A 56,861-nucleotide genomic window follows, 5' to 3' on the forward strand; every position below is an offset into this window, starting at 1 on the left:
CTCTGTTAGCTCCTTATTAACCCATTGATAAACTGTTTTTTCCTTTCTTTCATCCACATGTAATTTAACCTTCTCCAGTGAGGTCCTAAGCAGGATGAGGTCCTGGAGTTGATAGAACTTCTTTGGAATTGACATGTCTCATAAATATGGATAGAGGATAAATAACTCATGTCCCTATTACATTTATCCGCTTAGAGGAGATTGATCATGACATCTGAACCTGGGAAAGATATTAACACCAAGACATATGTATTATACTCCATAGGAGGGGCCATAGCGCTGATTCTGATCACATTTCCCTTTGGGGGCGTGGCACCGCTTGACGAGCCTAAAGTTTATGCGTCTGATGGAGCATATTACAATCTGGGAGTGCCTGTAGGGATTTCGTTCATTGCATTCATCAACCTTCTCATTTTCATTGTCTCCAGTATACTGTTCTGGGGATCTAAGGGCCTTTTCAAGAACCTTATAATAGATTCCTCTGCACTCTCATTTGTGTTCCTAAACTACTTCAATTATTACGTACTTTGGCTAGTTTGGCATCCCCAAATAACTGTGTTACCTTTTCTTTTCCTGATAAAGTATAATGGTGCGTCAGCGATACAAGTGGATTTCGGACAAATGGTCTTAATAGCTTATATATACAGGATTATTAAGAGAGCGAGAAAGCCCCGCCCTTTATCAGGGCTCGAGTCGGTGAAACCGGTTGATGAGAGTCCTCAGCCGGGCGGGGTACAATGATGACGCCGACATAATCAGATCAGTGACGTGAGGGTCGATAAACTGAACTTACTCAAGTTTAAAATCCCTTTTAGATATATCTTGTCGCCATGGAAGTTCCTAAGGACAGATCCAGTGAAGGTAAGGATTACGATCTGAAGTATGCATATAAGGCTTTGAGCGTTCTGGCCCCTCTTGCAATTGTTGTAATGTACACTGAGGGAATGCTCATTCCCTCCCTAGTAAAGATAGAGGATGATTTTGGAGTTAACGCAGCCCAAGTTAGCTGGGTCTTGACAGTGTATCTCCTAACCGGATCTGTAATGAATCCAATTGCTGGAAAACTGGGGGACATGTTTGGGAAGAAAAGAGTTCTCACCATAATTATCTGGATCTATGCAGTAGGTGTTACCTTGACAGGATTCGCGCCAAACTTCGACTTCTTGATATTTGCGAGGGCTATTCAGGGGTTGGGGCTCGCCATGTTTCCCTTGGCGTTCAGCTTAATCAGGGAGGAGTTTCCGCCCAAGCTAGTTCCCACCGCACAGGGAATAGTTAGTGCAATGTTCGGAGCAGGTTCTGCAATAGCTCTCCCCATAGGCGCTTATATCTCACAAAACTTTGGATGGCAGTACACATATCACACGGTTATCCCATTCGTGGCCCTAATGGCAATACTTACATCCACGCAAATCAGGGAATCCAAGTTCAAGAATCCGAATACAAGGATAGACTTTGTTGGTGCGGGGGTCCTGTCAATTTCGTTAGCTTCCTTGATCCTAGGTTTCAGTGAGGCACCAACTTGGGGATGGTCATCTCCCCTTACCATAGGGACGCTACTTCTCTCCGCTATTACCTTTGCAACCTTCATTTACTTTCAGAGTATCACTCCTTTTCCTCTAATATCTGTAAAGCTATTGAAGAGAAGGAACGTTCTTGTGGCCAACGTAGCGGCCGTGGTGGCAGGCTTTGCCATATTCATGGGCTCCCAGACTTTAACTTACTTGTTTGAGGAACCGAGTCCAGTAGGATTCGACCTGAATATTCAGGCTACAGGACTGGCCCTGCTACCAACGGCACTTGTTCAATTGATAGGAGGTCCCCTAGCTGGAAAGGCTATATCCAGAAGCGGTCCAAGAAAGGTCATGATAGTGGGCTCAACTGCACTCATCCCCGTTTATCTTGTTCTATCTCTCCTTACCTCTTCAGGAGAGTCTCAATCAATCAACCTAGTGATTACTTTCGCTACCTTGGCAATGCTGGGCGCCACACTTCTAAATGTCAGTCTTGTTAACTTACTTACCTTCTCCGTGGAAAGGCAAGTCATGGGTACGGCAACTTCAATTAACACCGTGTTCAGGCTAGTGGGCGGAACTATAGGCCCTTCGGTAGCTGGAGCAATTATGGGGACATATCAAAGTAGTATCGTGGAGATCATACCAATGGGAGGAACCACGATTTATTATCCCGTGGTCATTCCCTCTGACCAAGCCTTCAGTCTCATCTATTTGCTGGCAACCCTTCTGGCGGTGGTCATGACTGGTATATCCTTCATGACCAAGGACATAAAAATTGGGAATGTAATGAAAGAAAGAAATGAGTTCGTTGCAGGACATTGATAATCAAGTTATCAATTGCCATAAATGCTCCCTTTCTGGAACTAGAACCCATGCGGTTCCTGGTGAGGGGAACCCATCAAGCGACGTGGTTTTTGTTGGAGAAGCTCCAGGGGCTAGGGAGGATGAAACCGGTCGACCCTTCGTGGGTTCGGCCGGGCAGCTACTCAACGATTTAATAAGAAAATACTTGGGTAGAGACCGGACACAGGTCTATATAACTAACGTGGTAAAATGCAGACCGCCTAACAACAGGGATCCTGAGAAGGAAGAAATTGAGGCCTGCTCCCCATACCTCGTTGCGCAGATAAAATTGATTAAACCTAAGGTTATTGTCACCCTTGGAAGGCACTCCACGGGATTTTTACAGACCTTGGCAGGAGTTCCCCTAACTCCCATCTCGCGTTGTCACGGAAAACCTTTCAACATGGATCTAGGATTCGGTGTAGTCACCATATTCCCCACCTATCATCCCGCTGCTGCACTCTACAATCCTACACTCAGGCGCGATCTGGAGGAGGATTTTCAAAAACTATCGAGACTCGTCACAACAGGTTCAAAAGCCATAACACTCGATAAATTCTTGGATCTAGATGGATCTGGGAATAAAGGGTAAAAGGGTTCTCGTAACTGCCTCAAGTAAGGGAATTGGATTTGCTACCGCGAAGAGATTTCTGGAGGAGGGGGCCACTGTCACCATCTCTTCTCATAACCTTGAGTCTTTGAAGGCAGCTTATGAAAAGTTAAGGAGTCTTGGACAAGTTTACATGGTACAAGCAGATCTGGCAAAGGCGGAGGAGGCTAAGGAGTTAGTGAAGTCTGCTCATGACATTATGAATGGCTTAGATGTGACAGTCTACGTTACCGGAAGTCCAAAACCCGGAAACCTCCAAGAGTTAAGCGACAAGGACTGGTTGGACGCATTCAATTTACTCCTAATGAGCGCTGTTGTGATCACCAGGGAATCGGCCAAGTACATGAAGCCTGGTGGAAGAATTATTCTCTCCACCTCAATGACCCTGAAACAACCAATTGACAATCTGGACCTATCCAACGTGGTTAGACTTTCACTTGCAGGTCTGATCAAGTCAGCCTCCAGAGAACTGGGCCCTAAGGGTATACTTGTTAACGGAGTGATGCCTGGATGGACTCTAACCGAGAGAGTGAACCAGTTGGCCAGGGATAGGGCAACGAGAGAGGGAAAGACCGAGGAACAGGTAATATCCGAGATAGTAAAGGAAGTTCCCCTGAACAGGATAGGTCTTCCGGAGGAAGTTGCCAACGTTATTCTCTTCCTAAGTTCCTCCCTCTCCACCTACGTTAGTGGAGCCCTTATCCCCGTGGACGGCGGACTGATCAGGGCAACCCTTTAAAGGCATTCGGCTGATAATACTCCCTTTTTTCTCTATCTCGGGAAAATACGGCTATTAAGGGCCCAATGGTTATATCAATCTAAGGAGTAATACTCTCTAGTGATACTGTTGAGGCTAGCCGAATTCTACGCTAATAATTTCAGGAGTTTGGAGTCAGTGGAATTGAGAGACGTTGGAGGCTTCAACGTAATTGTAGGTTTCAATGGATATGGGAAGACTAACCTGTTAACTGCCATCTATCTATACATCAAGAATTTATCAGCGGGCTTGGAGAAGAGATCCATAGAGGATAAGAACCAAGAATATCTGCTAATGTGGAACAGTTACGACACAAGCAAGCCCATTCTTCTTGGAGGCAGGTTGCAGTTTGGTGAGAAGGAAGTTGAGAAAGTTGTGGGAAAGAGCATGGCCATGAACATTGACCTAGTAAACAAGTTGAGATATATAAACGGATATCTTGAGTGGGACCTAGACCTAATAAGGATAAATGGATCTGTACCCTCCAAGGATGAAATTGATCAAGCCAAGAAGTTGTTGGACTATGCTTCAAGTCAGGTGGAGTATGTTCCCATTTTCGATCAAAATTATTTCGATGATGTGCTCAACAGGATCATAGGCCTGAACAGGTCGCCCATTAGCCTGAGAAAGTATTGGTACGATTTCGCCAACCTGGTGAGCAACACCATTCCAGAGGTTAAGGGAATTGAGATCTGGGACTCAAAGAAACTTGTCCTCAACGTGTACAACCTGCCAATCTATATAGACCTGGCAGCAAGCGGTTTCCAGAGAATCATTCTCATACTTTTCGTAATATGGCTAAGCGGGAACAAGATCCTCCTGATAGAGGAGCCTGAGGTTAACATGCATCCCATAATGCAGTTTAAAATGGCCAAATTGCTCAAATCATGGACTGAAAGCGATGTTCTGCAAGTATTTATGACCACACATTCTCCCTTCATTGTGTCCTCCGATGTGGATAGTTTCATCGTGTTGAGGAGAGGTCAAACTGCGTCTAAGGCCGTAAACTTTCAACCAACCGAGGATGTGAAGTCTGCATTCTCGCTACTTAATGTCAACATAAGTGACCTCCTCTTCAACAAGACTATAATTGTGACAAGTGAGATGGCGGAACCCAATGTGATATTGAACTGGCTAAGAAAATTGAATGTAAACCCAGAGTATAATGGCATCGTTATCTACACTGTGAGGAACGAACTTGAATTGCAGACATGGCTCAAACTGAGGAACATGCTTAAACTGGACATGCTGTTCTTGGGCCTTTGTGATAAGATAGACCTAGAATTGAAGGATCTTTGTCTACCTCTAAGCAGGGAAGTGGAGTCATTTTACAGTAAGAGCGGAATGTTGGAGGCCCTCAAGAGAATAGGGATTTATCCCGACGAGAAAGAGATGAGGGATCTCTCCAGGGAGGACAACGCGAGATGGTTAATGAACGTCCTCAAGAGAAGGGGACTCGATTATGGTAGCATGAGATCGTCCATAGGCGATATTATATCTAGAATAGATTCCATTGAGATCCCCAAGGAAATGGAAATCCTCGTAAATAAGATTAAAACCGCTCAGGTTATTTAGTAATTCATGAATCTGGTTTCCCTTGCCTTTCTACTAATATTCCTGGGGTTTATCCTAGTTTTTGCCGACGTTGTCCTGACGATGGTAAGGGCGGTGAAACAGCAAGGAGAAGAATCACATGAGGAGCAGAGAAAAGCTGAGGCAGGTGGTGTAATATTTATAGGTCCTATACCCATAATTTTTGGCACTTCTAAAAAAATTGAGAAGTGGATGCTTATAGTTGCATTGGTAATAACGGTAATTCTCGTAGTGCTGTTTGTACTCCCCTTTATATTAGGCCTCTAACCTTCATTGCCCTTACTACCCTCTCCACTGCTACTACCATAGCGGCTGTCCTCAGGTCCTGATCACCTAGCGAGTTGTACTTGTTATATACCTCATTGAATGCCTTTTCCATTCTGCCCAGGATCAACTTCTTTGCATCCTCCTCGTTTATTATCTCACCCATTCTATTGTTTGCCCATTCCACATAACTTCCAACCACTCCACCTGAGTTGGCTAGGATATCGGGAACCACCGGGATACCCCTATCCTTGAGAATTGCATCCGCGTCAGCTGTTAACGGCCCGTTTGCGCCTTCAACGATTAATTTAGCCTTTATTTTGGGCGCATTGTATTTATGAATCACGTTCTCAAGGGCTGCAGGGACCAGTATGTCAGTTTCGGTGATAAGCAATTCATCATTGCTAACTTTCTTACCGGATGGATAGTTCACCACTGATCCAGTGCTCTTTTTCACCTCTTCCAGCTTCGAATAGCTGAGTCCGTTAGGGTCTATTACACCACCTTTCGAGTCACTAACTCCTATCACTATGGCTCCATTCTCCTCAAAGAACTTAGCGGCGAAGCTTCCCAGGTTGCCGAATCCTTGAATTATAACCTTTCTTCCCTCGAGACCACCCAAGAATTTCTCCGCAGCTAATTTAGCCGTATGAACAACGCCTAACCCAGTACTGAACTCCCTGACAGCAAGTCCTCCCAAATCTATGGGCTTACCTGTGAAAGTGGCTGGATCTATCTTACCTGAGATTTTAGTGTACTCATCAAGGAACCAAGACATAATCTGAGAATCGGTGTTAACGTCTGGGGCAGGTACATCTATATCACTCCCTATGTACTTGTAGATTGCATCAATGAAGTTCCTAGATAGTTGTTCCAGTTCCTCTTTGCTTAGTGACTTGGGATCCACCCTTACTCCAGCTTTACCTCCACCATAGGGAAGCTGAAGGAGGGAGTTCTTCCAAGTCATTATCATTGAAAGTGCTATGACTTCATCTTGGGTAACATTGGGATGGAATCTTACTCCTCCCTTATATGGACCCAATGCGCTGTTATGCTGTGATCTCCACCCTGTGAACGTCTTTATGGTCCCGTCCTTTCCCTTGATTTGAATCTTGACCTGAATTACCCTTTCAGGAGTGGATAGGGCCGTGAGTTGGTCCTCATGCAGTCCTAGGATTTCCCCTATCTTATATAATTTTTTAGTCTGTTGTGTGTATAAATTCGAAGTTAAAACTTCTTCTACCGAAGTCATTAATAATTAATCATGATGTATTATTAAAAAATTTTTCCTCTGCCGTGCTTTAATTACTTATGCCTAACCTCTATCTCCTATGTAGAATTACAAGAATTGCAATAACAATTAAGGTGACCACGACGGCTATTGTAAAGGACTCTGAAGGGTTAATAGCCTCGTAGGGTAGGGTGGTATTCTGATATCCAGTAAGGTAAGGGAAATGAAGGCTGGGATTTATGTAGGAGCCATTAATGAACTCCAGTTTATAGCTAGAGAATGAAGGAAATGTTTGATTATAGTTCACTTCCACGACCATATTCTTTAACGCGTAAACTGTGGCTGTGGCAAAGGTGATGTTTCCTCTTGTCACCTTAGATGTGTATTCCTCCAAGTTGTATGTTGTACCCTGAACAGTTTTGGTAACATTGCCGACGTAAGACAGCTTGAGCGAGTTCCACGTCAATGAACCGTTCACGTTATTGATGAAGTTTGTGTTCAAAGTGATTGGGGTTCCCACCTGGATAACGAAGTTTACAGGCCTATCGTTCAGTGAGGTGAAACCTCCCAAGGGAAAGGCATTGAGTTCATTGATGTTATATTGAAGCATCAAAAGAATGTTTCCCGGAAGGAGTGCAGGGTAAACATATTCTACGTAACCCGAGGGTTGATATGTCGCCGAGAAATTGGAGTAGGTCATGTTCACGTAGACGTAACCAGGCCTACTTGTGAAGTTAGTGGGCTGAAGCTCGTTGGAGAGCTGATAATTTGTCAGGTTCATGACAAATTCTAGACCTGACACAGTCCTGTTGATGGATTGGATAACACCTGATGGCATTACCGAAAATGTAAAACTTTCTGGCAAAATTTCGGAATACTGGTAGGTTACCTGTCCCGTAACGTTGTTTTTAGATGAACTAATGAATGATAGAATAACCGTGGAAACGTTGGACTCAATGGCGTAAGATGTGGAATTAGACATGTAACCCGGGTAAAGATAAGGGTAGCTCATGTTTAGAGGACTCATGGCATAATTAACGGTGTAACTTCCCGGTTCCACAAAGGTAACGTTCTTAACTGCGGTGTAATTTGAACTGACGTTCACCTTAACCCATGTTCCGTTCAGATTAACAACTTCGTAGTTTACGAAGGCACTCTCTATGAGGGAGGGCTTCGTGATATTCCCAGCTTTAGTGATATTGAAAACGCTGAGCGAATAGCTAAGCTTGGTGGGGACTTGATATGGAATGGCCTGATTTCCGTTTGGGTAAAACGTGAGGCTACCAGCGAGCGGAACCAAGGCAAAGGTGAAAGTTAGGGCGATTAATAGCGCGATTATGGACCTCAATTGCGACATCAGTATAGAACAATGCGTTGCTTTAATAACTTTTATCCCCACTTAAAAACATGCAGAGACCTTTAGTTGCAGTTGGATCAGTGATTTTCAATCTGGACAGGGTACTACTGGTGAGGAGATTACACCCTCCTAACCAAGATATGTGGGCAATTCCAGGAGGAAAGGTGGAGTTTGGGGAATCAATAAGGGATGCTGTTATCAGGGAAACGGCTGAGGAAACTGGATTGCAGGTAGAACCCAGAGTGCTCATGGCCGTGGTTGAGGTGTTCAGGGAGGGTTACCATTACGTCATCCTCGATTTCATCTGTGAAGTTAGGGGAGGGGAACTCAAGGCCTCTTCAGATGCGGGAGATGCGAGATACTTCTCGCTGGAGGAAATAAGAAAGCTCAACGTAAGTTCCACAACCCTTGAAATGTTGGAGAGGTTCTGGAAGGGGGAGAAAATGCCTTACCTGATCACTGAAATCTCCAGGTAGAACCCTCCTTAGAATCCAGTATCTTGATACCGCTCCTGGAGAGTATATCCCTAATCTGATCCGAGAGGTCATACATCTGCTTTTTCCTGAGATAGTTTCTAACCTCTATCACTGCATCAATTACCTTGGCCAGCCTGTCAAGCTCTGCTGAAAATTCCTCATCCATCACCGCAAACACTTCGTTGAATTTCCTGAACCCATCCAACGCTATTAATGCCCCAAATACGTCCTCACTATACTGTAGCTTTGAGAACACTATTGATGCTAACTCGTGTATTGCTGTTAATGCATTGGACGTATCAAAGTCGTTCTCCATGTGTTCATCAAACCTGGAAATGGTCCCTATGACCTGTTCCTGTACCTTCACGTCTTCCTCCTTGACATAATGGATCGGTCCCTTCTGAACTATCTTCCTGAGTATGGAGATGGCGTCCTTTAGCCTTTGTAACGACCTCGAACTTTGTTCCAAGATCTCCTCACTATACTCTATGGGGTTTCTATACTGCGAGGAGAGGAACCAGTACCTGAGCGTGGATGGCCCATACTTGCTTAACGCCTCCTTCAACGGAACAATGTTTCCCTTGGACTTGGACATCTTCTCCTTTTTGATCGTGAGAAAGGCCACATGCATCCAGTATTTAACCCAAGTTGACCCTGTGAGCGATTCTGTCTGTGCCCTCTCGTTCTCGTGATGGGGAAACACCAGATCCATTCCACCTCCGTGGATGTCGATCTTGTTTCCTAGATACCTAGTGGACATAGTGGAACACTCTATGTGCCATCCAGGTCTACCCTTCCCCCACGGTGACTCCCAGTAGGGTTCACCCGGCTTATATGCCTTCCAGAGAGCGAAATCGTAGGGATGTCTCTTCTCCTTAACTATCTCCTCTCCCTGATCCCATTCCTCCTTCCTCACATTGGACAGCTCTCCATACCCGGGATACGTATCCACATCAAAGTAAACGCTCCCGTTGGCCACATATGCGTGTCCGCTATCAACTAACTTCTGAACGAAATCGATGATCTCGTTGATGTGGGTGGTGACCTTTGGATGCATGTCAATCTTAACCTTGAGGGCACCAATATGTTCCAGATAGGTTTTGGAGTAATATTCGGAAACCTCGTTCCAGCTCTTGCCCAAGTCCCTCGCCCTATTGATTATCTTGTCGTCAATGTCGGTTATGTTCTGAACCCTGATTACGTTGTATCCCTTCACCCTGAGATACCTGCTCATGGCATCGAAGGCAACAAAGGTTCTGCCATGCCCAATGTGAACCTCATCATATACTGTGGGACCACACACGTACATCTTAACGGTATTAGGTTCATTAGGCTTGAAACTTTGAATCCTCTTCCCCAAGGTGTTATATACCTGCAACAAGCCCCATCACTTCAGGATTAGGTTTGCCAACTTCCTTGCGATTTTAAGGTTGCTGTCACTGAAGGCCTCCTCTTCCGTCAACCCTTCCTCCTCTGCCAGGAGGAGGGATGTGAGACCTGACAGAAGGACCAGATATGACACGTTACGCAAGGGAGTAGTAGCCACGGGAAGTATTTGTTCGGCCTTAATCACGGATAGCGTCACGTAATCTATATCCTGGTCCCCTATCACGAAGGGCTGAAGATTTTGTCCCTTAACGTAGGCCTCTAGGTCATTATGGTTGGACTCTGGAATAGGCCCGTAGAAGGCAGGGTATTTAGCAGTTTCGTTCAGATCCTGTTTAAACCTAATTGCCACCGGGAAATAGAGGGAACCGTAGAATACAGGTATCTTACCCCTAACTAACATTACCAGTCTCCTGGCCAGGTTCAAAGCCCTCTCTTTGTTACTCTCCACCCCTTCTGTCAGTTCCGAAACCTTATATTGGTCCCCAGTCCTTGTGTTCAGGATCTTAACGAGTGCCGTGAAAAGGAGAGGGAACCAAACCCTTGATGGGTAGTCCTGTCCGTTGGCCATTTTGGCCTGCATGGACAGGTTCACATGCCTTCCGCCCCTCTCCCTGCACAGTTCCGCCAGTTTTCCTCCAGCCGAAACGCATATAACGTCTGCACCAAGCTCAAAGGCTCTCCTCGTCACCAGTAACGTCTCTATATTATCTCCAGACCTGCTGAAGGCAAGTAAGGAGAATTTTCCCTTGGCCCTGAACCTAGAGGGATCACCATTATAAACGGAGTAGTCAAAGGGAAGCTCGAGTATCTTAGCCATCTCACCCGGAATGTAACTGGCTCCCATTCCCGTATAGATCACATTGTCATACTTGATGTCTGGAACCTCTATTTTCTCCGCATCTCGAAAAAGTTTATCCCAGTCCAGGAAAACATTATGCATTTTTCATCACAAGGGAGATATTGAACGATGGAGGAGACGAGTTCATAGAGACGGATATGTTCTCCATGTTCATATCCTTAAGGTTCTTCCTGAGGGTGACAATGAACTCGCCCATCAGTTCGGACATTCCCTCAAGGACACTCTCCACCATGTCCCAGATTTTACCTGAGAGCAGTGAGCTTAAGACAGAGGGTTGCATCAGATAGGCGTAAAGTAGATTTACCCTCTGAACGGAACTGAGAAAGTTAACTATTGCGTCATCCCAATTCTTTGCCTCAATCCCCTTCTCAAATCTCTCTGCAAGTTCCATAATCTTCTTCAACTGAGCCCTAGTAAAGCTCACAATCCCCTGTTCGGCCACACTGAGGCCTGTAAAACTTGTTTTCTCCAAGTTACTTAAAATCTCTCCTATCTTGGTTGTGGATTTCATGGCTTATCTCTATTCATCTATGCATAAAAGTCTTGGCGTAATCAGAGTGAATATGCCCGAGAGTTTAGTGGTTCTAGGGGGAGGAGCGGCGGGAATGAGTGCCGCCTCCAGGGCAAGAAGACTTAGGCCCGACCTCAGAATTACAGTGATTGAGGCCACAAAGATGGTCAGTCATGCGCCCTGCGGAATACCCTATTTTATTGAGGGATTGTTCAACGACGAGAATCTCTTCATGACTTATACTCCCTCTTTCTTCGAGAGCGAGAGGAAAATAGAGGTGTTAACGAACACAAGGGCCAACGAAGTCGACCTTGATGCCAGAGTGGTGAAAACTGACTCAGGTAAAACGCTCGAGTATGACTGGTTGGTTGTTACGCTTGGAGCTCTACCAAAGACGTTTCCTCGCGTTGAAGGGAAGAGGATTTTCTATGTACATCATCCTGCCCACGCGGTTGAGATTAGGGAACAGCTATGGTCCATGAACAAGATAGCCGTGGTGGGGGGAGGAATACTTGGAGTGGAAATGGCTGAGGCACTGGACTCCGTGGGAAAGAGAGTTATTCTAATTCACAGGGGCCCTTACATTCTCAACAAGATGCTGGACCATGATCTCGGAGACGTAATGACTAAGCTAATTCAGGGTAAGGTGGAGTTGCATCTTAACGAGAGCACAGAGGAGATAGGTGAAGGCTACATAAAGACCGACAAGGGAAAGTATCAGGTCGATGGAATTGTCCTTGCCCTTGGAGTGGTACCAAACGTGGGCATGTTCAAGGACAAGTTACAGATAGGGGTAACAGGGGCCATAAAAACCAATCGTCGCATGGAGACATCCATGAAGGGAGTATACGCTGCAGGTGATGTTGCTGAAAGCATTCACGTGGTATCAGGGAAGGAAGTGTGGATGCCCTTTGCCCCAGTTGCGAATAAGATGGGATTTGTGGCCGGGAGCAACATAGGTGGCAAGGAGACGGAGTTTCCGGGCACAGCGGGTAACATGATCACAAAGTTTCATGACATGTTCATAGGAAAGGTGGGATTAAACGAGAGCGAGGCCAGGGATGCAGGATTCAGGCCCGTCTCTGCAACCATTAGATCCAAGACCAGGGCTAGATACTACCCAGGTGCTAAGGATATATACGTGAAGTTAATTGCGGATGAAAACAGCAAGAGAATTCTTGGTGGGCAAATAGTAGGAGGAGAGGAGGTTCTGGGTAGACTTGATGCCATCTCCGTGGCCCTCATGAAAGGATTTACTGTCGAGGAAATGTTCTTTGCAGAAATGGGCTATTTACCTGCAATATCTCAGGTGTGGGATCCGCTTACGGTGGCAGCTAGGCAACTTCTCAAGGCATAAGTAATACATTATATTTAAATATTTCTATAATTGTTAATATCGTAATATGGAAGCAGGAGGCGGGCTATCCGATTTACTCAATAGTATAGTCACAAAGTACATTATCTTTCACCTAGAGAGCCCGCCCTTTAACCAGATTCTGGATCGGGTAGAGGATGTGAGCCTGAGCCCTTGTGATGACACGGTTAGAATTGTGGAAAAAATACCTAAACTATCAAGCGAAGTTGTTGCAGTTGACGGTAGCAGTAGGAGCTTTGTCCTTTCCCAAGGATTAATTTCGGTCAGCTCAGTCTCTGCAATCTCGAGTTCAAAGGGGATTAAGGGTATGTTTCCCTCATTTGAACCGAGCATGAGTCTTGATCTACAGGAACCCTTTATTGCCCTTGCAACTCCCTTTACCGGTCCGGAGAGGATTGAGGACTTCCTCCTTCATCCAGCCGTATCAAGGGTTCAGATGGAGGGTAACCCCTTTCAGCAGGACCTGACCAGGTTGGAGACCGAGCTCCGATTCTCTTTGGAGACATCCTCTTTGGAGAAGGTGAAGGATAGTCCTTTGGTTTTGGTTGACGGACCTCTCTTACCCAAGTTCATGTACCTTAATAGGAAGGTAGCTCAAAGGCTTATCCAGAGGAGGAAGGAGGTTTTACAGAAAAATTTTGTAGGTGTAGTCAAAAGGGTTAACCATTCCACTGTTCTGATCGAATCCTTGAAAGATGGAAAAGTTAGGGAGAGGATGATCATGAAGTACAGGGTTAACCCGTCCTCCTTCTCCAACGACGAGGCCTTCCTGGTTCACCTGGTTAAGAGGAACTTCAAACCTCCCTTTAGACCCCTTGTGGTGGGCCCCCTTGAGGGAAAGCAGGAGGAGATGGAAATATTTTCCAACTATCTTGTGATTCCATTCCACCCATTTCTAGAGAGGTTTTCCATACTGAGGGTGGAGAGCCTCACGGATTCCATCGCTCCTGAAACCATCCTATCCACTCACATCTCCTCTGACGGGATCCCGCTACCGCTAGCCTTTGCGGATAAGGTTGCCAAGGAGGTATCAAATGCGGTGTTCAACATGTTACTCCAGCAACTGTCAAGGGGAGGTATGCAGTCGAGTTTCTACAGTAGACTGGAGGGATTGGGGGCTTGATTGACGAACTCTACAATGGTATGAGGGAGAGGACCAGCAGGGCTAGGGCCTTGGCTGTGAGCCTTGGGAAGATGGTGGGGAAGATCTCCAAGTACATGCCCAACAGGATAGACCAGGAGAGCCTTTACGTAAACGCTGTAGTTGACGCGGAAACATACTACTCCAATGAATACCTTGGAAGGATGGGAATTCTGCTAGGGACAGTGGACATCAGGACCCTTGAGTTCATTCTCCTTCAGGTCGTTGGATATGAGAGGAGCGATATCACCTCCTCCCTGTTCAATTCATCGGACATCACCCCTAAACTGGTTGAAGACGATGATCCGGGAACCCTCATCGGAAACGTCATACTCAAGTGTGAAATGCTCACTAGGCTTGACCCCCTGGGTAGGGGAGAACCCGTGCCTGCAGATATAATTCCTGAACCACAATCGCCCGTGATCATCCCCTACCCTGAGATTGTGGAGAGAGCTATGGGGATCAATCGTGGTAAGTTGAGGCTTGGCTTCCTAGACATCTCTAACTCTGAGGCAAAGGTCAGCATTCCGCCAGAGGAGTTGAACTTCCATAGCCTAGTCATAGGCACCACAGGGGCTGGCAAGACATCGTTCATTAAGGACGTTATAGCGACGCTGGCAGGGATGGAGGATGAGCAGGTGATTATCTTCGACGCCACGGGAGATTATTATCACTCCTTCCTTCCGCCAGACCTAAGCTCTGACCACGTCAGAAGGGGAGTTGAGGATTATAACAAGCTGAACGGACCGGTGAATGGAATACATACCAGCATTATCTTCCCGGTGACCAACCGCTGGCTCAGGAAATACACCCAGGAAAGAACGGAGGAGGAGATAACCAAAACCTACTACAATCTCTACATCAAGCCTCTGATTAACTACATAGAGAAAAAGGGGACAAGAGTAAACGTTCAGATCAATGGAAGAAGAATTGAACTCTCTTCAGATCACTGGAGATCAAGCGCTGAAATAAACCCCTTCTACCTCTCTTTCAGAGAAAACAGGAGGATAGTTCATAAGCTTAACCCATACTTTAGCGAGCAGGCATCCCATTTCCTTAAGATAATTACCGCCCAGCTTAAGGACGTGGAGAGCCTTGACGAGTTCATAGAAAACATGAACGAGGAGAACTTCGAGAAATTACAGGTTCATAAAAGCACTAGGGAGAACATACTTCGTGGACTTTACCTGCTTCGCGAGACTGGACTTTTCGACCTCCGTTCCCCCAGAACGTCCCTGGGAGATCTGCTTTCAAGTTCTAGGATACTGACAATTGACCTCTATAATCAGGAGCTGGACGACTTCGCTCAGAAAATATTAACATACTATTTCCTAGATAGGATTTTCCAGTATAGAGAAAGTAAAATGAGAAGTGGTGAGATCAACAATAAACTGTTGATAATAATAGATGAAGCCCACAGGTTCTTTCCGTCAAATAAGGGAGGAGAGGAGGACAGCAATTACGTCAGGAGAGTCGCAGGAAAGATATCAGTGATGATGAGACTTGGACGCAGGAGGAGAATTGGTTTCCTGTTCTCAACTCATAACCCGTCAGACCTGAGCGATATAATCGTACAGCTGGCCAATACCAAGTTTGTTTTCAGAACGTCACTGGACATTGCGGAAAGCCTAGGTGTTTCACGGTCGGAGGGGAAAATATTAAGCTGGGAAAGGAATGGAGTAGCATATATGATTTCGCCGTGGTTAAAACAAGGTAGATTGAAAGTCAGAGTTCCGGTTCCTCCTCCCATAGGTCATTACGATCTTTCAAGGACTTAGGTGAGCATGATGGATAAATTGGAACCATTGAAGTCGTCCTTAAACACGTTAAGACTGAGCGAAACAAAGGAGAATCTCATCAAGGTGTTAATTGAGATAACCAAGTTGTTACCTCCCTCGGATGACGTCGCGATAACGGTGGGAAAGAAAGGAACACATGAATACGTGATAGACAGGAAGGGATTGGCCATCATCACTACGTCACAGGACGAATACCTCCCATTCCTTTCTTCTTCAGAAAAGAGAATATCCATGGAACAGCTACCCGATGACGTGGCTAAGAAGGTCATCTCAGATATCTCCAGTCTCCTAGTCCAGCTAAGGGATATACTAAAGGCACAGGCTAGGCGTAATCCTTCCTACGGATTACTAGCCTCAGAGGTAGACTTGATTGCTAAGAGTTAGCGACACCGTGGTTAGAACCATAAACATGGTACATTATCAGCAAACCAACTTCATGGGGAGACTTCATGGAGGCGATATGCTGAAGTTTCTGGCTGATGCCGGAATGCTGGCATCCATGAAGGTGAGTAAAGGTCTCACCGTTCTAGCCTCCCTGGATCAAGTACTTTTCAAAAGGGGAGCGAACCTAGGGGACATAGTTTTCGTTGACGCTCGCGTTCTATATGTGGGTAATTCCTCCATGGAGGTGGAGATGAAGGCCTCCAGAGGATCCGAGGTTATAGTTACAGCAAGCGGAACTTATGTTAAGGTAAATCAAGAGTTCAGACCGGTTCCCGTGGGCGAGAAGGTTGTGGGAGAAACCGAAGAGGAGAAAAAGTCAATTGAGCTGGCAATACAGAGAAGGAATAACAAGGCACAGAGAATCAGAAACAAAAGGGAGACCCTTTGCTCTGAGGATCCCACCAATTTCCTGAGATTCAGACTCAGTAACACCATTTTTGTGGGTCCAACCATGACCTATGATGGGAGGGTGATGTCTGCTGGAATGCTCCTTAAGGCCATGGATGATTTAGGAGGGACGTTGGCCCTGAGATATAATGGCATTGAGAACTACAGACCTGACCAAGACGGAGTGGTCACAGTTGCAGTATCTGACATCTTCTTCTACTCCCCAATAAGGCTTGGGGACATCGTGGAAATGAACGCAGGAATAACCTATGTGGGTAAAACATCCATTGACCTCCTGATAAACGTGAACAGATTAGATGAGACGACGCAGGAGTGTAAGCACGTGACTACTGCGTACTTCACATACGTGCGGGTAGATCCTCATGGGAACAAAAAGGAGATGCCCAAATACGTTCCAGAGACGCCACACGAGATTGAGCTGTGGAATGAGTCAATTAGAAGACGAGGAAGATAGCCTCCTGGTTATGAAACTATACAAGGTAACTGCTGAGAGGGCAAAGGAGTAGAACGCAACTAAATAGTCCAAGTTTAGGTCGTTACCAAGAAAGCTAACTGCTGCACTCCCTCCTATATTTGCTATATCCTCAACTGCGTTGAATACCCCTATAATGGACCCCCTATTCTTTCTAAGATTTCTGAACATGTACGAAAAGAACGAGGTTCCAAATAATGGGTAAAAGGAACCGAAGGTCACAAAAACAGGTATTGTGACTCCGCCGGATCTTATCCCTAATCTTAAGACTAAGGAAATACCCAAGACCAACAGGGCTCTCCCCATGATGGAGAGGTACATTAAGAACGCTTCTCTTCCTGAGGACCTTTTCCCAGCAATATAATATATTCCCTCATCTAAAAGATATAAAATAAAATAACTCACATATATGAAGGACTCCGGATTCCCCATAAGGTAGTTGAAGGGGACGAAGGTCGTGAAGAATATTTCAGCGCCGAAGTTAAAGGCCATAAACGATGAAAGTGCACCAGTTAATTCCTTGATACTTTTCAGTCTGGAAGGCTTATCAATGTTGATCTTCCCGTGAGTGCCCATTAGGGACACGAAAGCAAGAGGGATTGATGTCATACACAGGAAGAATGGGAAAAGGTATGAGCTCACCACAATGGCCGAAACGCTTCCCAGGGCATTACCCACTAACGTAAGCTGGGATAGCCTAGAATTCATCTTTGGGATCTCCTCAAAACTGTAGTTTTCTAGAAGGAGGAGAGAGTAAAGGGGTGAGTTTAACGCAGATGCGAATCCCGAAAGGGTGTATCCAACTAAACTCTCCTCAAGCTTTCCTCCCAGCAGAAGCGCGGATATTGATAATAACACGGACAAGGAAATTCCGTACTCCAATCTTCTCCCTGTCCTGTCCAGCAGGTCACCCCAGAAATAAGAACCTACAGCATTGCTCAGGTTATACAGGGTTGTGGCCAATCCCAGCAGAAAGATGGACCTAGTATGAGAATACAGAGTTACCGGGTACCATATTCCCATATATGTTGTCGCGGTTATAAGCAATGGCTGCGAAAGAAACCTTCTCATTAAGAACCCTTATCTTGAATGGAAGCCCTTTAAATCAGATTCCTTATCTTTACTGCTATGAATCTATTGGCTTTTGTGGTTGTAATAGTGACCTACGCCCTCATTGTCACCAGGGGAATTTCAGGAATACCGCCTTGGGCATCCATGTTCTTTGGGGGAGTGATGATGATTATAACAGGCGTAATCACACCCCATGAAGCGTTTGCGTCAATTAACCTTGACGTGATACTTTTCTTGATTACCCTGTTCACCTTTGCCTCTGCCCTAGAGGTCTCAGGCTTCCTAAAGTATCTAGGATTTTACATTGTGAACAAGCTCAGGACGCCCTCCAAAACGCTTTTCGGCGTATTACTCTTCTCAGGGTTGCTCTCCAATCTAGTCACAAATGATGGAGTCTCGGCCAGCTGGACTCCTGTTATCCTAGAAAGCAGTAAAAAGCTTGGCGTGGACGAGAAGCCCTTCCTGTATGCACTGGCTTTCGGAGTTACAATAGGAAGCGTTATGCTTCCTACGGGAAATCCGCAGAACCTTCTAATAGCCCTGGATGCGGGGCTGAAGGACCCCTTCATCGAGTTCGCCATGTTCCTAGTGCTACCAACAATGATCAACCTAGTCATCTCATACCCCATCCTGCTTCTCCTGTTCAGGAGAGAGTTAAGGGGAAATGGTGAGATTACAATCTCTCAGGAGAGAGTGGAGGACCCTCTCACTGCATATCTCTCTTTGACTCTCTTGGCCATAACAGTTGTACTATTCTTCTCGCTTAGCTTCATTGGAATAGATATTGTCCTTGGTTCCCTGACCACTTCCTCAATCCTCATCCTAGTCTCGAAGAGAAGAAGAGAGATCATCAGAAGAATGGATTGGTCTACCATCCTCTTTTTCATAGGGTTGTTCATATTTACGGAGGGCATGATTAAGGGCGGAGTGCTTGATGCGATAGTTCACTACCTTCCGTCCCCATCCTCAATTTTAGCCATCATGCTTGTGAGCGTCCTAGTAAGCCAATTACTCAGTAACGTTCCTCTTGTTGCAATATATATCCCCATAATGATTTCCTCAGGTGCGACAACACCGTTGGATTGGCTCGCCCTAGCTGCAGGTAGCACGATTGCAGGTAACTTTACTTTAATAGGGGCAGCTAGTAACGTGATAATATCCGAATCCTCGGAAAGCAGGGGAGGAAAGGGATTTGGATTTATAGAATTTATTAAAAATTCCATTCCTGTATTGATAATAAATTTTCTAGTTCTTTATCTATTTCTTAGGCTGTAGGGCCCTAGACACCGCTATAAGTTGCATTTCGTTGGTCCCTTCGGCAATTTCCATTATCTTGGCGTCCCTGTATAACCTCTCAACCTTTGAACCTCTGTTCAGCCCATGTCCTCCAAATATGTGTAGGGCAGTCCTACTGACCTCTGCCGCAGTTACGGCAGCCATATACTTGGCCATACTTGCCTCAGTTAACGCCTCTATTCCTTTGTCCAGCATATATGCTGCCCTCATGGTCAACAATCTCGACGCCTCAACCTTAACCAGCGCATCTGCCAAATTGAAGGATATCCACTCCTGTTCAAGAAGGGATTTTCCAAACTGTTTTCTCGAGGCAGCCCTGTTAACGGCGTCCTCTAGAGCTCCCCTAGCTATGCCCACAGCTATTCCAGCATAACCGTTTCTGCTCACCATCAATGCCTTTATTGCCCCTCTGAATGCATCTCCTTCCTTGCCTATGATGGAGTCCTTTGGAACCCTGGCGTTGTTGAACTTCACATAGGAGACTCCTGCTCCCCTAATCCCCATCAGGTCCAGTTTGTGAACCTCTATTCCTGGGGTCTTCGTATCCACAAGTAGCAATGAGATACCCTGTCTGTCTCCTGGATTACCGCTTGTCCTCGCTAGAACAACCATCTTTGTGGAGAATGAAGCTCCGCTGGTGAATATCTTCTCCCCGTTAATGACAAGCTCGTTTCCCTCAAGCTTAGCTGTAGTCTGAAGCGCACCAAGATCAGATCCAGCACCTGGCTCAGTAAGCGCCACAGCGTAGATTTCCTTTCCCTTAACCCCATCCTCTATCCATGTCTTGGCCGAATCCCCACCCACGGAGACCAGTAACTGGAGGGCGTTGAGCTGTGTGTGAAGGCTGTGCGAGGCACCACCGCTTTCCGCGCCGAGCTCCTCCGTTGCTATGGCGAAGGCGACCTCGCCTAGTCCCAATCCGCCATACTGGGGAGGAATCTTCATTCCAAGAAGTCCCATCTCTCCGAAGTCCCTTACAATCTTCTCTCCTCCTTCGTTCTTCTCATCCATGGTTTTGGCGTATTCCTTGACAACCTTCTGGGCATAATCCCTTACCTTCTCCTTGTACTCAAGCTGTTCCTTTGTTAGCTCGAACATGGCTATCGGTTTCTGAAAGGTATAAATGATATTAAACTTTATCTTGATTCACAGTGCAGATTTAACAAAATCGGAACCGCGTAGAAGGACGCCATGAGACCTCTCAGCAAGCATAGAGTTGAAAGAGGGGTGATATGGATTTCCAGTATCTATCACTACGAACTTAGAAATTTCGCCCAATCTAGCAGAAAAATACTCTAATTCTTGAAGAACGTTTCCGTAGAGGGATACGTTAGCCTTCCCGTCTGAGATCAAAAAGACCAGAGGAGTTAACTTACGCCTGGTTCTTCTCTCCCTGTTCACCACGTTCAAAGCCAAGGAGAGAGCCATGGACATGGGAGTCTTACCGGATGGAGTTACGTTGTCAACAAACTCCTCCACCCTTCTCAGGTTTCTGGTCAGGGGCACATCATATCTGGCCTCAGAGCCTGAGAACGTAATGAGGCCCACCCTGCTCCTCACCTGGTATGCCCTTTGTATTAACCCTCTCAGTATAGCCTTGGCAACTAGAATTCGCCTGGAAAAGTCCATGGACCTACTGGTATCGAGCAGGAGTAAGATGGGCACCGCGCCCTGAGTTTCTGCGTTTTTCATTACAAGATCATCTGGATGAAGCCGGGTTCTCCTATCGAGAGCCATGTTAACTAGGGAGGAGTGGAGATCTAGATGGATCCCGCTTCCCGCAAACTTACCCGTAATGATATCGAATACTCCACCTTTGCCGAATCCTGTACCCGGTGACTTTATCTTGGGTAAATCCATGTTTGCTGAGAGGTTAGATTCAGGCTCTTGAGCGTTCTTTCTTTTCTCGTTGCCTGTATAGGTGGAATCCCTATTACCGTGATTCTGAGCCTCTCCCTGATTCCTAGGAAGGTGCGAGGTTTGAGGCGGGGCACGTCTTTCCTTAACCCTATGATGTAGCACAAACTCCAGAGCCTCCTTCACGTCTTCCTGGTCCACTTCAGTCCTACCGCTCAACGCGGCTAGAGCCTTGGCCACTTTGGTCGCCGCTATCATGGCCCTAGTACTTTGGGACTGAGAGAGTATCTCCTGAGCTAGATAATGCATCAGCTCGTCCGGAACCCTGACCTTGGGTAGGTTTTCCTTCGCCTTGAGAATTTTCTCCCTTATTTCCGCTTCCTGTTCCCTGAATTTGGAGGTGAACTCCTCTGGATTCCTCTCGAACTCCTCCACTCTTTTCGCGATTTCGATCAACTCCTCGGGACTTCTTGGGGATTCAGCCTCAACAGAAATGGCGAACCGATCAAGTAACTGTGGCCTTAATTCTCCTTCCTCGGGGTTCATGGTCCCTATCAGGATAAAATCTGCTGGATGGATGACAGAAACTCCTTCCCTCTCAACCACGTTAAACTTAGATGCGGCCGAGTCCAAGATAGCGTTGACCACCTCATCCGGGAGCAGATTCACCTCGTCAATGTACAGGATCCCCCTATTGGCAAGGGCTAATAGGCCAGGTTCAAGACCCCTTTCACCCTCCTTGAGAACCTTCTTTATGTCAAGAGTACCTACAACCCTATCGAGGGTAGCGCTCACAGGGAGCTCCACGATTCTCATTCTTCTCCTGGACCTAGGCAAACTCTCGCCTTGATCCAATCTTGCCCTGCATCTGTTACACATCCTGTCTCTGTGGTCTGGATCACAGGAGAATGGGCAGTCCGCGACAACCTCTATTTCAGGCAAGAGACTGGCCAGAGCCCTTACCGCAGTGGATTTCGCTACGCCCTTTGGTCCCTTGATTAACACCCCGGTGATCGTTGGGTCAACGGCTACCAGGAGAAGAGCTTTTTTCAATCTTTCCTGACCCACTATTGCACTGAAAGGAAATGATCTCACTCCAGCTCCCCCTCTATCTGAGAGTAGGCGCTTAGCAACTGTTCCTCTATTTCCCTAGAGGGCTTCCATATGCCCCTGTTCTTTGCCTCTATTAACCTCCTCGTTATCTCCTCCAGAGCGTAGGGGTTAACTTCACTGAACCAGTTTCTCATCCTCTCGTTTAAGACAATCTTGGAGGCCACGTTATTGAATATCTGGTCATTTACCAGCCTGGTGGTGGCCGCCCAGCCGTACAGGTGTTCAACCTTCTTCAGTATCTCCGTTGCTCCCCTATATCCGAACCTCATCTGCGAGTTAAGCCAAGAATCGTTGAGGAGCTTCCCAATGCTCACCCTCTCTATCTCCTCCTTGAAAAGCCTGAGCTGAGGCCTGCTGGGGTTTGATGTGTCCTCATACATCAGCTCTGGGTTCTTACCGATCTTCTTACAGGCCAGATACAGCCCCCCCACGTAGCTATAGTTACAGCTATCGTCCAGTATATCTATCTCATCTATCTCCCTCTTGTGAACTATCATTTCCACGTTATCAATGGCCCTTTTCAAATGATCCACGGCCCTCACCCCATTCTTTCCCTTTCCGTACGCATATCCCAACCAGTTAAGGTAGATATCACCAAGCTCAGATTCCTGATCCCATACTCCAGCCTCTATGGCATGGCTAACACCTGAGCCGTAAGCTCCGGGTTTCGCAGAGAACACGTGATATTTGAGGGAGTTGGCCCTCGGGTAGTTTAGTGTCTCGGGCTCGTTGAGCGACGTAACTAGCTGTGTAGCTTCATCCAGCATTTCCACGATGTTCATCAGGTTGTCCCTCACAATACCGCTAACGTTAATTACCACGTCAATTCTAGGTCTCTGAAGTTCGTCCAAGGGAATGGGTTTAACCCCCTGAACCCTTTTGGTTATGGAATTCCATACGGGAGTTACTCCAAGAGTCCTCAAAATCTGCGCCACCAGTTCACCGTCCGATCTGAATACATCAGTTGACCAGAGTATGAACCCTATAGCCCTTGGATACCTGCCGTTCTTCCTGTAGAAGGCATCAATAAGTTTCTCAGCAAGCAGTGCACCGGTCTGCCATGCTGACTGAGTGGGGATCTTCCAGAGATCCACCGCGTAGAAGTTTCTTCCTGTGGGGAGAACGTCATATCTTCCTCTAGTGATAGAACCTGAGGGGCCTGGTTCCACAAACCTTCCGTTAAGTGCCTCCATCAGGCTCTCCCTCTCCATGGCCACTGACTCCAGTACCTTGGTGAGCACATAACTCTCCTTTTCCGGCAACTTGGTCTGCCCCTGAATGGCGCTGATCACTATCTCCTTGGCCTTCTCTCTCCCATAGGTCTTCACCAGAGAATCGTTCTCGAACCTTGTGGCAGTCACGACATATTCAGCCAGGTCCTCTTCAGAGGGTACATCTCCCAGTACATGGAGTCCCTTGGAGATGGTTGAATCCTTGAAGATATTGAGCCTATGCTCTATCTCGTGGGTTGCCTTATCTGGATCGGTGAAGTCCACGGTTAAACCTATCTTTTCCGCGGTCTCCTTGATCTTATTGAGCACCAGCTTCTGTCTGACCTCATTGTCCGCCCTTTCTGCCTCCTCATATTCCTCTATCATGTCCTCAAGCTTTCTGGCTTCCTCCGGTATCTCATCAAATATGGTTGGAGGGGAAAGGTGATCCACCAGAACAGCGTAACTTCTCCTCTTGGCGGTTATGCCTTCACCCGGAACGTTCATGGAATAAATGTAAAGGTGCGGAAGTTCTCCTATGGAGATCTGGGGGAAACATGCAGGGGAGAGCCCCACTCCCTTCCCAGGCGTGAACTCCAAGGTGCCGTGAGTTCCAACATGAATTATCACATCAGCCTTGAATCCCTGATATATCCACCTGTAAAAGGCCAGCCAGAAGTGGGGCACAGGAAGGTCAGAGTTATGAACCAGCCTGATCGCGTTCTCCTCATCCTGCCATGTTACCCTCTTGGGTTGCACACCCACGAAAACGTTCCCGAACACTAGGCCTGGGACGATGAATCTCTCTCCGTCAAACATATAATCCCTGGCACCAGGCTTCGGTTCTCCCCACGTTTCAACTACCCTCTTCCTGGCCTCTTCAGGAAGACTGTTGAAGAATTCCATGTATTCGTGATAACCCAATGTCCCGGCAACTCCTGAACCGAGGATATCTTCGAGAGAGTTCCATCTTGTTTCGGGAAAAGCCCTCCTCGAGATTATTTGCTTAACCAGATCCTCGCCGTTTAAGGGAAGATTTTCCACTCTGTATCCACGTTTCCTCAAGAGATGTAGTATCTCTACCGTTGTCTGCAGAGTGTCCAGTCCAGTGGCAGTGCCTATGTTCGCCTCCAGGTCCTTGTATGCGGAGGCACTGTGAAGTATTATAGCAATCCTCTTCTCGCTATTGGGTTTGTGCTGAAGATCAATCCATTTCCTGACCCTAGAAACTAGATACTCTACCTGCTCCCTCACGGGGTTTAGAACTCTGTAGGTGTAATTACCCGTCCTTATCACCTTTATGGTTCCCACAAGAACGGGCTCTATGGTTCCATTCATCTCCGGCATCATCACGCTCATCATAGTACCTATTGGATCCAGGCCCTTGGAGGAGAGCCATTCGCTCTCTGTCTTGTAGTAATCAATCAAGCCCTGAAACACAGGTACGTTCAATTTCTGAAGTAATGTGGAATCCCAGTTCTTTATCAGGGAGAATGAGAGAAGGCTTATCACGGCGTTCACAATGGGCTTTCCCTCGATCATGAAGTATCTCTGGATAGCCTCATCATTTCCTTCAATTCCCCGATCCTTGCTTCCAAATCCCTGCACGAAAACCGGTATCGGGGTTATCCCGTGCCTCTCCAGGCTGGAGATTATGGAGTCAACTACTCCCAGGTCTCTATCTGTCCAAGCTGTTCTGTAGAAGAGAATTCCCACTCTCCTCCCGGAATCGCCAATCTTATTCAGGAAGTCCCTTACATCGGTGAAAGATTCAGGAAAACGTGGATGATAGATCCCCGAGAAAGGAAGGGGCTTGGGGTCTGGTACCTTGATATCAGGAAATTTCAAACTGAGCAGGTAAAGGATAAGGTTACGGATGTTTGCCTCCCCGCCATAGGAGTAGTAAGCTGATACCTTACTTAGAGCCTCTGGTGGAGCCTTATTGTAATTGCTCAGAGCCGGATCCACTACCACCACAACTTCCTTCCTCCTCAGGATAGGAGACAGTTTCTCCATTACTTCCTGATAGAGATGTTCGCTAGAGAAGTGATGGATGAAAACAACATCAGCTTCCTCCAAAAACTTCATGAAGCTTTCGTCAATGGGATCTAACCTAGGATACTTTACCTTCAGTTCCACGCCCAGTTCACTGGCCCTCTCCACAAAGGTTCTTATAACAGAACCGTTCCAGCCTATGAGGACCGCAAGTTTTCCCTTTACGTTCATTGCTGGTTAGCCTATCCATACAATACGGAAAACTTTTTATCTTTACCTGAAAGCATGATCACAAGGGTATCTGGCCCCAGACTCCCCCGTGTAGGGTTGGGATGAAGAGGGTTTCCTGCCGTGTTATCCATATACTTATTTCAGGTTGTTTTGAGCTCTGTAATGTTACTTCACACGTCAATTCTGGACCTAAAGTACAGGGAAGTGGATCCTAAGATTTGGTTGATATATTCTCCACTGGCGATTTTCATTTATTTCGATATCCATGAGGTCAATCTGTTCATCTACCTTTACTCCATAGTCGCGGTACTTGCAGTGTTCTTTGGCTTTTACATGATATCGTTTATGGGTGGGGCTGATCTATTTGCCATGATCATCCTAGGCCTTGCTAACGCATCTGTACACCCACTCCTTTTTAGCAGGCTTTCTGAGCTGGGGATGGAACCACTAATAATAGTGCTATATTCATCGATTCTCATCATCTTATCTGGAATAATTAACTTTGCCCGAAATTTCAGATATACCCGTGAGTTACCCTTGGGAACCAGACTTATCCTTTCCTTCACTGCGAGGAGAATTAAGGTGAAGCAGTTCCTTCAGTCCAAGTTTCTTTTCCCCTTAACTGAAATTGATGAGAGTGGATCCGAGAGCCTGAGAATGGGATTCTCAGTTGATGAGGATGATTCGCGCTGGCGAGAACTTTACGCCAAACTGGTCAAGGAGGGGAAGCTTGAGGAGGAGAGATATATATGGGTTGCATGGGGCGTACCAGTCCTTCCCTTCATCCTACTCGGGTATTTGATAAGCCTCGTGGTTGGACTGTCTTTTTCATGATATTTAATAAGGAACGTACGTAATCAACTATTTGACTTGTATGTATCTAAGATTAAGATAGTTTCTGATCCCGGTAACGACTTGGCTAGGACATTGAGCAAAAGGTTAGAGGAGCTTGGATACTACATAGTTCACGAAAACCCAGAGATCTATGTATTCTTTTACCCCCTGGGAATCACTGTGAGAAAAATACAGGGACTAATAAGAGATAAGGCAACTGATCCTGTGGTAATAAGTGTGACCGACGACGGAAGCTACGTAATACCAGTTATAAAGGAGCACAGGGGAGGGTCAATTCTAGGGGGTATAATTGCCGATCTCATGGGGTCTCAACTGATTCTCACGTCGCGCACCTCCCAGATGGGCATTTACAGTGTGGAGGAATTCGCGTGGATAAATGGACTCGAGATAGACTCTAAGGTAGCGGACCTGCTAAACTTCAAGCTTGTTAAGAACGGGAAACTGAAATTCTACCTCGAGGATAAGCTAGACCTTAAGCCTGTTGAAGGCTTTGAGCCCACGGATAGGCTGGAGAACGCCGACTTTGTGATAGGGGAAGAGTGTGCGGAACTTCCCACTTTGAGGCCCATAAGGCTAGCCATGGGACTAGGTTACACCACAAACGCTCCGGTAGAGGTTCTCTATTTCTCTGCTGTTAGCACAATGAAATCCATTCATATTCATGAAAGAAGATTGGATTTCATTGCGGTACCTGAGTTGAAGCGCGGAGACGAAAAGATAAAGAAGATAGGTAACATGCTGGGAGCATCAATTATCTACGTCCCTCTGGATCAGATTCGAGGTAGAAACCAGTCAACCCCCTCCAGGGTTGCCAGGGAGAGATTTGGAGTCGAGGGTGTGTGTGAGCCTTCGTTGGAGGCTCTTGGTACCAAGATTGTCCTTAAAAGAACTAAAAGAGCGTATGGAGTAGTTACATGCTTGGGAGTCAAATGATAAAAGTGGTGGGAATTGGAGCTGGTGGGGATACACTTACGCTCAGAGCAGTTAAGGAATTGAAAAACGCGAGCGTAGTTATTGGTTACTCAAGTTACGTTAACATAGTCAAGGATTTCCTGAATCCGGAGGCTCAAATCATGGAGAGTAGGGTTGAGGAAATTGAATTGAGAGTGGAGCAAGCTCGTGGCATGAGGGACAAGAACACTATTGTGATCAGCTCCGGAGATCCTATGGTTTTCGGTATGGGATCGCGCCTATATCGGGATGCTGACGAGATTGTCCCTGGGATCACTGCGATAAGCCTAGTTGCCAGCTTGCTAAAGATACCCCTTGATGATTACGCGGTGATAAGCGCTAGCACATACTCTTCAACCCTCGACAAGATATTGGAGAAGTTAAGGGCCTCTATAGAGGCTAATTTCACCATTGGAATATACAACATTAATCCTGTAGGAAGGAGGGGAGAGGCCAAGATGATCGAGAAGGAAATAAAGGAGAGGGCTAAGGGATGGAATTTCTATATAGTACGCAATGCAATGAGGGACTATCAGTCAGTCATCCAAGGAAGAGTTGAGGAGTTAAATATTGATGACGTGGATATGAACTCTCTCCTTCTGCTCAAGAGATGGTCCAGATGAGAAAGAAAATATTCAATGATGTGTTGAACGATTTCGTAGAAGTGGAGTACCCTCCGAGAAAAGTGGTGAGTCTAGACCCTGCCTCCACGGAGACCCTCTTCATGATAGGTGCTGGTGAACTGGTGGTGGGGACTGATGCCTTTAGTTACAGACCTCAAGAGGCCAGAAACAGGGTCAAGCTGGGAAGCTACACCCATGTTAAGTATGAGATCCTTGATCAACTAAAGCCTGACATAATATTCACCACACTCGGAGCTCAGAAAGATCTCACACTTGAGCTCAAACGGAGAGGTTACCCTGTTTATCCTTTGAGAGTAGCTACCACTGTTGGTGAAATTCTGAATAATATTCTCCTGGTCGGTAACGCATCTGGACGTCATGAGAGCTCCAGACTGCTCTATAGGAGCCTTTTAAATAGATTGAATACGCTCCCTTCCCCAAAAATAAGACCTGCTGTTTACGTCGAGTTAGACCTAGGTGGTCCCATAACACCGGGTTTTCCGTCCCATATTAGCGACGGAATCTGGTTGGCTGGAGGGAAGAATGTATTTGATCATCTAACTGACGCTTACGTGGAGCCCAGTTCCGATCAGCTTATGGAACTTCAAATTGACCTAGTAATATATGAACCAAAAAAGGAGAGGCAAGAGGAACTGCAACGCTTTAAGGATTCGCTAAGGACTAGGGGACTTTTCAAACTGCTGGATGTTCCAATGTACGTCACAAAAGGAGATTTCTTGGCACATCAGGGTCCTAGCTTCGTTCAGGAGGTCATCCCATGGATCAATGAGGTTATTTTCTCCTGGTTACAAACCAAGAAATAATATACCAGAGTATCATGGCGCCTCCAGCTAAGATAACTACATCTAGGAAGGTCTGGAGGATCCCTAGCGAATAATAGAAATTGCTGATAGTCTGGGCGTTAAAGAGACCATAGGTGAAGGATATATTTGAGGTTTGATTATCTAAATTTATTATTTGAATTTCATAGTCCGACTGATTTAACTCGATGGAAATCTCCTTTTGCTGATCGAGAATAGGATGACCAGTTGAGCTCAGCAATGAAACATTGGCGTTTCCTTTAAGCACTAGAAATATTATGGCCTGTCCCTTTTGGGCGCTGAGGTTCTTCACAATGACTGTCTGTGCAGGACCCACAACAACGTAACCCTGGTTCGATTTAAACACGTTATTAACGGTGGAATATCCGGGATAATACAGTGGCAATGAGATGTAGAGCAATAAACCAATGACCAGAAATATCGTTCCGAGAGCCAATAGATTGAAGTTCATAACGTCATCTCTCCATAGTCAAGTTTATATAATTAGTTTAAGCATAACCTACCCATGGCCGGTGGCCAAGAAATCCATAGAAATACTTGATACAACCCTTAGGGATGGCTCTCAAGCCGCATCTATTTCATTTACCCTAAGGGACAAGATAAAAATAGCTCTACTCTTAGACGAACTGGGAGTAGACTACATAGAAGGCGGATGGCCTGGTTCCAATCCAAAGGACTACGAATTCTTCAGGGAAATAAAGAACTATCATCTTAAAAATTCCAAAATAGCAGCCTTCGGAAGCACTAGGAGAAAAGACCTGAAGCCAGAAAATGATCCAAGCCTATCCTCTATCTTGGAAGCGGACGTCAAGGTTGCGGTGCTCTTCGGCAAGACATGGACTCTCCACGTTAAGGAGATACTAAAAACAACACTGGAGGATAACCTCTCCATGATAGCAGATAGCATTCAATTCCTGAGAGATCATGGCCTTGAGGTCATATTTGACGCTGAGCATTTCTATCAAGGGTTCAAGGAAGATCCAGAGTATGCAATAAGAGTTGTGAACACGGCAGGCGAAGCTGGAGCCAGTGTGGTAACTCTGGCTGACACAAACGGAGGCACACTGCCCCACGAGATCCTAGAAATAACCAGAAGGGTTGCAGAGAGGAGTAGGGTGAAGCTGGGAGTTCATATGCACAACGATTCGGGTACTGCTGTCGCCAACTCATTGATGGGAGTGGTGGCAGGGGCTAGGCATGTCCAAGGAACTATTAACGGAATTGGTGAGAGAACGGGAAACGCAGATCTAGTTCAGATTATACCTAGCCTGATCCTGAAGATGGGGTATAGGGTGCTCAGAAACGAAGAAGGTCTTAAGAAGCTTAAACAGGTCTCTTCCACCTTATATGAGCTGGCTGGACTTCATCCAAATCCGTTCCAGCCTTACGTAGGAGATAACGCATTTACGCATAAGGCTGGAGTTCACGCAGACGCAGTTATGAAAAACACCAGGGCGTATGAGCACATAGATCCATCTCTGCTTGGTAATCAGAGGAAAGTGGTCATCTCAGAGTTATCTGGTACATCAAACCTAGTGAATTACCTTGAAAAAATAGGAGTTAAGGTGGAAAAGAGAGAGGAGAGGTTGAAAAGGGCACTCAAGACAATTAAAGAGATGGAGTCCCGTGGATACAGCTTTGATCTGGCCCCAGAATCAGCTGTCCTAGTAGCATTCAAGGAAATGGGGATCTACGAGAAGTTCTTTGATGTGCAGTATTGGAAGGTTATAAACGAGAACGGATTGGCGCTTGCCGTAGTCAAGGTGAATTCTAGGGTTGAAGCTGCAGAGGGCACGGGACCAGTTCACGCAGTGGACGTGGCATTGAGGAGATGTCTCTCGAAGGACTTTCCAGAGATAGAGAAGGTCAAGCTCACGGACTATAGAGTGGTCCTTCCTGGAGAGGTGAAGAACACAGAAAGCGTTGTGCGTGTAACCATTGAGTTTAACGATGGAGAGAGGTCCTGGAGAACTGAGGGCGTTTCGACAAGTGTTATAGAGGCGTCCATAATGGCACTTGTGGATGGGCTAGACTATTATCTGCAACTTAATAAGAAATTAAAGCCACTAATGGCAAGAGAGTAATCGTGTCTTGGGATCCAGGAGGAGCAACAGCTAGCCAGAGTAAGCTTTACATCTATCTAAAGTTTCTCAGGATGGAGCAGACTTTTTTCAGTCTGCCCATGGCATATATGGGAGCCTTTGTGGCCATTAGAGGCATACCTTCACCAACTGTATTGCTCCTGATATTTTCGGCGCTCTTCTTCCTCAGAATTGCGGGTATGACTAATGACAATTTAGCTGACAGAGAGATAGATGCCAGAAATCCTAGGACAAGGACTAGACCCCTTGTGACAGGGGCTATCACCACCAGGGAGGCAAAGATACTGATTGCCATAGGACTTGTAGGGTTTTTTGCCTCTGCATATCTGGTGAACAGATGGGCGTTCCTTCTCTCTCCCATAGTGGCTCTGGTTACCATGACATACCCCTATATGAAGAGGTTCACCGCTTTCGCTAACTACCAGATAGCTACAGTGCAAGGTTTAGCCGTGTTCAGCGGTGCGGTGGCAAGCGTGGGAGTAAGCGCAACGTCCTTGGTCCAGGTTATTGGTTCTGTTCCCTGGTTGTTTGTAATAGCCACAATACTTTGGGCCGTTGGCTTTGACCTCTATAACCATATTCCAGACGCGGATTTTGATAAAAAGATGGGCCTGCATAGCTTCGCCGTAGTATTAGGTAATAAGGCGTTAACCTTTGCTGGACTCAATCAATTATTCTCGGTTATTCTTGATATAATTGCAGACTTCATGTACAATTTAGGGCCTATATCTTATGCCTCAACCATCTTACATGGCCTCGTCATGGCATATGCCTTCTATTTAGCCTCTAGAGGAATGTTCGGGAAGGCCTTCTACTGCAATATCTATTCGTCGATTATACTGGGGCTAGGTATAGATATGGACATTCTTCTTGGGATACCTTTCACCTAGAGGGATGCGACAGATTCATAATGCTAAAGCGATGGCAACCCGGTTTTAACAGTTATACACTAAGCAAATTAACCCCATTATGCAAATTTTATATAGGACTCTCAGGGACCTCAGAATGAGGAGGAAATTGTTTCCCCCAGACACCCCCCGGGTCCCTGGGTGTCCTACAACTTTATCAAAAATCCCATTTTGCCCTTTCGCCAGATGTAGTACCTTTCAATGAATCGCTTAAAGATTGGTCTAATCCTAGACTTCCCGATTGATACAGATGTACCTCCCCAGGGAACAGTAGATCTTATATGAACTCCGATTCCCTTCCCGCTGTCCAAGATAAAGATGAAAATGGGTTTGAACTCGCCCCCGTGCCCCCTTAACCTCTGGCCCACATATACGCCAGTTCTCATGGCCAACTCGCCAAGCTTGGGCCATCCCTTAATGATGTCTCCCGCCACATACACACCTGGTCTAGTCTCAAGGAACTGATTTCCCTCGTAAAAGGAGAAGGGATGAGGTGGAACACACTCGTCTAGCACCAGACTTGGAGTCTCGGTGGTCCCCACGCCTGTCCATGTCAGGAGAGCTGATATCTCCTCTCTCACCTGATTGCCCAACCAGCTCAGGTAGGAACTTTTAACTTTCACATCTTTTCCAAGCCTCTTGAGGTAGAACGCCAGCTGAAGGATGAGGTACTCGTCTCTTTCATCCTGGCTCCCTAAAGTCACGCTGGACAATTTCAACGACTCTGCTATGATCTCATCAAAGTTTTTCCTGACACAGCCAGGAGCAATGACGAGATTGTTGGCGTAAATCCTGTCTCCGTTAACCAGAACCATCTTGGAGGGAAGGTCCAGGTCCCTTACCTCTCCCACCTCCACAAAGGATACCTTCGTTCGGGTAGTTAATCTAGGTTCCACAATTTTCCTTAGTTCAGCTGTCCAAAACCTAAACTCATCGCTTCTTGAGAGGATAGTAGCCTTTCTCCCTAAGGTGTAGTAAGCGTTAAGTCCCGCATATCCTCCCCCAACTATCAGGTTATCCACGCGTCTCTCGGTCATCTAAGCTTAATAGACGACGGAATACTAAATGTCTAATCGTGAAATTATCCCTAGGCTACTCAGATGAAGCAGATTTGGTTCCTCTGATTCCCCTGCTCGAGGGCAAACTTGATAGAGATATCACTATTGAACCGGTAAAGGTTAAAGAGGACGACCTGAAGTTCGTGTTTCAAAAGTTTGATTTAATATATGTTCCGGTTCCACTAATAAATTATATTCCTGATATAAAATTTATCTCAAATGGAGCTAGAATAGCCCAAAGCATTGGGGTAAGGGGTAAATGCGAGGGGGATACAGTGTGTGTTAAAAGTTCCAATTCAACCGAGTACTATTTTATCAAAATATTCGACCCAAAACGTACGGTAACTAGAGGAGAATGCGGGTGCAGTGTTAGTATCGAGGGTGTTGAGGAGGATCTTACCCCCATCTGGAGAAGCGAATGTGGAGATGTTCCGCTGGTACTAAAGTTGATAGCAATAAACCTTGATGAATCGCTGGCATCTAAGGTCAAGATAGCCATAAGGGAATCTGCCTCCATCGTTGCGTCTCAGGGGAAAATTCCGCAGTTCTCAAAGGAGCTGGGCCTAAAGGGAAGACAGGGCATGGAGTGCTTCATCAACAAGTGTAGAGAGGCGGGGCTCTGTTCAAACAACAGGTATTTCATGCTTTAGTGATCTTTCCTGACCTGACTATCCTGATCAACCTTAGTGTGAAATACAGAGCCGGCAGGTACATGATATCATCTAGAGATGTGCCCTTAAAGACGAGAATTAGCGCTATGCTTAGTAGGGATATAATTTCATCCTTCATGAAGATAATTGTTCCACCAACATTTTATAATCGGTGACCTTCAAGACTAATATGACCATGTAATGGAGTTCATTGATAATATCAGCGAAGAGGGGGAGAGAAGGGTTAAACACGTGTTAAATGAGGTCTTGGATCTGCTGGATGAGAAGGAGAGAAAGGTAGTACTTAGGGCTATAAGGAGCACTGGAGATCTTGATCTGATAGGAACTCTTAGGTTCTCTAGAAGGGCACTAGAGGTAGGTCCAAAGCTCGTTAAGAACGGCGTACTTGTGGACACTAGGATGGCAAGGGAGGGTCTTGGAAGTTTAGGGGAGTACGTCGAGCCAACGTCTAGGAGGAGCAGATATCTTGCCCAAGATATGATCGAGTCATGGAGGGACAAACTGAAGGGTAAGGTGGTAATGATAGGAACTAGCCCTCTTGCGCTCGAAAAGTTGCTGGATTTGGTAGAGGAGGGAATTAGGCCGGAGCTTATAGTGGGTGTTCCCGTGGGTTTCGTCAACGCTCTTCACGCCAAGTACAGACTCTCGAGACAAAGCAGTGTAGAGTACATAACCAACATAAGCGTGAAGGGTGGAGTGGCCCTAGGTGTCAGCATAGTGAGGGCATTGATGGAAATTGGATGACCTAATTGACTTCCTTTCGTCAGTAATACATTTCTGTGAGAGAGGCGACCCCCTACCTGTAGCCTTCTCCAAGGCAAAGGAGATAAGGAGAGTTCGCAACGTAAATTACGACGAGTTATTTGAACTGTCCAGAAAGCTCATCCTGTCCTATTATTCCTTGAGCGGAAGATCCGCAAGGAAGAAGGTAATATCTTTCCTGGAGGGTGCGAATAAAATTTCCTTACCCCAATGGATGAACGATGAGCTTAGAGGATTGGTAGACCTGGAAGCTTACTTGAGGAGTTTGGAATCAGGTAGGTACAAATGGTTTAGGGTCAACACTGTTCTGGGAGAGGAAAACCAAGTTCTCACCTCCCTTGAGCGTCAAGGCATAAAGTTCGAAAGGGATGGGGACTTCAACTATCTTTTCAAAGTTAGATCGGGGAACATTACCAAGACGGATGAGTTTCGAAATTTCAAGGTAATAATTCAGGACAAGGCCAGCGTAGCGGTAGTCGAAGCCTTAAAACCTGAGAAAGGAGATGTCATATTTGAATTCGCATCTGCCCCAGGCTTAAAGGCAGAACTCATTTATGAGCTGACGCAGGGAGATGTCTACCTTATCCTAGCTGAACTGGATCGCGAAAGGCTAACCAAGGAGATCAAACTACTGTCTAGGTTGGGTGTGGATATGGGAAAGGTAGACTTCATCAATCAGGATTCCACTATGAACTCTGTTCTGAAAGCAGACAAGGTGCTGATTGATGCGCCTTGCTCCTCCTCCGGAATACTTTACAATGAACCCACAGTCCTTTTGGGTTTGAGGGATAAAGGCAAAGTAGAAAATTTTTCAGTCATACAGAAATTGATGATTAGAGAGGCGTTTAATATTCGTTTTAAAAAAGCTGTATATTCTGTATGTTCCATATTTCCAGAAGAGGGAGAAGCAGTAATGGACGAGTACATGGATCATTTGCTTTCAACCAATGCCGGGGGAGTTGAGGGATATGGGAATCATGGATCTGGTAAATTCTGTAATAGATATTTTGGCCATATACATGGAACAGAGGACTTTTTCATTGCCACCTTGAGGGGAAGTGAGTCACATGAGCGTTAGAATACCCCTAAACTACCAGCCAGCTTCGCCATCGCTTTCCAATGCGAAGTCCGCAAAGAGGAAGATCCTCAAGATGGGTTTCACGACAGGAACAGCGCTATCAGCTGCGGCAAAAGGTTGTGCTTACGCCATAATGGGAGAGATGAAGAAGGCTGTGGTCGTGTCTACACCCATTGGACTCAGAATAGAAATTCCCCTAAACTACGTGAGGATGGAGGGAGAGTGGTGCATTGCTTCCGTCACGAAGTACGGAGGAGACGACCCTGATGACACTAATGGAATGGAAATAATTGTAAGAATGAAGCTCAACAACGATAGGGGGTACGTGTCGGTAAGGGCGGGAAAGGGTCTTGGAAAAGCAGTAAATAGTGGATTACCAGTAAATCTAGGAGAACCTGCAATAAATCCAGTTCCTAGGAAACAACTCGTAGATAACCTGAAAGAGGTTCTAGGAGATAATTTCGGTGCAGAAATAGAGGTCATTATTCCCGATGGCGAGAGAATTGCCAAGAGGACCTTCAACCCCAAGCTGGGGATAGAGGGCGGAGTCTCCATTCTGGGAACCAGTGGAGTAGTGAAGCCCATGAGTCTCGTGTCCTGGTATGCCTCCCTGGTGGAACAACTTGATATTGTTAAATCCTTTGGGATAGATCGAGTTGTACTAGTTCCAGGAAATATTGGCGAAACCAGCGCCAGAAAAAAACTGAACGTTGATCCTAGGTCCATTGTTCAGATGGCAATATTCACTGGTGGCATGCTGAAGGCTTCTGCGAGGAGAGGATTTAAGGAGATTCTGCTTTATGGTCACGTGGGGAAGCTAATAAAGAGCGCAATTGGAATATGGAACTCTCATTATAAATATGGTGATGGCAGGTTAGAGGTGATAACTGCATATGCGGCCAAGCATGGAGTTGCCCATGATGACATCTTGAGACTCATCAATGCCAAAACCACTGATGAGGCCATCAACATTCTAAAAAACTATAGCTACAAGGAAATATTCAATGAGATAGCGGAAAGAATAGCCCTAAACTCCTTCAACCTAATTGAGGGGAAGGCAAAGGTACACTGCATACTGATAAACATGGAAGGGGAGATAGTTGGAATATCGAGCGAGGCGGGAAAGTTCTTGGCCTAAGATAATGGGGGCAGGCCCTGGAAATCCAGAGTATTTCACGCTAAAGCTAATAAACAATTTACGCGATGCAAGGAAAGTCATAGCGACAAAGAGGCTATTAATTGCAGTTAAACCTTTCACTAACGCAGAGCTGGTTGAGCTCGAGGAGGGTCACGGCTTCTATACTATGATTAAAAATATTGAAAGCAAGGAAGGTACGCTAATCCTGTCAACGGGAGACCCAATGATAGCGGGAATAGGTAAATTCTTTCCAGATCATGAGATAGAACCCGGAATTAGCTCAGTTCAAAAATGTGCCTCACTAATACACGAGGAGTTGACCAATAGCACCATAATTTCCACAAGATATGGAAAAAATTACGAGAAGATAGACCCAGCTTTACGTTTAGGCTTTCGTGTCTTTCTGCTTCCAGAACCAGCATTAACGGTAGGGGAGATCATTAGAAAACTGTCATTATATCTTACGAATCCGGGGAACATGAACGTAGCAGTTTGCCTTAATCTCTCTCTAGCAAATGAAAGAGTGATAAGGGGAAAAATATCGGAGCTAAGCGCCTCGGATGAAAACGGGCTTAAGGTAATTTTCATCTCACCCTCTGTGAATTAAAGCGAGCAGCTATAGTGTGAAGTTACCAAAGATTGACCTTGTCGAACCGTTATATGTTCCGGACGGGGTTACTATTAGTTTTATAAAGGATGGTGAAAAATTCATTTTATTAACTTCTGCATTATTACAACCTAAAATAGAGATTGGGGAAAAAGTTACGGTATCTAACAGTTTATGGAAGTTTCAAAGGGGAAACCTCCTGGTTGAAATTGAAGGGGATAAGGAGAAAAGTGTGAGATGTGAAAGAGAGGAATGTTCGAAGGCGTGGTCCGTTCACTATGTACTTGTTGATAACCAAGATATCCCCATACTTGAGTTCAAGAATAGGTTCATCTTCAACGGCGAGGAATACTCCCTGTTCAAGAGGAGGCTAAACATCTCATATCTGGCAAGAGGGGATGAGGCTACGGTTTTTGTGGGAGGGAAAATCTACACACACGAAGGAGTAAAGGCAGTGGGCTTCACTAAAGCCGGTCTTTCCATTGTTTCCGATGGTTTCACCAGACTATACCAGTGGGATGAAACATTCAGGGAAATTCAGGTGGAGGGTTTTATTCTAAGGTACGGTAAAAATGAGGTTCTGTACACAGACCTTCAGAACAGGATAGTCTCAAACGGTAAAGTAATAGGGATTTGCGGTGGACAATTTGATATAATTTCACGAGGGCAGGGATGGATTTTAGGTTCCTGCAATGGAATAGCCAGATACTATTTTCAAGGCGCCTGGAGAGATCTCGAAACGAGTATAGACCCCCTTAGAAGTGACGGAAGTGAAAACTTTATCGGTCTAGTTTCACAGAGGAAGGTGTTAATTTATGATCAAGATCTTTCCCTTAGGTACAGGTTTAGGGAAAGTATCTTGGGTATTGGATTAAGGAAGGCCGTAATCTATACAGGCTCCAAGTTGTTTAAGGTAGATTTGGTAGAAGGCTATAGTCCCGGTGTGGTAAGGAGCGAAGATGGCGTAACCATAACTTATCCTAAAGGATATGAGGTGAAGAGAAGTGATAAATTGATTAGTGTTGAGAGGATATTCGATAAAAACTCTATTGTAGAAAAATTTGAGTATTTTGGAGGGGATAAGGAGGAAGAGGTGACCATAGAGTCCGAGTTCATCTCTTTACCTCTTAAGATCCAGTTATCTGGCCCTCCCATCAGGATAATGTTTTATGGAAAAATATACGTTGCGACTGGAAACGGCAGAGTAAAGTTAGGAGAAGGAAACTCTGTATTATCGGGTAAGGTAGTACTTTCCAGAAAATCCAAGGTAAAACTAAAATTAATCATATCTATTGGATCAAAAACTAGGAGTATAGAGATAGACTCTAATCAAGTAGACGTATTCTTGCCCTTTGAGTTAGGGTCGTATAACTCTGATATCATACCTGTGGACTTTGACCTTAGACTCGAAGACAGGAACGTCTCCAAAACCCAATTCATTGTCCCGATAATCAAGGTTGAGAGACCTAAAACTATGAGAAAGATAAGAGCTAACAAGGGGCATGTTATTCTTCACATAGATAGATATGAGAATGGCATGTTCGTATGGGACAATGTTAAGGTAACTCCCACTTACACTCAACCCATTAGAATTCACGACCTCTATTCAGGGGAATTGACACATAACGAGTTAGATAACGGTACGAGCTTCTCTGTGAAGGAGAATTCTATCATAGAAGTAAAGATTAAAGATCCCGTTGGCTATCCCAAGGTAGAGATAGAGGGTAACTACCTGTGTATCACGCCAAACGTTAAATTCGACTCCCTTATTCAGATCTTCTATGCCACGCACGTTTATACAGGATTTAGGACTAAAGTTCTGTTTCCTATAGATCCAGTATATAATATTATTATATTTAAAATTTATATAGGTAACACAGTAATTGAGAAAAGCTTCACAATTGACTCGCTGAAATTGAGTTTAGTTACCGCAGTTAAGTCCGCAATGGCACTATCTAGAATAACTGAAAGTGTCGGACTACCCTGACTATCTTTATATTACTATCTATTTTGATGAGCAGAACAATCCTTGAGGAATATTATGTACTGGGCAGTAAGGTCTCAATCATAGATGAGGATGGACAAGGTCTCTATATAGTTGAGGATCCGAAAGTCTCTCGAGAAGAATCCTCTACCATATCAACAATAATTGATGAAATATATTTCTCATCAACTTCTCTGGCAGAGGCCGAAAACAGGCTAGTTGAAATATTAAAATCAAAGAATATTAGTCCAGAACTCAACGAAAAAATTATAAATATTTTCAAGAAAAGGATTCTATACGACGAGATAACCATACCCGTTATGGACCCGGATGTGGAAGAAATAGAGTGTATGGGCCCTGGTTTACCTCTCACCGTAATACATAGGAAATATTCTAATTATATGAGATTATATTCAAATATAGTTCTTAACAAGGAGGAAGATATACTTCGGGTTATAGAGAAACTCGCCATAAAATCAAACAAATCTGTTAATATTGCAAGGCCCTATCTAGAGTTTTCCCTGCCTGAAGGCCATAGGGTGGCCGCAACGGTCTCCAATGAAATTTCGAATCCCGGTTCTACCTTCGATATAAGGAAGTTCCCAGTCTCTCCCATATCACTTGTTAGGTTGATAAAAACCAATTCCCTAAGTATAGAAATTGCTTCATTTCTGTGGTTTTTACTGGATTATAAGCCTTTCTACTTAATAGTTGGATCCACAGGTTCAGGCAAAACCACGTTTCTCAACGCTTTACTAAATTTTACTAATCCAGATGCAAAAATCCTGAGCATAGAAGATACTCCAGAATTAAATCTTAATGGAAAAAATTGGATAAGATTCTTCTCAAGACAGTCGCTGATCTCATCCTACGATGTTTCCATCAACGAGCTCTCAAGATTAGCCCTGAGATACAGACCGGATTACCTGATCATAGGGGAGGTCAGGGGAAAGGAAATAGAGACACTGATCCATGCGTCGTCCTCAGGGCATGCATCATTAAGTACTTTCCACGGGGGCAAGCCCTCTGACGTGGTGACCAGAATAGTAAGCCTACTTCCAAAGGAACTAGCTATAATGTTCCTGAACAACGTTTGGGGATTCATTTTGGTCGGAAGAAGAGTTGATGACAGTGGCAGAATAGTTAAGGCAATAAGCGCCATTTACGAAACTCAGAAGGTGAACGGCAAGACCAAGTTTAGGAGAATAATCTGGTGGTCATTCAAGGATAAAAAGTACAAACCAGACAATTTTAGAGATTTATTAAAAATTTCTACAAGACTAAAATTTATCTCAGACTCTTACGGACTTACTAAGACTGATGTGATTCATGAGCTGGAAAGGAGAAAAAGTATACTTGAGAGATTAGTGAATGAGAATATAGTAGATAATGAGATGATTCAGCTGGAGATAGCTAAATTCTACAGAGAGAGGGGTCTAAATGTCCAGAGTACGATTTGAATTTAAGGCTATAAGTCTTAGAATAAATAAATTTTTAAAGCTTGCAGGGAAATTTGAGAGCATACCATTCTTATCATCCATATACCCCCTGAACTTGTTCTCTAAATCAATAAGGGAAAACATGGAAGTGTATGGAGGAAGTATATCCAAACTGGAAGAGATTTCCAAGATATCATTTCTTATATTTTTGGTTTCATTGCCAGCTATAACAATATTGATATTGATGTTAGGGATTTACTTTATTCCGCTCTTGTTTATTTCCTTTTTAATTTATTTTCTTCCTATAATCTATGTGATTACAGAAAGAACGGAATACATATCAAGACTGAACCTAGAACTGCTCTCCTTTTCAATTCTTATGTATCTGAACGCTTCTTTGGGGAAGGGTCTGCACGAAACCTTTAACGATGTGAGTCAGAGCACATTTTTCGTCGGCTTCAAAAGGGAGTTTGAAATAGTACAGAGATACATCCTTTTCCATGGAGTATCATTTCTTGATGGAATTCAGAGGAGAATTAGAAATCTTAAATCTGGCCTTATCGTCAAGCTATACTCCGTGTCCATCTCAAGTCAAATCCTAGGTATCGCCATGGGACAAAGATCGTTAGATCTGGTGAATGATCTCCTGAACAATGTGAAGGAGACCTTCAATAGCTACGCCTCAAAGGCCTCAGAGATAGTTGAGGTTATGTTCTCTCTCTTTCTACTGGTACCTCTGGTAACCATCGGATTTCAAGGATTATCAAGAAATAACAATAATGAAGTACTATTGATTCCCCTGCTCTTCGCCCCCCTTATTTACCTGTGGATATCCATTTCGCAGCCCAACATGGGTATTCATATTAAGATAAGGAAGTATCAGATAATCGGTCTTGTCTCATCGCTGACCATCCTGGCTTTCCCTGTCAGTATTTTATTCAGATTAGGTTTACTAGTACTCATAACTCAAATAATTCTTATTCCATCCTATCTTGACATCAGGAGGGAAGAGATCATTCTCAGCGATTTCCCGATAGTGCTGAGAGAAATAGGAGAATTCACCAAGCTCGGCTATGGAATTAGGGCATCCATTCAGAAAATAAGCTTCGATGGAATAAGTTTGCATAGACCCACCATTAAATTATTTGAAAATATTAAGAAACAGATTCAGATGGGAGAAAATATTTACAACAATTCAATCAAGAATGATCAACTTAAATTCATCTTAGAGTTATTGAATATACTCGATAGAAAAGGAGGAGAGGGTGTAAGGGTACTTCAAGAGCTTGGAGATATGATATACTCCATCTCCTCAACTCGATCCAGGCTACAGAGAGAATTAACTACTTTTAATGCCCTTGCCCTTATAACTCCCGTACTTTTCTGGTTTTCGACGACGTCAATCGAATCTATTTCCAATTTCTCGTCATCAACTCTAAGTCTAATGAATTTGGGGTATAGTTTGACTTTAGCATTATTATACACAAGGATCAGTAAATTTACGTTTATCAACCCATTGATATATATAATTGTTACTGGACTTTCAATATTACTTTCATTTGTCCCTCCAGGATTAATATTGTAATGTAAAGAATAGGTGATAAACCTGAAACAGAAAAAAGGAGTCTCCTCAATCCTTGGCACCATTCTCATCATTTCCATAACCTTAGCGCTGGGAGGGTTGCTTTACGGATATAGTAAGGGCCTGTTCAGTAATTTATCGACCAATGAGGACTTGTATACACAATATAATCTCTTATCCTCATCCAATATAGGATTCTTGCAATATACCCTCAAGAACCAGGGAAATGTGGCGCTTCATGTAGAATATATCAAGATCGTAGGCAATAACACGAACCAAATAATATCCGTCGATACGGTAATAGAGCCGGGTCAAGAAATACAGAACATATCCCAGGTATCGAATATTATCCCAGGTAATTATTATTCAATTATTGTCGTTGCGCAGACTCCCAACGGACAACTGTATGATTCAGTATCAAACGTTTTAGCGGTGAGCCAATGAGGAGGCTCAAATCTAAAGGGATTTCAGAGATTTTTTCTGCATTGATTGTTGCAGTTATTGTTCTGGCCATGAGCGGTCCTCTTCTTTACTACTTTCACCAGGTAAGCTCCACCCAAAAGAGTAGCATTGACTCCACAGTGAACAGTGAACAGTGAACAGTGAACTATTATCAACCGAGACAAAGTTGAGAATAATAAAAATAGGAAATTCAACGGATGATATATTTCTGTTCAATTACGGAGAGATAGATATTTACATTAAGGCCATCTCCATAAACGGGAAGCTCATCACAACACATGCAGATCTGCAACCTGATTCCATGATTTCGCTATCTGACCTAGTAGGAAACATGACGGTAAATGGCCCCTTACTAATAAATGCCAACGGTCAATATTTCCTTGAGGATTAATGTTTCCGCTAACAGATGATAGTTTTTTTTGAATCACAGATTCCAGGTCCAACTAAAGAGGAGATAAGGGCGATCTCGATATCAAAGATGAGGATTTTTCCTGGCTGTAAGGTGCTGGAAATTGGAACCGGAACAGGTGCCGTCTCGGTAGACCTAGACAGGCTGGGATGTTATGTGATTTCCCTAGATCTCAACGAATATATATCAAGATCCCCAGGCAGGAAACTATCCATGAACGTAGATTTCATTCAGGCAGAATCTCCGCTATTTTCAGCTAGGGAAGTATTCGATTCCGTTTTTATCGGAGGCACGCAAAACGTGGGCGGATCGATCGAACTTGCACGCGCCTTGCTAAGGAAGGGTGGAAGGGTTGTGATTAATGCGTTTACCTTAGAGTCACTGGGAGAAATATCCAGGGCACTTGAAGCAAGCTTTCAGGAGTACGATGTTATTCAAGTGTCTGTTAGTAAGGCGGAAAGACTAGGAAAATATAGGGCTTTCATTGCAAGAAATCCAGTTTATATCTTTTACGCCTCCAAGGGTTGAGCCTTCGTTCTCACATCTAGTATTTCTCCCTTTTCTAGACCCCTTAATACCTCCTTTCCCTTTTCAGTCAATCTGTATACCTTATGGGAACCCTTGGAATAAATGGTTTCAACAAGCCCTATTCCCTCCAATACATGGAAGATTGCCAGCACCTCATATCTGGGTAGTCCAGTCTTTATCACCACTTCCCCAGGGTTTAGTGCACCGTCGGAAATTGCCTCTAAGACCAGTTTTAACTCATACATCAAAGATGGAGTTTATCTGAGAGCACTTATAAGCTCGGTGCCTCAAATCTTTCCTTGAGAATTATTTGAGATGCGAAGGAAGAGAGGTCATAAATAGACTCAAGAAAGCCTACACCATAAAATCGGAGGATTTTCTGGCTATGGAGATATGGGAAAAGACAAGAGATCCGTTCAAGGTATTGATAGCTACTATCCTAACGCAAAACACCACTGATAAAGGAGCAAAGAGGGCTTATGAGGAGCTGGATAAGGAGGTGGGTATCACACCTGAGAGACTCAGTGAGGCTGACCCCGAAGCGATCAAGAGATCCATAAAAAAGGTAGGTCTGTATAATAATAAAACCAAAATACTTAAGGAAGTATCAAAAATAGTTTCTAATGAATACGGTGGAGATATTAATAAAATCCTTAACCTAGATCCATCCCAGGCTAGGAAAACATTAGTGGATATGCCGGGAGTTGGGAGAAAGACCGCTGATGTGGTGTTACTCACATGTAAGGGTTACTCTGTATTTCCTGTGGATACCCACATCTTCAGGGTTTCAAAGAGACTGGGAATCAAGGGAGGTTACGACGAAATAAGCTTGTTCTGGAGGAATGTATCAGATGATTCAAATTTGATGGCACACCTTCTTCTTATAACTCACGGTAGGACCATATGCAAAGCAATTAAACCTAAGTGCGACACTTGTGTACTCAATGGATGCTGTGAGTATTACGCTCGATTACGCGGATCCAAGGGATCTGAAACCGCATGAGGATATCATAAAGAGCAGACTCAATGAGACGATTATTTCCGTTAGGGAGACTCGATCCATTGTTCCCATTATAGTTGATGAAAAATCTCTTTTAGTGATCGATGGGCATCACAGGAGGGAGGCGCTCCTCGTCCTAGGGTATAGAAATATACCAGTGTACTACGTGAATTACTTGGATTCCAGCATCAGCGTTGGAGTATGGTACAGAAAGCTAACTTTGAACAGCATAGGGAAAATGTTTCTAAAATCAATGAAATCCGAAGGAAGTATCTGTCTTGAAATTGAGTACAGGATTTGCGCTAACTCGGCTTTCGAAGCCTACTGGAAGTTAGAGTTAATAGAACAAAATTTAAGGAAAATTGGAGTATCAGTGGAAAGAAGCCCTAACGAGGGATATAAACCACCGACTTTATCAAAGGAGATAATACTGAACGTAGCCAGCAAGGGACTTAGGTTACCTCCAAAGAGTAGCAGACATCTATATGATTTTATTATCCCCAAGGATAGAGTAAAACTACAATGAGTTTGCTGATACAAGCAATTCTCACCATTGCCATATTTATTATTCCTAGTTTCCTTTTACTTTACCAGTACTTTCTGTTCCGTAACGGAATGAAATTTAGAGAAAGTCTTGAACCCTTATTCTCTGAAGAGTTACCTTCTCTTTCGATTCTAGTTCCCATTAAGGGAGAGAGAGCCGATACGCTTCAAGGTCTGCTTGAGAATTTAACAACTGTTGAATGGGATAAAAACAAAATGGAGGTAATAGTGGTTTCCGATGATCCTCCAGAGTATTTCGAAAAACTCATCAAGGAGATATCAGTACCCCAGGGACTCAGGGTCAAAATTGTTAGGAGAGAGAAAAAGGTAGGTTATAAGAGCGGGGCCCTAGCATATGCGTACTCCTTATCCCGTGGGGATCTAATAATAACTCTTGATGTCGATGCCAGACTGGAAAGAGACTCGCTTGTGAAAGCATTCAACAGGTTAAGGATTCATGGATGCGATGCTGTGACGCTGAACTGGGTAGGATATTCACAGAGACCATACTCCACCCTAGCAAAGGGAATCATGATATCAACCATTATAGCAGATACAGCCCTTCTAAATGGAAGGGATAACAGCGGTCTCAGGATCTTCCCTGTGGGTTGCGGTACTATGTTCAAGAGAGAGGCTATTGAATCGGTGGGTCCATGGGATCCATCAATGATTCAAGACGACCTAGAGATAGGAGCCAGACTTATCAAAAGCGGAAAGAGGATCTGTTCCTCCACCTCCCCTGTCTACGTAGAGGTACCTGATAACCTAGTGGCGTTCTACGTCCAGCAAACTAGATGGGCCATGGGGAGTATAGAGGTACTAACAAGGAGATTTAAGGAAATAATGAGCAAGAACATATCTTTGAGACAAAAAATAGACATATTGATATTCCTTCTTCAATATGTACCCATAGGACTGACATTTTTGGCAGCTTTGGGCCTAACCTTTATCTCTTTCTTTGTGCTAAATCAGATCACCGACTATCTGAGAACTCCCATACTCCTAGTCTGGATCCTTTCGCTTTCTATTTACGGATATAATTTCATTAAAACTGCGCTTGGAAAGGGCTATAGACTAGTAGAGGCCATGAGAGCCTTGGGGAAGGTCTCCTCCTACACCGTGGCGATATCGCCTTTCATACTTATTGGACTTTTATCAGGTCTTAAGAAAAACAGGAAATATGTTGTCACACCAAAAGGAGTTAAGGTAGACACTTGGATTCAATACCCAATACTATTATTTGGAGCACTTTTCCTAGCGTCGTCCATCATGTACCTTGTCCACGGAGCCATGGTAACCGGATTGTGGCTCCTCTATTACTCCATGGGTTACCTCTTCACCGTAGCAACATTCAAAAGAGAGCTTTAGAACTCAACTTTTTTTCTACCTCATTTTGATATAGATTGAATGATTTCTCTGGCAAAGCAGATCAGCGATGAGGAGGTATTTGGGCTCCTGAGACCATATGTGGCCCAATGGTTTCGTGAGAAGTATGGATCCTTCACTCCTCCTCAAAAAGCTTCTATACCTACAATAAAAGCAAATGAAAATGTACTAATTTCCAGTCCCACAGGTAGTGGGAAAACCATGGCTGCTTTTGTGGGAATACTTGATTCTCTCCTGGAGCTGGCAGAGAAAAATGCCCTAGAGGATAAAGTATATGCAGTATATATTTCTCCACTTAGGGCATTAAATAATGACATGTATAAAAATCTTTTTCTTCCACTAGAGGAGATAAAAACTAAGGTTTCCTTACCCCAGGAGATAAGGATTGGGGTGAGAACCAGTGATACCTCGCCAAATGAGAAGCAAAAAATGCTCAGGAGACCACCACATATACTAATCACCACGCCCGAATCCTTCGCCATCTCCCTTGTTTCCCCCAAGTTTAGCCAGAGGCTGAAGGATGTTAGATGGGTAGTTGTGGATGAAATTCATGAACTGGCAGGAAGTAAAAGAGGTGCCTATCTATCCGGCTTTCTTGAGCTCTTCGAGTCCTTTCTCAGCAATACACCGCCCGTAAGGATAGGTCTGAGCGCCACCATTTCTCCCCTAGAAGAGGTAGCTAAATTCCTTGTAGGGGACAGGGATTGCAAGATTGTAGACGCGAGATTCCTGAAAGGAATGGATTTAAGGGTCATCTCTCCAGTAAGGGATCTCATCCACTCATCGGAAGAGGAGGTAAGCAGGGGTATATACAGAACAATAATGGATGAAATTAAGAAACATAGAACCACGTTAATATTCACCAATACTAGGAGCGCGGCCGAGAGGGTATCTTATAGGATAAGGAAGATGGTTGAGGAGGAGAAGCTATTTGATGCCGATCTAGTTGGCGCGCATCACAGTAGCTTAAGTAGAGACGTGAGGCTGGAAATAGAGAACAAACTGAAGAATGGAGAACTGAAGGTAGTGGTATCGTCAACTAGCCTAGAATTGGGAATAGATATTGGATATATTGACCTAGTGCTTCTACTGAGCAGTCCCAAGAGCGTTAGCAGATTGCTTCAAAGAATTGGGAGGGCAGGTCATCATATAAGACAGATAAGCAAGGGAAGAGTGATAGTGGTAGACCGAGATGATCTTGTGGAATGTGCTATCCTAACGAAGTTAGCAAGGGAGAAAAAGATAGACAACGTTCATATACCCAGAAAACCCCTTGATGTGCTGGTCCAGCTGGTACTGGCATCATCCTTGATGGCTGAACAGGATGTGGAAAGACTCTATTCGGCAATAAAACGGTCCTACTCCTTTTCAAACTTAACGAGGGAGGAGTTTGATTCCGTGGTTGATTATCTTCTGGGAAAGTTTGGGCTGGATAGCAGGAATGTGTACCCAAAGATAAGATTGGGCGACAAAGGGATCAGGCCCAAGAGGGGTGGTAGGATGATCTTCTATCTGAATAGCGGTACCATCCCAGAGGAGTCATTAATTCCAGTATTCACGGAGGGCAATAAGTATGTGGGAAACCTTGAGGAGGAGTTTGTGGAAATCCTCTCCCCTGGAGACATATTTATTCTGGGAGGAAGAACTTACGAGTTTCTTCTTTCAAAGGGAAACAGGGTCCTGGTAAAACCTGCAGAGGGACAGAGACCCACAGTTCCCAGCTGGTTCTCAGAGATGTTACCCCTTGCCATAGAGTCAGCAATAGAGATCTCATCATTTCGTGGTAGGATTGCCCGAATGATTGGAGAGGGTAAATCCCAGGAGGAGATAGTTACTTATATAGAGAATTTCCTTGATATCTCTAAATCAGCCGCTAGATCAATCTACACCTACATACTGGAGGAATACCTATTTACTGACGGAAATGTGCCCGATGATAAAAACCTGCTCATCGAAATTTATGATGATGAGGAGGACAGGAGGAACTTTATCTTCCACGCACTCTTTGGTAGAAGAGCCCTAGATGCGCTCTCAAGGATAGTTGCCTGGAAACTTGGATCCGATCTTAACATGGACGTGAGAACATCTATTACGGATAACGGATTCGTTTTAACCATAGGCGAAAAAAAGGACTACGATATAGCTAAGGCAATAGCGGAGATCAATCCAAATGACGTGTACGATCTCTTGGGAAACATCGTGCTCAGGACTGAAATGGTTAAACGAAGATTTAGGCACACTGCCGAGAGATCGCTTATGCTCCTCAAGAGGTATAAGGGGAGGGAAACCAGCATAGATAGGAGACAGTTAAATTCCGAGGTACTGATGAACGTGGTGAAAGAAATACCCAATTTTCCTGTGCTTAAGGAAACTCTAAGGGAAATACTGGAAGACTACATGGATATACACAGCGCAAAATGGATCCTGGAGAGAATAGCTAAGGGAGATATCAAGCTCACTGTGATCGGACCCAATCCTATCCCGAGTCCCTTTGCCCATCAGATTCTTGCCAAGGAGTATAGTGATATAGTATTAGCCAGTGATAAGAGGGAGTTCCTAAGAAAGATGCACGATAAGGTCCTTCAATTCCTCAGGGAGAAGGGAATCGACGTCGATCTCAGTTACACTACTGTCAGCGAATAAAAACGCCTTGATGCAATTGGGCGCCACAATTATCCATGGAACCCTCCAAGTCCACATATTTTCAATATCCCTAAAACTGGGGTAGCACATCTCCTCGTGAGAATGCACTATTGCCTGTATACCATCAAGATAGGAGTAGATCTCCTGCGGATCCATTAGAAATTCGTGGTCTCGTTCTGATACATTTCTAATCTCCACGAATTTATCCTTATATATTATTCCGCATCTTTCCCTCAAATGGACCATAATCCTTCTAGTCCGGCAATGGATTTCAGTATATCGGTTCTCGTAACCATTCCTGTTACCCTGTTAATGGCATCCATCACCACTAATCTTCCAACGTTATATGTTACCATTTTCTTGACAGCTTCCATTATATCGTCGTCCTCCTTTATGGTTATCACGTCTTTTTTCATGTAATCCGAAACTGTTGCGTCGAAATTACCCTCGTAAAACGCCCTCATCAAATCCGCAGTGGTAATTATTCCTATCACATTCCCTGACTCGTCCAGAACAGGCGCTCCCCTTATACCCTCCTTATGAAGAATTCTAGAGGCGTCCCTGAGAGACATGTTAGGTTTCAGGGAGACAAGCCTCTTTCCTATGATATTCTTTACCTTTTCCTTGGGAATGCTTATCATTCTCTTTACATCAATAATTATCTCTCTGCGTTCTTCCTCCGCATTTAATACAACACCCTCAATAACCAATCTACTGTAGGGCGTTGGTCCCACCCTCACGCTGTCACCTGGTCTGATCTTCCTGGGATCTCCCGAAATTTTTAGGATAACCCTGTTACCTGACGGATTGGTTATATCCAGCAACTCAATATTCTCCACCTTAACGTCAGTTTCAACGTTACCACGATAGAGGCTCAGCTTGTCCAATATTGGCAATATGGTGGGGTTTTTCACGAATTCGTAGGCCTTCAATGTTGGTAAATATCCGCCATTGGGACCTGGCTTAGAGTCCACAAGTCCGAGAACCTTTAGGCTCAGTATTATGTTTCTGACAGTACCCTCATCCTTGCTTATCATGTCAGCAACTTCTTTACTTTTAATCATTTTCTTTTGTCTGTTATAGAGTTCAATTAACGCCAGGAGTATCTCCCTTTGTGTTGATGATAAATTTTGCATACCTAATTATCATTCGACCGTTGTTTAAAAAGATCTATGGTTGAACAGAAACCTCTAGAACTTTACGGATCAGTTTTGGACTAACGTTGAAAACTTCTTTGGATATTAACGCCACGTAACTGGATTTGGGCAGTGGATACTCTATGCCCAAACTAATGGCAAATGCCTTCTTCATGGCTATATAGTTCATTTTATCCCTAATCAGACCCTCAGCTATATTCTCAGCTAGCCTAAAGGCTGTATAGAATCTAGAAAAGCTCTTTGCTGTGTGTTTTATGGCATCATTGGGAGAGGAATCGAGCACCCTAAGGGCCTGAAGTAACTTTGATTCGTCTGAGAATGAGAAAATTACCTCGGTAAAGATTAGCCTGAGCGCTCTAGCTAATACGTCCTTATCACTACCAGCTAGAGCATAGGCCTCTTCGGCTCCCTTCTCTATTATGGCCCTTGATACCTCGTAGAACTTCTCTTCAAGGGGAAGCAGCTTATCGAAAACAGGCCTATAGTCATCATAAAGGCCAAGCCCATCCTTTCCAACTACAAATATACTAATGAGCTCCTTCTCGTAAAGATTGGTGGATTTGAAGCCCCTGAATGGTCTTATGTCATTTTTCTCATAAATCTCCTGGACCAGAGATAAAAGTGAGTTCCTGTCCATGTTTTCCCAGTTGTCCAGAATGTTTCCCCAAAGATCAGTTAGCACCTTTATTCTCTCTCTATAGAGCTCCTTGACCATCACATGCCACGAAGAACTATTATGCATTCTGCCTTAAAAAGGATATTATGACAATGAGGTAATCATGAGTGTAGAGGATAATCTTAAGCCAAGTATTATGTTGATATCCCCCACTGATATAGAGCTTGACATAAAGAGGTTAGAGGAACAACTAAAGGTACATCAGGATCAAGAGAGCGACAACGTCCAAAAGATAAGGGAAGATATACAGAGACTCTGGGATTTCGTCTCTTGGTTAAAGATAGCCCAGGTTCAGGGAGTGTGGAAATCGAAGACCTGTAGACATTCGGTGAACGGTAGGTGCAACGCGTGGAACGTGAGCGAGCCGGAGAGGATAGGTTTAAGCTCAGAGTACGTAGAGGCTGGAGGAGATAATGTCAAGCACGTTGTAGTTGAGAAATATCCCCATTTCTGCATCACATGCCCTCTATACGAGGCCAAGAGAAGTTAGTATCCTTCTTTTATCCCTTTCCTCGAGTGTCTTCTTCAAGAGATCGAGTTTTTCCGATTGCAAATCTTGGTTTTCCGATAATACGTCGAGTAAACTTTCAACAAGATCGTCCACAATGAGACGCGCTATAGCCTTCTTCTCCTCCTCATCTGCCACATTTAATGCCCTCAAAATAGTCAAGTCGCTAGCGTGCGTTCTACCTTTATAAAATTTGACAATTGAGGCAGGAGATATACCTAAATCTCTGGCTAATTCGGATTTACTTCTCTTCTCCAGTAGAAGCTCCACTATCTTCTCCCTACACTTCTTACTTATATTGTGAACTGCACGCATTCAAACTCTACTCAACTTTAATTCTATTAACTTCATCACAGCTTTTGTCCTAAATGAAATCGGTAGTGTTCAACCAGGGTATTATTAAGGCTGAAGTCCCGGAAATACCAGTGGGCAGAAACTTTGTGGAGTTATCCACCGAACAGGCGCTAGTTGACGGAATTGAAAACGGGATATACCTGGGCTTAATCTGGGTCAGACCTGGCACTATTCTAGGAGGGATAGGTCTAGGAAGGGTTAGAGATGTGGGTATTGATGTTGATCAGTCAATTATGGGGAAGCTTGCTCTTGTTATGCCTTACTCCCGTTCCTTTGGAGGCATAGGGACTGAAACTCACGGCGTGCTGGCAGAAAGGGCGGTCGTACCAGTGGATTCGGTCGTTATTTTACCTGAGGGAATTGACGAGAGGGCATTACTCCTTCCATTGATCTCCATGGCGCTTGAAATCAAGGAAAGAGTTAGAGGTGGCTCTGTTCTTGCCATGGGTACCGGATTAATCACCAGGATACTTGCAGATTTAATCGGAGATCTGGTTATGGTGGAGGATGATGGCTCCTCTAGAAACTCTGCAATGGAACGGAAATGGGATTACATCATTGTCTCCACTGTGAGAGGATGGGCTAGATATCTGGCGGAAAAAATGATCGGCCCCGATGGGAAGATAATAATACCGAAGTTCATGAATTCTTGGCCACCATTCATGCCTAGCTCCAGCGAGGTTGTTTATCCCACTGTCAGAAAGGACGCATTCAAATATCTAGATAGTAAGGAGAGCGACAAAATGATCAAGAATTTCGTTGGTAAATCAGAAAACGTCCTTGCCTCAATACCCACTCCAAAACCTGGAGTTATAGTAAATGTGAAAAAATCACTAAGCTAAAACTCACAACTTGGATTTTATCAGATTACCTAAAATTTCAATTCCCTTCTCTATCTCATCCTTGCTTGGGAAACTGAAGTTTATCCTCATGGTATTCGCTCCGCTGTAATCGTAATAGAAACTGTTACCCGGCACGTACGCTACTCCCTTCAACATGGCCTCCTGAAGTAGTTGTGTGGTATTGAACTTTTCGGGCAACCAGGCGAACACGAACATTCCACCAACGGGCTTCGTCCTCCTTACTATCGAGGGAAAGTACTTATCCATTGCCCCTATCATATAGTCCCTCTTTTGCTTGTAGAGGGCCTTAGTCTTGGGTAAGTTGGATTGTATAACCCCCCTCCTTATGGCCTCTGCAGCTATGAACTGATTTAACGAGGGCGTGTGAAGATCCACGTTTTGCTTGAACAGTTCAACTTCTCGGATTATTTCCTCATCTGCGACGATCCAACCCAGTCTCAACCCCGGAGACAGGATCTTGCTGAAGGTACCGAGATAGATTACCCTCCCTTCCTTATCCAGTGCTTTCAGGGGCGGAGGGTTATCCCCCTCAAACACCAGAAATCCATACGCATCGTCCTCAACTACAAGAAAGTCGTAGGAAGAGGCTAGCTCCATGAGATATTTCCTGTCATCTAGGTACATGGTGGTTCCAGCGGGGTTTTGTGCTGTGGGAATAACATACATGAGCTTAACCTTCTTTCCTTCTGACTTAAGCTTCCTCAGCTGGGACTCCAGAGCGTGTAGATCGGGCCCCTTATCCGTAACCGTAACTCCGTGGAATTGTGGCTTTCTTGTGCGAAGTACATTAAGGGCGGTTAAGTAGGTGGGTTTTTCAACAATTACGTTATCTCCGGGATCCACAAGGACGTTAAAGAGGATGAAAAGGGCCTCCTGACTTCCAACACTCACGAAAATATTATTTTCACTAATTCCAGTGATACCTCTTAGGCCAGTGAATGAAACTAGTTCTTTCCTCAACTCTGAGACTCCAGCGGTCGCCGTGTACTGAAGAGCAGATGAGGACTTTGTATCTAGAATTTCGTCCGTTATCTTCTTTATGTCCTCTACGGGGAAGGTAGAGGGATCTGGTAACCCACCGGCAAAGCTTATCACATTCCTTCCTTCAGTGAGCTTAAGTAGATCCCTTATCTCCGAGGATTTGAGCCCCTTGGTTTCATTTGAGAAGAAGCCTTCCCATTTGCCCATAAATTCTATAGTTCGATATGGCTTTTATTATTATGCGTATGCTATATACGGCAGAGGTATTAACTATAGGAAATGAGCTGTTAACTGGCAGAACTGTAAATACCAACGCTTCACATATCGCGTCTAGGCTCACGGTAATGGGTTTCTCCGTGAGGAGGATAACTGTTATCGGAGATGACCTAGATGAGATATCTAACGCAATAAGGGAGATCTTGGCGAGAAGCCCTACCATTGTGGTGGTCAGTGGAGGGTTGGGACCCACATATGACGATTTGACCGCTGAAGGACTGGCCAAGGGGCTTAACCGGCCTCTAGTCATGAATGATGAAGCGCTCAAGGAGTTGAGGGAAAAGTATGAGGCTAAAGGTCTACCCCTAACTCAGGAGAGACTGAAAATGGCACTCTTGCCAGAGGGGGCAAAACCCATAAGGAATGAGGCAGGTATAGCTCCCGGCTTCACCCTTAACGTAAATGGAACGGACATAGTAGTCACTCCAGGCGTGCCTAAGGAAATGGAGAACGTTCTGGAGAGCTTTCTGAACAGGTTAGCCAGACGACCTCCTGTTCACTATTACGAGGAAAGTTTTCTTGTTAAGGGGGTAATGGAGTCCGCTCTTGCTCCTCACGTCAAGAGTGTCGTAAAGGAGACCGGCGTCTATATTAAGACCCATCCAAAGGGGCACGAAACAAGGGAACCGTATCTAGAGATCCAGATTGCCTACAGTGGTGAAAATGCTGAAAGGGTGAGAGATACTGTAAGGAGAGTGAACGAAAGGGTAAAGGCTATTGTAAGAGAGCTGGGAGGGACTATACTAGAGAGAGTAGAGAATTCTCAGTAGCTCCTCTGGACTCTCTAGGTTCGGGAAATGCCCAGTTCCTTGAATCTCAAAATATCTGAATCCAGCCCTCTTGAAAACGTCCAGGTTCGCCTTTAACCTGTCTTCACTTCCATAGATTAGCGCAGAATCCCTCAACTTCTCCAATTCTGGCTCATAATTTGGAGCCTCTAAAAGTCCCCTCACCGTATTAATGTAACCTATCACGGAAGTGCCCCTGTAGATTTGCAGGAATCTGGACCACAGAGAAAATGATTCCGTTATCTTGACGGGAATCTCTCCATTCAATCTCCTGTAAAATGCCAACGCCTCCATGCCGAATCTAGTGGCGATGTCCATATACCTCATATAGGGTATTGGATCGGGTGCCTTGTACAGTGCGCCCACGAGAACAAGCCTACCCACTGAATTTTTCAGGGCGTACTCCATTGTAATTAGAGAACCTATTGAGTGACCTACTAGTATTGGGTCCTTTACACCAAGATACTCCAACAATGCCTTCAAATCCTGAGCGTGGTCAGATATTGTATATCTTGATGGAGGAACTGAGCTCTTTCCATGACCTCTTAAATCATATGTGATGACCCAGAACCTAGACGCCAGGTCATGAATCATGAACTCCCAGCTTAAAGTAGAACCGGCTAGGTGATGTACCAAGACCAGCGGTTTTCCTCTTCCATCACTCCTGTAATAGAGGTCTACATCGGCTAACTCTAGAACTGGCATCATATCACCCTCCTCAATGCATCCAAGTCAAGTTCTGCCAATAGCACAGGATATAGCAAATTAAAACTTCTTAATATTTCTGGATTGGCCTCACCAATTACCCCAACTCTTTCGTCCCTGAGTATGATTTCGGCTGATCTGCCCCTCATGAGGATGTCATTGTCCACACGCCTGTAAGACGGGGCTATTCCTAGAAGGTTAAGTAAGACCTGGTGAAGTGGGGACTGAAGGATTTCATAGCTGACCTTGCTATCCATGATGGCCACTGCCAACCTCGTCGCGTTGGCGTAGTTGGTATCCTTACTCTCGTCCCTCCGAACAACCTCACCTATCTCAAATATTTTCACAGGAAACCTGGAGTGCTGATTGTTGGAGAGAAAGAGGAGGCTATTCCAGAGTAACGAGTTTCGCACCGAATCATACTCCACTGAGATGGGGTTAGCAATCCTCACAACTTCACCCCTCTGATAATCAGATTTTGTCAAGACTAATGTATATATTTCCTGAAATCCTGCTCCTATGAGAAGTGTTCTCAGCTTCCTGTAAATTTCAGACTTCTCCGATAGTGATCCGGTGACCATGCCTCGCCTGGACTCCAGCGTGAAGCGATCATAGCCATAGGCCATCGCTATGTCCTCTGCCACGTCTGTGTAGTTCATTATATCCACCCTGTAAGGTGGAACCACGACAGCCAACCCATCTCCTGTCTCAACTTCCATTCTCATTCTGCGGATGAGGGTTACTGCTTCATCCTTAGAGACATTAATGCCCAGTCTTCTGTTCACGTCCTCTAGACTAAAAGGAACTAGAGTATGTCTCAACACAGGCGATGTCTCCACGTTCATCCCCTTCACCTTAATCCTTCCTATTATCCCTCCCAGCTCAGCCAACCCCGTTACCAGAAGATCCATTGTCTCCACCACTGAGTCGAAGTTGGTACCCGTTACATCTATCAGAAGCGACCTAGTATTCTCAGTGATCCTGGTCCTGTCAGAATTAATCACGGGGGGCACACTCAGAATACCCTTTTCATCCATTATTGCAGGCGAATAATTATCCCAAACCGAAATATTCCCATACTGTTTCCCCTGAGGTGTTTCCTGAAGCACGTCCTTAACGCTCATCTCCTTTTCCTGGTAGAGAGGGACAAAGGTGGTGGAAA

The 56,861-nt window shown here is 44.8% G+C and carries 58 protein-coding genes (2 of these 58 only partly in view); 38 read left to right on the forward strand and 20 right to left on the reverse strand.

The window, feature by feature from the left end:
- On the reverse strand, positions 1-135 hold the 5' end (the start) of the coding sequence (locus QVC96_RS01670) for a hypothetical protein (RefSeq protein ID WP_287689755.1). It extends 177 nt beyond the left edge of the window; the window shows 135 of its 312 coding nt (coding positions 1-135); its start codon is at positions 133-135; the stop codon falls past the left edge of the window.
- A 72-nt stretch (positions 136-207) separates the two neighbouring features.
- Between QVC96_RS01670 and QVC96_RS01675 the strand changes: the two genes are divergently transcribed.
- From QVC96_RS01675 to QVC96_RS01700, 6 genes are all read left to right on the forward strand, one after another.
- Positions 208-741 (forward strand): hypothetical protein, encoded by a 534-nt coding sequence (locus tag QVC96_RS01675; protein ID WP_287689756.1) that lies wholly within the window; start codon positions 208-210, stop codon positions 739-741.
- An 89-nt stretch (positions 742-830) separates the two neighbouring features.
- Positions 831-2,339 carry an MFS transporter gene (locus QVC96_RS01680; protein WP_287689757.1) on the forward strand — a complete coding sequence of 503 codons (1,509 nt, stop codon included), beginning with the start codon at positions 831-833 and terminating at the stop codon, positions 2,337-2,339.
- Complete coding sequence (gene udg / locus QVC96_RS01685; protein WP_287689758.1) at positions 2,317-2,952, forward strand: type-4 uracil-DNA glycosylase; 636 nt, start codon at positions 2,317-2,319, stop codon at positions 2,950-2,952. Before QVC96_RS01680 ends, udg begins: the two co-directional genes overlap by 23 nt.
- Positions 2,930-3,709 carry an SDR family oxidoreductase gene (locus QVC96_RS01690; RefSeq protein ID WP_287689759.1) on the forward strand — a complete coding sequence of 260 codons (780 nt, stop codon included), beginning with the start codon at positions 2,930-2,932 and terminating at the stop codon, positions 3,707-3,709. Before udg ends, QVC96_RS01690 begins: the two co-directional genes overlap by 23 nt.
- A 108-nt stretch (positions 3,710-3,817) precedes the next feature.
- On the forward strand, positions 3,818-5,302 hold the full coding sequence (locus tag QVC96_RS01695) for an ATP-dependent nuclease (protein WP_238025870.1): 1,485 nt from the start codon (positions 3,818-3,820) through the stop codon (positions 5,300-5,302).
- Between the two features lie 6 nt (positions 5,303-5,308).
- A complete protein-coding gene (locus tag QVC96_RS01700; RefSeq protein ID WP_287689760.1) occupies positions 5,309-5,587 on the forward strand; it encodes a TIGR00304 family membrane protein in 279 nt (92 codons plus the stop codon).
- Here the strand turns inward: QVC96_RS01700 and QVC96_RS01705 are convergent.
- Both QVC96_RS01705 and QVC96_RS01710 read right to left on the reverse strand, forming a co-directional pair.
- The gene (locus QVC96_RS01705) at positions 5,571-6,836 is read right to left on the reverse strand and encodes a Glu/Leu/Phe/Val family dehydrogenase (protein WP_287689761.1); all 1,266 of its coding nucleotides are present in this window, start codon (positions 6,834-6,836) and stop codon (positions 5,571-5,573) included. The two genes, QVC96_RS01700 and QVC96_RS01705, sit on opposite strands and share 17 nt — an antisense overlap.
- Positions 6,837-6,906: 70 nt before the next feature.
- Positions 6,907-8,172 carry a hypothetical protein gene (locus tag QVC96_RS01710; RefSeq protein ID WP_287689762.1) on the reverse strand — a complete coding sequence of 422 codons (1,266 nt, stop codon included), beginning with the start codon at positions 8,170-8,172 and terminating at the stop codon, positions 6,907-6,909.
- 50 nt (positions 8,173-8,222) lie between these two features.
- Here QVC96_RS01710 and QVC96_RS01715 point away from each other — a divergent pair, with 50 nt between their 5' ends.
- Positions 8,223-8,648 carry an NUDIX hydrolase gene (locus QVC96_RS01715; protein WP_287689763.1) on the forward strand — a complete coding sequence of 142 codons (426 nt, stop codon included), beginning with the start codon at positions 8,223-8,225 and terminating at the stop codon, positions 8,646-8,648.
- Here QVC96_RS01715 and cysS read toward each other — a convergent pair.
- From cysS to QVC96_RS01730, 3 genes are read right to left on the reverse strand one after another with little or no spacing between them, the layout of a single operon-like run.
- Positions 8,629-10,029 (reverse strand): cysteine--tRNA ligase, encoded by a 1,401-nt coding sequence (cysS, locus tag QVC96_RS01720; protein WP_287689764.1) that lies wholly within the window; start codon positions 10,027-10,029, stop codon positions 8,629-8,631. The two genes, QVC96_RS01715 and cysS, sit on opposite strands and share 20 nt — an antisense overlap.
- Positions 10,030-10,035: 6 nt before the next feature.
- The gene (locus tag QVC96_RS01725) at positions 10,036-10,977 is read right to left on the reverse strand and encodes an SIS domain-containing protein (protein ID WP_238025659.1); all 942 of its coding nucleotides are present in this window, start codon (positions 10,975-10,977) and stop codon (positions 10,036-10,038) included.
- The gene (locus tag QVC96_RS01730) at positions 10,970-11,407 is read right to left on the reverse strand and encodes a hypothetical protein (RefSeq protein ID WP_238025658.1); all 438 of its coding nucleotides are present in this window, start codon (positions 11,405-11,407) and stop codon (positions 10,970-10,972) included. Before QVC96_RS01730 ends, QVC96_RS01725 begins: the two co-directional genes overlap by 8 nt.
- A 52-nt stretch (positions 11,408-11,459) precedes the next feature.
- On the opposite strand from QVC96_RS01730, the gene QVC96_RS01735 reads away from it, so the two are divergent.
- The 5 genes from QVC96_RS01735 to QVC96_RS01755 are packed head-to-tail and all read left to right on the forward strand — an operon-like array spanning position 11,460 to position 17,028.
- On the forward strand, positions 11,460-12,764 hold the full coding sequence (locus tag QVC96_RS01735) for an FAD-dependent oxidoreductase (protein WP_287689765.1): 1,305 nt from the start codon (positions 11,460-11,462) through the stop codon (positions 12,762-12,764).
- 46 nt (positions 12,765-12,810) lie between these two features.
- A complete protein-coding gene (locus QVC96_RS01740) occupies positions 12,811-13,905 on the forward strand; it encodes a DNA double-strand break repair nuclease NurA (RefSeq protein WP_287689766.1) in 1,095 nt (364 codons plus the stop codon).
- A gap of 20 nt (positions 13,906-13,925) precedes the next feature.
- Positions 13,926-15,701 (forward strand): ATP-binding protein, encoded by a 1,776-nt coding sequence (locus tag QVC96_RS01745; RefSeq protein WP_287690537.1) that lies wholly within the window; start codon positions 13,926-13,928, stop codon positions 15,699-15,701.
- A gap of 9 nt (positions 15,702-15,710) precedes the next feature.
- Positions 15,711-16,106 carry a hypothetical protein gene (locus QVC96_RS01750; RefSeq protein WP_287689767.1) on the forward strand — a complete coding sequence of 132 codons (396 nt, stop codon included), beginning with the start codon at positions 15,711-15,713 and terminating at the stop codon, positions 16,104-16,106.
- A 25-nt stretch (positions 16,107-16,131) separates the two neighbouring features.
- The gene (locus tag QVC96_RS01755; RefSeq protein ID WP_238025868.1) at positions 16,132-17,028 is read left to right on the forward strand and encodes an acyl-CoA thioesterase; all 897 of its coding nucleotides are present in this window, start codon (positions 16,132-16,134) and stop codon (positions 17,026-17,028) included.
- On the opposite strand, the gene QVC96_RS01760 is transcribed toward QVC96_RS01755, so the two are convergent.
- Positions 17,005-18,117, reverse strand: a complete 1,113-nt coding sequence (locus QVC96_RS01760) for an MFS transporter (protein ID WP_287689768.1) — start codon at positions 18,115-18,117, stop codon at positions 17,005-17,007. The genes QVC96_RS01755 and QVC96_RS01760 overlap by 24 nt on opposite strands.
- Positions 18,118-18,174: 57 nt before the next feature.
- On the opposite strand from QVC96_RS01760, the gene QVC96_RS01765 reads away from it, so the two are divergent.
- Positions 18,175-19,392: an SLC13 family permease gene (locus tag QVC96_RS01765; RefSeq protein ID WP_287689769.1), complete on the forward strand. Its 1,218-nt coding sequence runs from the start codon at positions 18,175-18,177 to the stop codon at positions 19,390-19,392.
- On the opposite strand, the gene QVC96_RS01770 is transcribed toward QVC96_RS01765, so the two are convergent.
- From QVC96_RS01770 to QVC96_RS01780, 3 genes are read right to left on the reverse strand one after another with little or no spacing between them, the layout of a single operon-like run.
- Positions 19,375-20,511, reverse strand: coding sequence for an acyl-CoA dehydrogenase family protein (locus QVC96_RS01770; protein WP_287689770.1), 1,137 nt, complete (start codon positions 20,509-20,511; stop codon positions 19,375-19,377). The two genes, QVC96_RS01765 and QVC96_RS01770, sit on opposite strands and share 18 nt — an antisense overlap.
- Before the next feature lie 48 nt (positions 20,512-20,559).
- Positions 20,560-22,365: a VWA domain-containing protein gene (locus QVC96_RS01775; protein WP_238024874.1), complete on the reverse strand. Its 1,806-nt coding sequence runs from the start codon at positions 22,363-22,365 to the stop codon at positions 20,560-20,562.
- On the reverse strand, positions 22,362-25,820 hold the full coding sequence (locus QVC96_RS01780; RefSeq protein WP_287689771.1) for a cobaltochelatase subunit CobN: 3,459 nt from the start codon (positions 25,818-25,820) through the stop codon (positions 22,362-22,364). The genes QVC96_RS01775 and QVC96_RS01780 overlap by 4 nt, the downstream gene beginning before the upstream one ends.
- Before the next feature lie 162 nt (positions 25,821-25,982).
- Between QVC96_RS01780 and QVC96_RS01785 the strand changes: the two genes are divergently transcribed.
- The 4 genes from QVC96_RS01785 to QVC96_RS01800 all read left to right on the forward strand — a co-directional run bounded on the left by QVC96_RS01785 (position 25,983) and on the right by QVC96_RS01800 (position 29,073).
- Positions 25,983-26,654 (forward strand): A24 family peptidase C-terminal domain-containing protein, encoded by a 672-nt coding sequence (locus QVC96_RS01785; RefSeq protein WP_255775989.1) that lies wholly within the window; start codon positions 25,983-25,985, stop codon positions 26,652-26,654.
- Positions 26,655-26,747: 93 nt separating this feature from the next.
- Complete coding sequence (locus tag QVC96_RS01790) at positions 26,748-27,608, forward strand: cobalamin biosynthesis protein (protein ID WP_287689772.1); 861 nt, start codon at positions 26,748-26,750, stop codon at positions 27,606-27,608.
- A complete protein-coding gene (locus QVC96_RS01795) occupies positions 27,590-28,249 on the forward strand; it encodes an SAM-dependent methyltransferase (RefSeq protein WP_287689773.1) in 660 nt (219 codons plus the stop codon). Before QVC96_RS01790 ends, QVC96_RS01795 begins: the two co-directional genes overlap by 19 nt.
- Positions 28,246-29,073: an ABC transporter substrate-binding protein gene (locus tag QVC96_RS01800; RefSeq protein WP_238024863.1), complete on the forward strand. Its 828-nt coding sequence runs from the start codon at positions 28,246-28,248 to the stop codon at positions 29,071-29,073. The genes QVC96_RS01795 and QVC96_RS01800 overlap by 4 nt, the downstream gene beginning before the upstream one ends.
- On the opposite strand, the gene QVC96_RS01805 is transcribed toward QVC96_RS01800, so the two are convergent.
- Positions 29,042-29,542 (reverse strand): hypothetical protein, encoded by a 501-nt coding sequence (locus QVC96_RS01805; protein WP_238024862.1) that lies wholly within the window; start codon positions 29,540-29,542, stop codon positions 29,042-29,044. The genes QVC96_RS01800 and QVC96_RS01805 overlap by 32 nt on opposite strands.
- 61 nt (positions 29,543-29,603) lie before the next feature.
- On the opposite strand from QVC96_RS01805, the gene cimA reads away from it, so the two are divergent.
- Positions 29,604-31,175: a citramalate synthase gene (gene cimA / locus QVC96_RS01810; protein WP_287689774.1), complete on the forward strand. Its 1,572-nt coding sequence runs from the start codon at positions 29,604-29,606 to the stop codon at positions 31,173-31,175.
- Between the two features lie 2 nt (positions 31,176-31,177).
- Positions 31,178-32,083, forward strand: a complete 906-nt coding sequence (locus QVC96_RS01815) for a 4-hydroxybenzoate octaprenyltransferase (protein WP_287689775.1) — start codon at positions 31,178-31,180, stop codon at positions 32,081-32,083.
- Positions 32,084-32,247: 164 nt separating this feature from the next.
- Here the strand turns inward: QVC96_RS01815 and QVC96_RS01820 are convergent, their stop codons facing one another.
- Positions 32,248-33,138 (reverse strand): NAD(P)/FAD-dependent oxidoreductase, encoded by an 891-nt coding sequence (locus QVC96_RS01820; RefSeq protein ID WP_287689776.1) that lies wholly within the window; start codon positions 33,136-33,138, stop codon positions 32,248-32,250.
- A 38-nt stretch (positions 33,139-33,176) separates the two neighbouring features.
- On the opposite strand from QVC96_RS01820, the gene QVC96_RS01825 reads away from it, so the two are divergent.
- Complete coding sequence (locus tag QVC96_RS01825; protein WP_238024858.1) at positions 33,177-33,809, forward strand: hypothetical protein; 633 nt, start codon at positions 33,177-33,179, stop codon at positions 33,807-33,809.
- Here QVC96_RS01825 and QVC96_RS01830 read toward each other — a convergent pair.
- Positions 33,799-33,948 (reverse strand): hypothetical protein, encoded by a 150-nt coding sequence (locus tag QVC96_RS01830; protein ID WP_238024857.1) that lies wholly within the window; start codon positions 33,946-33,948, stop codon positions 33,799-33,801. The two genes, QVC96_RS01825 and QVC96_RS01830, sit on opposite strands and share 11 nt — an antisense overlap.
- 62 nt (positions 33,949-34,010) lie before the next feature.
- Between QVC96_RS01830 and QVC96_RS01835 the strand changes: the two genes are divergently transcribed.
- The 11 genes from QVC96_RS01835 to QVC96_RS01885 are packed head-to-tail and all read left to right on the forward strand — an operon-like array spanning position 34,011 to position 43,819.
- Complete coding sequence (locus tag QVC96_RS01835) at positions 34,011-34,574, forward strand: precorrin-8X methylmutase (RefSeq protein ID WP_238024856.1); 564 nt, start codon at positions 34,011-34,013, stop codon at positions 34,572-34,574.
- On the forward strand, positions 34,567-35,670 hold the full coding sequence (locus QVC96_RS01840) for an RsmB/NOP family class I SAM-dependent RNA methyltransferase (RefSeq protein WP_287689777.1): 1,104 nt from the start codon (positions 34,567-34,569) through the stop codon (positions 35,668-35,670). Before QVC96_RS01835 ends, QVC96_RS01840 begins: the two co-directional genes overlap by 8 nt.
- A complete protein-coding gene (gene cbiD / locus QVC96_RS01845) occupies positions 35,660-36,808 on the forward strand; it encodes a cobalt-precorrin-5B (C(1))-methyltransferase CbiD (RefSeq protein ID WP_287689778.1) in 1,149 nt (382 codons plus the stop codon). The genes QVC96_RS01840 and cbiD overlap by 11 nt, the downstream gene beginning before the upstream one ends.
- Positions 36,771-37,415, forward strand: coding sequence for a cobalt-precorrin-7 (C(5))-methyltransferase (locus QVC96_RS01850; protein WP_238024853.1), 645 nt, complete (start codon positions 36,771-36,773; stop codon positions 37,413-37,415). Before cbiD ends, QVC96_RS01850 begins: the two co-directional genes overlap by 38 nt.
- Positions 37,416-37,431: 16 nt before the next feature.
- Positions 37,432-39,402 carry a protein UpsX gene (gene upsX / locus QVC96_RS01855; RefSeq protein ID WP_287689779.1) on the forward strand — a complete coding sequence of 657 codons (1,971 nt, stop codon included), beginning with the start codon at positions 37,432-37,434 and terminating at the stop codon, positions 39,400-39,402.
- A gap of 26 nt (positions 39,403-39,428) precedes the next feature.
- The gene (locus QVC96_RS01860) at positions 39,429-40,859 is read left to right on the forward strand and encodes a type II/IV secretion system ATPase subunit (protein WP_287689780.1); all 1,431 of its coding nucleotides are present in this window, start codon (positions 39,429-39,431) and stop codon (positions 40,857-40,859) included.
- The gene (upsF, locus tag QVC96_RS01865) at positions 40,840-42,423 is read left to right on the forward strand and encodes a membrane pilin protein UpsF (protein ID WP_287689781.1); all 1,584 of its coding nucleotides are present in this window, start codon (positions 40,840-40,842) and stop codon (positions 42,421-42,423) included. Before QVC96_RS01860 ends, upsF begins: the two co-directional genes overlap by 20 nt.
- 12 nt (positions 42,424-42,435) lie before the next feature.
- Positions 42,436-42,864, forward strand: a complete 429-nt coding sequence (gene upsA / locus QVC96_RS01870; RefSeq protein ID WP_238024849.1) for a pilin subunit UpsA — start codon at positions 42,436-42,438, stop codon at positions 42,862-42,864.
- Positions 42,861-43,019, forward strand: coding sequence for an archaellin/type IV pilin N-terminal domain-containing protein (locus tag QVC96_RS01875; protein ID WP_287689782.1), 159 nt, complete (start codon positions 42,861-42,863; stop codon positions 43,017-43,019). The genes upsA and QVC96_RS01875 overlap by 4 nt, the downstream gene beginning before the upstream one ends.
- Positions 43,016-43,273 (forward strand): pilin subunit UpsB, encoded by a 258-nt coding sequence (gene upsB / locus QVC96_RS01880; RefSeq protein ID WP_287689783.1) that lies wholly within the window; start codon positions 43,016-43,018, stop codon positions 43,271-43,273. The genes QVC96_RS01875 and upsB overlap by 4 nt, the downstream gene beginning before the upstream one ends.
- 15 nt (positions 43,274-43,288) lie before the next feature.
- Entirely contained in the window at positions 43,289-43,819 is a 531-nt protein-coding gene (locus tag QVC96_RS01885; RefSeq protein WP_287689784.1) for a bifunctional cobalt-precorrin-7 (C(5))-methyltransferase/cobalt-precorrin-6B (C(15))-methyltransferase, read from the forward strand.
- Here QVC96_RS01885 and QVC96_RS01890 read toward each other — a convergent pair.
- Positions 43,801-44,064 (reverse strand): hypothetical protein, encoded by a 264-nt coding sequence (locus QVC96_RS01890; RefSeq protein ID WP_238024925.1) that lies wholly within the window; start codon positions 44,062-44,064, stop codon positions 43,801-43,803. The two genes, QVC96_RS01885 and QVC96_RS01890, sit on opposite strands and share 19 nt — an antisense overlap.
- A 65-nt stretch (positions 44,065-44,129) precedes the next feature.
- On the opposite strand from QVC96_RS01890, the gene QVC96_RS01895 reads away from it, so the two are divergent.
- Genes QVC96_RS01895 through QVC96_RS01910 form a run of 4 tightly spaced genes read left to right on the forward strand, consistent with a single transcriptional unit; the run spans position 44,130 to position 49,391 of the window.
- Positions 44,130-44,822 (forward strand): endonuclease III domain-containing protein, encoded by a 693-nt coding sequence (locus QVC96_RS01895; RefSeq protein WP_425597972.1) that lies wholly within the window; start codon positions 44,130-44,132, stop codon positions 44,820-44,822.
- Positions 44,764-45,345 (forward strand): ParB N-terminal domain-containing protein, encoded by a 582-nt coding sequence (locus QVC96_RS01900; RefSeq protein WP_238024846.1) that lies wholly within the window; start codon positions 44,764-44,766, stop codon positions 45,343-45,345. Before QVC96_RS01895 ends, QVC96_RS01900 begins: the two co-directional genes overlap by 59 nt.
- Positions 45,342-46,730, forward strand: a complete 1,389-nt coding sequence (locus QVC96_RS01905; protein WP_287689785.1) for a glycosyltransferase — start codon at positions 45,342-45,344, stop codon at positions 46,728-46,730. Before QVC96_RS01900 ends, QVC96_RS01905 begins: the two co-directional genes overlap by 4 nt.
- A 42-nt stretch (positions 46,731-46,772) precedes the next feature.
- Positions 46,773-49,391 (forward strand): ATP-dependent helicase, encoded by a 2,619-nt coding sequence (locus QVC96_RS01910; protein ID WP_425598010.1) that lies wholly within the window; start codon positions 46,773-46,775, stop codon positions 49,389-49,391.
- A gap of 233 nt (positions 49,392-49,624) precedes the next feature.
- Here QVC96_RS01910 and QVC96_RS01915 read toward each other — a convergent pair whose 3' ends face one another.
- Both QVC96_RS01915 and QVC96_RS01920 read right to left on the reverse strand, forming a co-directional pair.
- A complete protein-coding gene (locus QVC96_RS01915) occupies positions 49,625-50,527 on the reverse strand; it encodes a CBS domain-containing protein (RefSeq protein ID WP_287689787.1) in 903 nt (300 codons plus the stop codon).
- A 34-nt stretch (positions 50,528-50,561) separates the two neighbouring features.
- Positions 50,562-51,263, reverse strand: coding sequence for a DUF2192 domain-containing protein (locus QVC96_RS01920; RefSeq protein ID WP_238024842.1), 702 nt, complete (start codon positions 51,261-51,263; stop codon positions 50,562-50,564).
- 64 nt (positions 51,264-51,327) lie between these two features.
- On the opposite strand from QVC96_RS01920, the gene QVC96_RS01925 reads away from it, so the two are divergent.
- The gene (locus QVC96_RS01925; protein WP_287689788.1) at positions 51,328-51,714 is read left to right on the forward strand and encodes a hypothetical protein; all 387 of its coding nucleotides are present in this window, start codon (positions 51,328-51,330) and stop codon (positions 51,712-51,714) included.
- Here QVC96_RS01925 and QVC96_RS01930 read toward each other — a convergent pair.
- Entirely contained in the window at positions 51,691-52,047 is a 357-nt protein-coding gene (locus QVC96_RS01930) for a hypothetical protein (protein WP_287689789.1), read from the reverse strand. The genes QVC96_RS01925 and QVC96_RS01930 overlap by 24 nt on opposite strands.
- Before the next feature lie 53 nt (positions 52,048-52,100).
- On the opposite strand from QVC96_RS01930, the gene QVC96_RS01935 reads away from it, so the two are divergent.
- Positions 52,101-52,928: an alcohol dehydrogenase gene (locus QVC96_RS01935; RefSeq protein ID WP_238024839.1), complete on the forward strand. Its 828-nt coding sequence runs from the start codon at positions 52,101-52,103 to the stop codon at positions 52,926-52,928.
- Between the two features lie 3 nt (positions 52,929-52,931).
- Here the strand turns inward: QVC96_RS01935 and QVC96_RS01940 are convergent, their stop codons facing one another.
- Positions 52,932-54,137 carry a PLP-dependent aminotransferase family protein gene (locus QVC96_RS01940; RefSeq protein WP_287689790.1) on the reverse strand — a complete coding sequence of 402 codons (1,206 nt, stop codon included), beginning with the start codon at positions 54,135-54,137 and terminating at the stop codon, positions 52,932-52,934.
- Between the two features lie 38 nt (positions 54,138-54,175).
- Here QVC96_RS01940 and QVC96_RS01945 point away from each other — a divergent pair, with 38 nt between their 5' ends.
- Positions 54,176-54,976 carry a nicotinamide mononucleotide deamidase-related protein gene (locus tag QVC96_RS01945; protein ID WP_425597973.1) on the forward strand — a complete coding sequence of 267 codons (801 nt, stop codon included), beginning with the start codon at positions 54,176-54,178 and terminating at the stop codon, positions 54,974-54,976.
- On the opposite strand, the gene QVC96_RS01950 is transcribed toward QVC96_RS01945, so the two are convergent.
- Both QVC96_RS01950 and pheT read right to left on the reverse strand, forming a co-directional pair.
- The gene (locus tag QVC96_RS01950; RefSeq protein WP_287689792.1) at positions 54,950-55,699 is read right to left on the reverse strand and encodes an alpha/beta fold hydrolase; all 750 of its coding nucleotides are present in this window, start codon (positions 55,697-55,699) and stop codon (positions 54,950-54,952) included. The two genes, QVC96_RS01945 and QVC96_RS01950, sit on opposite strands and share 27 nt — an antisense overlap.
- Positions 55,699-56,861, reverse strand: partial view of a phenylalanine--tRNA ligase subunit beta gene (pheT, locus tag QVC96_RS01955; RefSeq protein WP_287689793.1) — the 3' portion only. The gene runs 460 nt beyond the window's last position; 1,163 of the gene's 1,623 nt are visible here — the last part of the coding sequence; its start codon lies beyond the right edge, outside the window; the stop codon is at positions 55,699-55,701. The genes QVC96_RS01950 and pheT overlap by 1 nt, the downstream gene beginning before the upstream one ends.

Source organism: Metallosphaera javensis (ex Sakai et al. 2022) (genome assembly GCA_021654415.1).
GTDB lineage: Archaea > Thermoproteota > Thermoprotei_A > Sulfolobales > Sulfolobaceae > Metallosphaera > Metallosphaera javensis.

What these genes read in the sequence shown, in the direction of transcription:
- QVC96_RS01835 (WP_238024856.1), top strand. Translation starts at nt 34,011, where the DNA reads ATGGAGTTCATTGATAATATCAGCGAAGAGGGGGAGAGAAGGGTTAAA.
- QVC96_RS01905 (WP_287689785.1), top strand. Translation starts at nt 45,342, where the DNA reads ATGAGTTTGCTGATACAAGCAATTCTCACCATTGCCATATTTATTATT.
- QVC96_RS01925 (WP_287689788.1), top strand. Translation starts at nt 51,328, where the DNA reads ATGAGTGTAGAGGATAATCTTAAGCCAAGTATTATGTTGATATCCCCC.
- QVC96_RS01760 (WP_287689768.1), bottom strand. Translation starts at nt 18,117, where the DNA reads ATGAGAAGGTTTCTTTCGCAGCCATTGCTTATAACCGCGACAACATAT.
- QVC96_RS01715 (WP_287689763.1), top strand. Translation starts at nt 8,223, where the DNA reads ATGCAGAGACCTTTAGTTGCAGTTGGATCAGTGATTTTCAATCTGGAC.
- udg (WP_287689758.1), top strand. Translation starts at nt 2,317, where the DNA reads ATGAGTTCGTTGCAGGACATTGATAATCAAGTTATCAATTGCCATAAA.
- QVC96_RS01785 (WP_255775989.1), top strand. Translation starts at nt 25,983, where the DNA reads ATGTTACTTCACACGTCAATTCTGGACCTAAAGTACAGGGAAGTGGAT.
- QVC96_RS01680 (WP_287689757.1), top strand. Translation starts at nt 831, where the DNA reads ATGGAAGTTCCTAAGGACAGATCCAGTGAAGGTAAGGATTACGATCTG.
- QVC96_RS01920 (WP_238024842.1), bottom strand. Translation starts at nt 51,263, where the DNA reads ATGGTCAAGGAGCTCTATAGAGAGAGAATAAAGGTGCTAACTGATCTT.
- QVC96_RS01945 (WP_425597973.1), top strand. Translation starts at nt 54,176, where the DNA reads ATGCTATATACGGCAGAGGTATTAACTATAGGAAATGAGCTGTTAACT.
- QVC96_RS01950 (WP_287689792.1), bottom strand. Translation starts at nt 55,699, where the DNA reads ATGCCAGTTCTAGAGTTAGCCGATGTAGACCTCTATTACAGGAGTGAT.
- QVC96_RS01735 (WP_287689765.1), top strand. Translation starts at nt 11,460, where the DNA reads ATGCCCGAGAGTTTAGTGGTTCTAGGGGGAGGAGCGGCGGGAATGAGT.
- QVC96_RS01940 (WP_287689790.1), bottom strand. Translation starts at nt 54,137, where the DNA reads ATGGGCAAATGGGAAGGCTTCTTCTCAAATGAAACCAAGGGGCTCAAA.
- QVC96_RS01900 (WP_238024846.1), top strand. Translation starts at nt 44,764, where the DNA reads ATGGATGCTGTGAGTATTACGCTCGATTACGCGGATCCAAGGGATCTG.
- cbiD (WP_287689778.1), top strand. Translation starts at nt 35,660, where the DNA reads ATGAGCGTTAGAATACCCCTAAACTACCAGCCAGCTTCGCCATCGCTT.
- QVC96_RS01750 (WP_287689767.1), top strand. Translation starts at nt 15,711, where the DNA reads ATGGATAAATTGGAACCATTGAAGTCGTCCTTAAACACGTTAAGACTG.
- QVC96_RS01795 (WP_287689773.1), top strand. Translation starts at nt 27,590, where the DNA reads ATGCTTGGGAGTCAAATGATAAAAGTGGTGGGAATTGGAGCTGGTGGG.
- QVC96_RS01875 (WP_287689782.1), top strand. Translation starts at nt 42,861, where the DNA reads ATGAGGAGGCTCAAATCTAAAGGGATTTCAGAGATTTTTTCTGCATTG.
- QVC96_RS01800 (WP_238024863.1), top strand. Translation starts at nt 28,246, where the DNA reads ATGAGAAAGAAAATATTCAATGATGTGTTGAACGATTTCGTAGAAGTG.
- QVC96_RS01690 (WP_287689759.1), top strand. Translation starts at nt 2,930, where the DNA reads ATGGATCTGGGAATAAAGGGTAAAAGGGTTCTCGTAACTGCCTCAAGT.
- QVC96_RS01930 (WP_287689789.1), bottom strand. Translation starts at nt 52,047, where the DNA reads ATGCGTGCAGTTCACAATATAAGTAAGAAGTGTAGGGAGAAGATAGTG.
- QVC96_RS01725 (WP_238025659.1), bottom strand. Translation starts at nt 10,977, where the DNA reads ATGCATAATGTTTTCCTGGACTGGGATAAACTTTTTCGAGATGCGGAG.
- QVC96_RS01730 (WP_238025658.1), bottom strand. Translation starts at nt 11,407, where the DNA reads ATGAAATCCACAACCAAGATAGGAGAGATTTTAAGTAACTTGGAGAAA.
- QVC96_RS01890 (WP_238024925.1), bottom strand. Translation starts at nt 44,064, where the DNA reads ATGTATGAGTTAAAACTGGTCTTAGAGGCAATTTCCGACGGTGCACTA.
- QVC96_RS01675 (WP_287689756.1), top strand. Translation starts at nt 208, where the DNA reads ATGACATCTGAACCTGGGAAAGATATTAACACCAAGACATATGTATTA.
- QVC96_RS01765 (WP_287689769.1), top strand. Translation starts at nt 18,175, where the DNA reads ATGAATCTATTGGCTTTTGTGGTTGTAATAGTGACCTACGCCCTCATT.
- QVC96_RS01860 (WP_287689780.1), top strand. Translation starts at nt 39,429, where the DNA reads ATGAGCAGAACAATCCTTGAGGAATATTATGTACTGGGCAGTAAGGTC.
- QVC96_RS01705 (WP_287689761.1), bottom strand. Translation starts at nt 6,836, where the DNA reads ATGACTTCGGTAGAAGAAGTTTTAACTTCGAATTTATACACACAACAG.
- QVC96_RS01710 (WP_287689762.1), bottom strand. Translation starts at nt 8,172, where the DNA reads ATGTCGCAATTGAGGTCCATAATCGCGCTATTAATCGCCCTAACTTTC.
- QVC96_RS01745 (WP_287690537.1), top strand. Translation starts at nt 13,926, where the DNA reads ATGAGGGAGAGGACCAGCAGGGCTAGGGCCTTGGCTGTGAGCCTTGGG.
- QVC96_RS01885 (WP_287689784.1), top strand. Translation starts at nt 43,289, where the DNA reads ATGATAGTTTTTTTTGAATCACAGATTCCAGGTCCAACTAAAGAGGAG.
- QVC96_RS01935 (WP_238024839.1), top strand. Translation starts at nt 52,101, where the DNA reads ATGAAATCGGTAGTGTTCAACCAGGGTATTATTAAGGCTGAAGTCCCG.
- QVC96_RS01805 (WP_238024862.1), bottom strand. Translation starts at nt 29,542, where the DNA reads ATGAACTTCAATCTATTGGCTCTCGGAACGATATTTCTGGTCATTGGT.
- QVC96_RS01830 (WP_238024857.1), bottom strand. Translation starts at nt 33,948, where the DNA reads ATGAAGGATGAAATTATATCCCTACTAAGCATAGCGCTAATTCTCGTC.
- QVC96_RS01780 (WP_287689771.1), bottom strand. Translation starts at nt 25,820, where the DNA reads ATGAACGTAAAGGGAAAACTTGCGGTCCTCATAGGCTGGAACGGTTCT.
- QVC96_RS01820 (WP_287689776.1), bottom strand. Translation starts at nt 33,138, where the DNA reads ATGACCGAGAGACGCGTGGATAACCTGATAGTTGGGGGAGGATATGCG.
- upsF (WP_287689781.1), top strand. Translation starts at nt 40,840, where the DNA reads ATGTCCAGAGTACGATTTGAATTTAAGGCTATAAGTCTTAGAATAAAT.
- QVC96_RS01915 (WP_287689787.1), bottom strand. Translation starts at nt 50,527, where the DNA reads ATGCAAAATTTATCATCAACACAAAGGGAGATACTCCTGGCGTTAATT.
- QVC96_RS01700 (WP_287689760.1), top strand. Translation starts at nt 5,309, where the DNA reads ATGAATCTGGTTTCCCTTGCCTTTCTACTAATATTCCTGGGGTTTATC.
- QVC96_RS01770 (WP_287689770.1), bottom strand. Translation starts at nt 20,511, where the DNA reads ATGTTCGAGCTAACAAAGGAACAGCTTGAGTACAAGGAGAAGGTAAGG.
- QVC96_RS01740 (WP_287689766.1), top strand. Translation starts at nt 12,811, where the DNA reads ATGGAAGCAGGAGGCGGGCTATCCGATTTACTCAATAGTATAGTCACA.
- QVC96_RS01755 (WP_238025868.1), top strand. Translation starts at nt 16,132, where the DNA reads ATGGTACATTATCAGCAAACCAACTTCATGGGGAGACTTCATGGAGGC.